52 protein-coding genes and 1 tRNA gene (1 of these 53 running past the window's edge) are annotated in these 57671 nt (G+C 46.3%); 27 read left to right on the top strand and 26 right to left on the bottom strand.

All coding sequences use genetic code 11. From position 1 onward, the window contains the following. Together ACN081_RS07080 and pepN are read right to left on the bottom strand one after the other, a co-directional pair. Positions 1-65, bottom strand: the beginning of a protein-coding gene (locus tag ACN081_RS07080; protein WP_419103457.1) for a hypothetical protein. Its footprint begins 1114 nt before the window's first position; the window shows 65 of its 1179 coding nt (coding positions 1-65); it begins with the start codon at positions 63-65; its stop codon lies beyond the left edge, outside the window. 113 nt (positions 66-178) lie between these two features. Further along, a complete protein-coding gene (pepN, locus tag ACN081_RS07075; RefSeq protein ID WP_419107386.1) occupies positions 179-2830 on the bottom strand; it encodes an aminopeptidase N in 2652 nt (883 codons plus the stop codon). 241 nt (positions 2831-3071) lie between these two features. Between pepN and ACN081_RS07070 the strand changes: the two genes are divergently transcribed. After that, positions 3072-3157: transfer RNA gene (locus ACN081_RS07070), tRNA-Leu, on the top strand. 129 nt (positions 3158-3286) lie between these two features. Here the strand turns inward: ACN081_RS07070 and ACN081_RS07065 are convergent. Beyond that, the gene (locus ACN081_RS07065) at positions 3287-3775 is read right to left on the bottom strand and encodes a hypothetical protein (protein ID WP_419103456.1); all 489 of its coding nucleotides are present in this window, start codon (positions 3773-3775) and stop codon (positions 3287-3289) included. A 151-nt stretch (positions 3776-3926) separates the two neighbouring features. After that, positions 3927-5552 (bottom strand): L-lactate permease, encoded by a 1626-nt coding sequence (locus tag ACN081_RS07060; protein WP_419103455.1) that lies wholly within the window; start codon positions 5550-5552, stop codon positions 3927-3929. A 524-nt stretch (positions 5553-6076) separates the two neighbouring features. Between ACN081_RS07060 and ACN081_RS07055 the strand changes: the two genes are divergently transcribed. The 4 genes from ACN081_RS07055 (at position 6077) to mshC (ending at position 9850) form a co-directional block, all read left to right on the top strand. Beyond that, positions 6077-7039 carry an L-lactate dehydrogenase gene (locus tag ACN081_RS07055; RefSeq protein ID WP_419103454.1) on the top strand — a complete coding sequence of 321 codons (963 nt, stop codon included), beginning with the start codon at positions 6077-6079 and terminating at the stop codon, positions 7037-7039. A 192-nt stretch (positions 7040-7231) separates the two neighbouring features. Beyond that, positions 7232-7495 carry a hypothetical protein gene (locus ACN081_RS07050; RefSeq protein WP_419103453.1) on the top strand — a complete coding sequence of 88 codons (264 nt, stop codon included), beginning with the start codon at positions 7232-7234 and terminating at the stop codon, positions 7493-7495. A 92-nt stretch (positions 7496-7587) separates the two neighbouring features. Further along, the gene (locus tag ACN081_RS07045) at positions 7588-8424 is read left to right on the top strand and encodes an undecaprenyl-diphosphate phosphatase (protein ID WP_419103452.1); all 837 of its coding nucleotides are present in this window, start codon (positions 7588-7590) and stop codon (positions 8422-8424) included. Positions 8425-8551: 127 nt separating this feature from the next. Further along, positions 8552-9850, top strand: a complete 1299-nt coding sequence (gene mshC, locus ACN081_RS07040; RefSeq protein WP_419107367.1) for a cysteine--1-D-myo-inosityl 2-amino-2-deoxy-alpha-D-glucopyranoside ligase — start codon at positions 8552-8554, stop codon at positions 9848-9850. Positions 9851-9854: 4 nt separating this feature from the next. Here mshC and ACN081_RS07035 read toward each other — a convergent pair whose 3' ends face one another. After that, entirely contained in the window at positions 9855-10718 is an 864-nt protein-coding gene (locus tag ACN081_RS07035) for a proteasome assembly chaperone family protein (protein WP_419107366.1), read from the bottom strand. 119 nt (positions 10719-10837) lie between these two features. Here ACN081_RS07035 and ACN081_RS07030 point away from each other — a divergent pair, with 119 nt between their 5' ends. From ACN081_RS07030 to ACN081_RS06965, 14 genes are all read left to right on the top strand, one after another. Continuing rightward, positions 10838-11971 carry a site-2 protease family protein gene (locus ACN081_RS07030; protein WP_419107365.1) on the top strand — a complete coding sequence of 378 codons (1134 nt, stop codon included), beginning with the start codon at positions 10838-10840 and terminating at the stop codon, positions 11969-11971. Positions 11972-12109: 138 nt separating this feature from the next. Next, a complete protein-coding gene (locus tag ACN081_RS07025; RefSeq protein WP_419107364.1) occupies positions 12110-13120 on the top strand; it encodes a tRNA (adenine-N1)-methyltransferase in 1011 nt (336 codons plus the stop codon). Positions 13121-13188: 68 nt separating this feature from the next. Then, positions 13189-14856 carry a proteasome ATPase gene (arc, locus tag ACN081_RS07020; protein WP_419107363.1) on the top strand — a complete coding sequence of 556 codons (1668 nt, stop codon included), beginning with the start codon at positions 13189-13191 and terminating at the stop codon, positions 14854-14856. 66 nt (positions 14857-14922) lie between these two features. After that, complete coding sequence (gene dop, locus ACN081_RS07015) at positions 14923-16518, top strand: depupylase/deamidase Dop (protein ID WP_419107362.1); 1596 nt, start codon at positions 14923-14925, stop codon at positions 16516-16518. 2 nt (positions 16519-16520) lie between these two features. Next, on the top strand, positions 16521-16718 hold the full coding sequence (locus tag ACN081_RS07010) for a ubiquitin-like protein Pup (RefSeq protein ID WP_419103445.1): 198 nt from the start codon (positions 16521-16523) through the stop codon (positions 16716-16718). A gap of 70 nt (positions 16719-16788) precedes the next feature. Then, positions 16789-18222, top strand: a complete 1434-nt coding sequence (gene pafA, locus ACN081_RS07005) for a Pup--protein ligase (RefSeq protein ID WP_419107361.1) — start codon at positions 16789-16791, stop codon at positions 18220-18222. A 77-nt stretch (positions 18223-18299) separates the two neighbouring features. Next, the gene (locus ACN081_RS07000; RefSeq protein ID WP_419107360.1) at positions 18300-19442 is read left to right on the top strand and encodes an FKBP-type peptidyl-prolyl cis-trans isomerase; all 1143 of its coding nucleotides are present in this window, start codon (positions 18300-18302) and stop codon (positions 19440-19442) included. A gap of 34 nt (positions 19443-19476) precedes the next feature. Continuing rightward, on the top strand, positions 19477-19875 hold the full coding sequence (locus tag ACN081_RS06995) for an FKBP-type peptidyl-prolyl cis-trans isomerase (protein ID WP_419107359.1): 399 nt from the start codon (positions 19477-19479) through the stop codon (positions 19873-19875). 129 nt (positions 19876-20004) lie between these two features. Next, a complete protein-coding gene (locus ACN081_RS06990) occupies positions 20005-20376 on the top strand; it encodes a hypothetical protein (RefSeq protein ID WP_419107358.1) in 372 nt (123 codons plus the stop codon). After that, the gene (gene tatA, locus ACN081_RS06985) at positions 20369-20623 is read left to right on the top strand and encodes a Sec-independent protein translocase subunit TatA (RefSeq protein ID WP_419103440.1); all 255 of its coding nucleotides are present in this window, start codon (positions 20369-20371) and stop codon (positions 20621-20623) included. Before ACN081_RS06990 ends, tatA begins: the two co-directional genes overlap by 8 nt. Before the next feature lie 96 nt (positions 20624-20719). Further along, the gene (gene tatC, locus ACN081_RS06980; protein ID WP_419103439.1) at positions 20720-21583 is read left to right on the top strand and encodes a twin-arginine translocase subunit TatC; all 864 of its coding nucleotides are present in this window, start codon (positions 20720-20722) and stop codon (positions 21581-21583) included. Between the two features lie 166 nt (positions 21584-21749). Further along, complete coding sequence (locus tag ACN081_RS06975; RefSeq protein ID WP_419107357.1) at positions 21750-24506, top strand: DEAD/DEAH box helicase; 2757 nt, start codon at positions 21750-21752, stop codon at positions 24504-24506. A 5-nt stretch (positions 24507-24511) separates the two neighbouring features. Beyond that, entirely contained in the window at positions 24512-25609 is a 1098-nt protein-coding gene (locus tag ACN081_RS06970; protein ID WP_419107356.1) for a hypothetical protein, read from the top strand. Between the two features lie 88 nt (positions 25610-25697). Continuing rightward, a complete protein-coding gene (locus ACN081_RS06965) occupies positions 25698-26444 on the top strand; it encodes a polyprenol monophosphomannose synthase (protein ID WP_419107355.1) in 747 nt (248 codons plus the stop codon). A gap of 134 nt (positions 26445-26578) precedes the next feature. Here the strand turns inward: ACN081_RS06965 and ACN081_RS06960 are convergent, their stop codons facing one another. The 3 genes from ACN081_RS06960 to ACN081_RS06950 all read right to left on the bottom strand — a co-directional run bounded on the left by ACN081_RS06960 (position 26579) and on the right by ACN081_RS06950 (position 28532). Further along, the gene (locus ACN081_RS06960) at positions 26579-26920 is read right to left on the bottom strand and encodes an RNA polymerase-binding protein RbpA (protein WP_419101718.1); all 342 of its coding nucleotides are present in this window, start codon (positions 26918-26920) and stop codon (positions 26579-26581) included. 124 nt (positions 26921-27044) lie between these two features. After that, positions 27045-28130, bottom strand: coding sequence for an SPFH domain-containing protein (locus ACN081_RS06955; protein WP_419103435.1), 1086 nt, complete (start codon positions 28128-28130; stop codon positions 27045-27047). 45 nt (positions 28131-28175) lie between these two features. Continuing rightward, positions 28176-28532 carry an NfeD family protein gene (locus ACN081_RS06950; protein ID WP_419107385.1) on the bottom strand — a complete coding sequence of 119 codons (357 nt, stop codon included), beginning with the start codon at positions 28530-28532 and terminating at the stop codon, positions 28176-28178. Between the two features lie 422 nt (positions 28533-28954). Between ACN081_RS06950 and ACN081_RS06945 the strand changes: the two genes are divergently transcribed. After that, a complete protein-coding gene (locus ACN081_RS06945) occupies positions 28955-29356 on the top strand; it encodes a DUF3054 domain-containing protein (protein WP_419103433.1) in 402 nt (133 codons plus the stop codon). A gap of 89 nt (positions 29357-29445) precedes the next feature. Here the strand turns inward: ACN081_RS06945 and trpD are convergent, their stop codons facing one another. Next, positions 29446-30495: an anthranilate phosphoribosyltransferase gene (trpD, locus tag ACN081_RS06940; protein ID WP_419107354.1), complete on the bottom strand. Its 1050-nt coding sequence runs from the start codon at positions 30493-30495 to the stop codon at positions 29446-29448. 219 nt (positions 30496-30714) lie between these two features. On the opposite strand from trpD, the gene ACN081_RS06935 reads away from it, so the two are divergent. From ACN081_RS06935 to ACN081_RS06920, 4 genes are all read left to right on the top strand, one after another. Further along, complete coding sequence (locus ACN081_RS06935) at positions 30715-31353, top strand: cytochrome c oxidase subunit 3 (protein WP_419103431.1); 639 nt, start codon at positions 30715-30717, stop codon at positions 31351-31353. A gap of 71 nt (positions 31354-31424) precedes the next feature. Next, complete coding sequence (locus ACN081_RS06930; RefSeq protein WP_419103430.1) at positions 31425-32219, top strand: c-type cytochrome; 795 nt, start codon at positions 31425-31427, stop codon at positions 32217-32219. A 48-nt stretch (positions 32220-32267) separates the two neighbouring features. After that, positions 32268-33359 carry a Rieske 2Fe-2S domain-containing protein gene (locus tag ACN081_RS06925; RefSeq protein WP_419103429.1) on the top strand — a complete coding sequence of 364 codons (1092 nt, stop codon included), beginning with the start codon at positions 32268-32270 and terminating at the stop codon, positions 33357-33359. Positions 33360-33361: 2 nt separating this feature from the next. Next, positions 33362-35023 carry a cytochrome b gene (locus tag ACN081_RS06920; RefSeq protein ID WP_419103428.1) on the top strand — a complete coding sequence of 554 codons (1662 nt, stop codon included), beginning with the start codon at positions 33362-33364 and terminating at the stop codon, positions 35021-35023. Positions 35024-36636: 1613 nt separating this feature from the next. Here ACN081_RS06920 and ACN081_RS06915 read toward each other — a convergent pair. From ACN081_RS06915 to ACN081_RS06895, 5 genes are all read right to left on the bottom strand, one after another. Continuing rightward, entirely contained in the window at positions 36637-37038 is a 402-nt protein-coding gene (locus ACN081_RS06915) for a cytochrome c oxidase subunit 4 (protein ID WP_419107353.1), read from the bottom strand. Positions 37039-37044: 6 nt separating this feature from the next. Next, positions 37045-38754, bottom strand: a complete 1710-nt coding sequence (gene ctaD / locus ACN081_RS06910) for a cytochrome c oxidase subunit I (protein ID WP_419103426.1) — start codon at positions 38752-38754, stop codon at positions 37045-37047. A gap of 10 nt (positions 38755-38764) precedes the next feature. Next, positions 38765-39637: a cytochrome c oxidase subunit II gene (coxB, locus tag ACN081_RS06905; protein WP_419107352.1), complete on the bottom strand. Its 873-nt coding sequence runs from the start codon at positions 39635-39637 to the stop codon at positions 38765-38767. Between the two features lie 246 nt (positions 39638-39883). Further along, positions 39884-40240, bottom strand: a complete 357-nt coding sequence (locus ACN081_RS06900) for a HesB/IscA family protein (protein ID WP_419101706.1) — start codon at positions 40238-40240, stop codon at positions 39884-39886. 150 nt (positions 40241-40390) lie between these two features. Further along, complete coding sequence (locus ACN081_RS06895; protein WP_419107351.1) at positions 40391-41785, bottom strand: dipeptidase; 1395 nt, start codon at positions 41783-41785, stop codon at positions 40391-40393. A 57-nt stretch (positions 41786-41842) separates the two neighbouring features. Between ACN081_RS06895 and ACN081_RS06890 the strand changes: the two genes are divergently transcribed. Next, on the top strand, positions 41843-42445 hold the full coding sequence (locus ACN081_RS06890) for a DUF3043 domain-containing protein (protein ID WP_419101704.1): 603 nt from the start codon (positions 41843-41845) through the stop codon (positions 42443-42445). A gap of 68 nt (positions 42446-42513) precedes the next feature. Here the strand turns inward: ACN081_RS06890 and ACN081_RS06885 are convergent, their stop codons facing one another. The 12 genes from ACN081_RS06885 to hrcA all read right to left on the bottom strand — a co-directional run bounded on the left by ACN081_RS06885 (position 42514) and on the right by hrcA (position 56128). After that, positions 42514-43596, bottom strand: coding sequence for a quinone-dependent dihydroorotate dehydrogenase (locus ACN081_RS06885; RefSeq protein ID WP_419104010.1), 1083 nt, complete (start codon positions 43594-43596; stop codon positions 42514-42516). Between the two features lie 66 nt (positions 43597-43662). Then, the gene (locus ACN081_RS06880; protein WP_419104011.1) at positions 43663-44439 is read right to left on the bottom strand and encodes an isoprenyl transferase; all 777 of its coding nucleotides are present in this window, start codon (positions 44437-44439) and stop codon (positions 43663-43665) included. Between the two features lie 2 nt (positions 44440-44441). Next, positions 44442-45209, bottom strand: coding sequence for a DNA repair protein RecO (gene recO, locus ACN081_RS06875; protein ID WP_419107350.1), 768 nt, complete (start codon positions 45207-45209; stop codon positions 44442-44444). A gap of 95 nt (positions 45210-45304) precedes the next feature. Beyond that, positions 45305-47044, bottom strand: a complete 1740-nt coding sequence (gene leuA / locus ACN081_RS06870; RefSeq protein WP_419107349.1) for a 2-isopropylmalate synthase — start codon at positions 47042-47044, stop codon at positions 45305-45307. A gap of 257 nt (positions 47045-47301) precedes the next feature. After that, a complete protein-coding gene (locus ACN081_RS06865; RefSeq protein ID WP_419107348.1) occupies positions 47302-48810 on the bottom strand; it encodes an LCP family protein in 1509 nt (502 codons plus the stop codon). Positions 48811-48908: 98 nt separating this feature from the next. Continuing rightward, positions 48909-50021, bottom strand: coding sequence for a GTPase Era (locus ACN081_RS06860; RefSeq protein WP_419107347.1), 1113 nt, complete (start codon positions 50019-50021; stop codon positions 48909-48911). Between the two features lie 67 nt (positions 50022-50088). Then, positions 50089-51405 (bottom strand): hemolysin family protein, encoded by a 1317-nt coding sequence (locus ACN081_RS06855; protein WP_419107346.1) that lies wholly within the window; start codon positions 51403-51405, stop codon positions 50089-50091. Between the two features lie 4 nt (positions 51406-51409). After that, positions 51410-51916, bottom strand: a complete 507-nt coding sequence (gene ybeY / locus ACN081_RS06850; protein ID WP_419107345.1) for an rRNA maturation RNase YbeY — start codon at positions 51914-51916, stop codon at positions 51410-51412. After that, positions 51916-52938, bottom strand: coding sequence for a PhoH family protein (locus tag ACN081_RS06845; protein ID WP_419107384.1), 1023 nt, complete (start codon positions 52936-52938; stop codon positions 51916-51918). The genes ybeY and ACN081_RS06845 overlap by 1 nt, the downstream gene beginning before the upstream one ends. A gap of 207 nt (positions 52939-53145) precedes the next feature. Further along, the gene (locus tag ACN081_RS06840; RefSeq protein WP_419107344.1) at positions 53146-53907 is read right to left on the bottom strand and encodes a 16S rRNA (uracil(1498)-N(3))-methyltransferase; all 762 of its coding nucleotides are present in this window, start codon (positions 53905-53907) and stop codon (positions 53146-53148) included. Between the two features lie 18 nt (positions 53908-53925). Further along, complete coding sequence (dnaJ, locus tag ACN081_RS06835) at positions 53926-55050, bottom strand: molecular chaperone DnaJ (RefSeq protein WP_419107343.1); 1125 nt, start codon at positions 55048-55050, stop codon at positions 53926-53928. Between the two features lie 67 nt (positions 55051-55117). Further along, complete coding sequence (gene hrcA, locus ACN081_RS06830) at positions 55118-56128, bottom strand: heat-inducible transcriptional repressor HrcA (RefSeq protein WP_419107342.1); 1011 nt, start codon at positions 56126-56128, stop codon at positions 55118-55120. Between the two features lie 125 nt (positions 56129-56253). Here hrcA and ACN081_RS06825 point away from each other — a divergent pair, with 125 nt between their 5' ends. After that, positions 56254-57117: a DUF3097 family protein gene (locus ACN081_RS06825; RefSeq protein WP_419107341.1), complete on the top strand. Its 864-nt coding sequence runs from the start codon at positions 56254-56256 to the stop codon at positions 57115-57117. Positions 57118-57319: 202 nt separating this feature from the next. Next, positions 57320-57671: DUF4870 domain-containing protein (locus tag ACN081_RS06820; RefSeq protein WP_419107340.1), on the top strand; the 352-nt coding region annotated here is incomplete at its 3' end.

Genomic DNA, 57671 nt, shown 5'->3' with positions numbered 1-57671 from the left:
GCATCGTAGAAGTCATGAGTAATGACTTCAACTGTTCCACGATCACCCAGTGCATAATCGGTCAAAGTGTTGCTCCTTTATCCTACAGTTTTACTCACCTAATAGCTTCTCATGAATTGCCGGTTTAGCACTAACAATTTAGTGCTAAACCGGCAACAAGTTTTTCAGATGAGAGTATTTACACAGACTCTGCGTTGAATTGCTGTGCTTTGAGTGCACGTTGGCTTTGGTCGAGATGCTCTAGAACCAAACGACGTAACGCACCCGGCGCTTCGTGATTATCATCAAGCCACTGTTGTGCCCCTAAAATAACAGGGTTTTGCTCAATCTTTTGGTCAGTGTGGAAATCGACCTGAGGGAACAACCCCGAGACAACGCGTGTCGCCATGCCAATGGAACGGGTTGTCCATACTTCGTTGAGGGAACTAAAGTACCGCTGAACCAATGACGGACATAAGCGATATCCTCCATGCTGGAATCCACGTGCTGTTGCTGTGAGAATATCGTTCGATACATCTGTTTGGGTCAGAACACGTTCAAAAGCTGCCAATTTAGCATCTTGATCAGGTAAGGAAGCTTGAGCCTGCGCATAGCTACGTTCGGAGATGGAACCGGGCAACTGCTGTTGTTGCTGTTGAAGTTCTTCTACGCTGGTGAGCCCATGAACGCTTAAAGCGATGAGAGCATTCCACCCTAACGTGGAGTTAAGTTTTAGCCCTTGAATCTCGGTGGAGAGGGTGGGTTCTTCAGAGCTAGCATAACGAGCAATATGGCGTACGAGGGATTCTCCGTTGAGACTGTGGGTGCTTGCTTCTAAGAAAGCGCGAGTAATGATTAGCTGCTCATCACTTCCCTCCGGCGCCTGATGCAAGGCTGTTTTAAGAGAATCTGTGAACTGATTCCATAGCTGTTTTCGGAGAGCCGGTTGCGCATAACTTGAAATAGCAAGGTTTGTTTGAGCTAAGAGGTTTGAAAGAATCACTGAAACTGGTTCTGAGCCGAGTGACTTTTCGACTGCTGTTAAAAACTTTTCAACTTCAAGGGATCCGTCTCTGACTTGATTCCACAGGCTGCTCCAGATAATGCCTCGTGTGAGAGGATCTGCAATAGTGTGTACATGTGATAGTGCAAGTTCTCGACCGTTTTCCTCGCTAATGACAGTTTTAGCGTAGGTCAAATCGCCACTATTGAGTACCAAAAGATCTGCTTGCGCGACGTGTGCTCTTTCTTCCTCATTGAGTGGCAATTCCATGTCTTCAACGGGGCCAGCTGGAATAGAACATTCGATAAGGCTCGTTGAGATAAGCTGATTCTCCTGAAGCTGGAATGTTTCTAGGAGCAGGTGGTGGGGCCTGCCGAGCTCTGAAGGGACATCCTCTGGTAGAACCTGCGAGAGCGTGAGTGATTTAAACTCTTGTTGCTGAGTATAGTGACGTTCCACGATGAGGGTGCTTAACCCACTCGTCTGTAACCATGCTTGCGCCCATGTGTAAACGTCTTCGGTAGAGCATTCATCGAGTACTTTAAGAAAATCGTTGAGGGTGGTGTTTGAACCTGCGTGACGTTGGAAATAAAGACGTGATGCGGCGATAAAGGTGTCAAATCCAACGTAGGAAACGAGTTGTTTGAGTGCTGAGGAACCCTTTGCATAGGTAATTCCATCAAAGTTTTGTTTTGCAGCTTCAAGGTTTTGGATATCTGCCACAATGGGGTGGGTCGTTGGAAGCTGGTCTTGAGTATATGCCCATGCTTTACGTTGGTTAGCGAAGGAGACCCAAGCGTTATTAAAGCCTGCCGCCTCATGTGCTCCAAGAGTGCCCATATATTCTGCAAATGATTCTTTGAGCCATAGGTCGTTCCACCATTTCATGGTGACGAGGTCTCCGAACCACATATGAGACATTTCGTGGCAGATAACGTTTGCCCGTGCCTCATATTGGGCTTCTGTCGCTCCAGATTCAAAAATATAGGATTCGGTGAAGGTCACAAGCCCAGGGTTTTCCATGGCACCAAGGTTGTACTCGGGTACGAATGCTTGCTGGTATTGGGGGTAGGGGTATGGGGTGTCAAAGAGCGTCTGGAAGAAATCTAGTCCTGCTTTAGTGATGGTAAAGATATTGTCGTAATCAAAATATTCTTTCAGAGAGTGACGGCAATAAGCCACTAGCTCGAATGATGAATCTGAGGCTTCTGTGTGTGGGGTGTAGTGGTCATATGCGGCAAAATACTCGCCTGCAAGGATTGCCGTAATGTAGGTTGAGATTCTTTCGGTGGGTGCAAAAACTCGTTTGGTGATGTTTTCGTCTGTGGGGTCTGGTATTTCTTCTATGAGTGGGGTGTTCGATGAAACAACCCAATCTTTAGGGGCTGTAATACGGAAGTTGAAGATTGCTTTGAGGTCGGGCTGCTCAAAGTTGGGGAAGACTCTACGGCAATCTGCTGGTTCGTATTGGGTATAGAGGTAGATTTTTCCGTCTTTGGGGTCGAGATAACGATGTAGTCCTTCGCCCGAGCGTGAGAAGAGTGAGCGCCCATGAATGGTGAGGATATTTTCTGCGCGTAATCCGGTGAGTACAATGCGTGAACCTATAACACAGTCATTAATGTTGAGTGTTTTTCCGTTGAGTTTAACGCTTTCAACGCTGTGGTGGATGTAGTCGATAAAGGTTTCGGCATTTTCTGTTGCTGTGAAACGGACTGTTGTTACTACGGGGTAGGAGTCGAATGTTGTGTCTTTGGCGTAGGTAAGGTCGATGAGCACATCGTAGCTGTCGACGGTGAGTAGTTCTGCTCTGGCGCTGGCTTCTTCTTGAGTTAGGTTTTCATTCATCACAGTTTTAATGTATCGGATAGATGGGACTGATGAGGAGTTTTTAGGTGAAGTAAAAAATTTATTCTCTTAAATATGCTCTTGACTAGGTGTTTTTCTGTAAATATGGTTACCGCTAGCATGTATGTGACGAGTATCGCTGTAAAAAATGCTGTTTCGAGTTGCAACCCGGTTTCGGGTCGTGTAGATTATTACCTGTTGTCGAGAGATGTTACGAAAAGTCAACATCACTATGTCACCTGCGCGGGTGGCGGAATAGGCAGACGCGCTAGCTTGAGGTGCTAGTCCTCGTATTAGAGGGTGGGGGTTCAAGTCCCCCTCCGCGCACAACAAATTTGAATCCCCCTACGGTTATCGTAGGGGGATTCAATGCATTTAAAAGCACTATAAACATCAGGGGAGGGGTAACCTATATCTAATAGCTACCCGCTCAAGATATATTCACGTGACTACCGTCTAGGGTTTTTGCATTGTGACCTCTTCTTGGTCACCATCAGGTGTTGTGACAGTGTAATGCAAGGTTCCATCTTGAGAGTATCGGAAAGTTTTTGTCAGTTCACGTGAGGTTTGAGAAGACTCTGTATCTTTCTCTACTGCTGTCTGCGATACCCATGTGTAGTCACCTGCTGTCTGAGGGGCTTCAAAGCTACCTTTCCAATACAAAGTGTGTGCTCCATCTTCTTCATGAACCCAATGGATGCTAATAGTGTTGTCATGAACAAGAGCTTCTAACCATACGCCATCAGTTTTGGGGTTTCTCTGGCTCCACGTGCCCGTCAAATTTGGGGTTTGAGTATTTGTGTTCTGCCTTGTTGGTGCATTAGAGCTGTTCACTGTTGTGTTGGTTGACTGTTTGTGATTCTCTGATTCTTGAGAAGAACTGCTGCATGCGCACACGCTGCAGGTCAGAAGAATTACAGCAAGAGATACTGACAGATGTTTCATATTTCCTCACATATTATTTAGGGGCACCTAAGTTAATAAGGATAATTGCTTAGAAGAAGAAAAACAGTTAATTACTGTAGATTAAAGAAAACCCTGTTGGTGCCTCATCAAGGTGAGATACCAACAGGGTTTTTCTGGATATGAAGGAATTTTAGAGTACCAGCGATAGAGCGAAGACCCAGAGGCACGTCCATGCTAAGAGCACGACACTGTATTTAAATGCTGCAGAAGTAATCTTTGACTCTTCACCAGATAGTCCTACAGAGGCGGCTGCAATAGCAATGGATTGCGGGGAAACAATTTTAGCCATCACGCCACCTGTAGTATTTGACGCAACGAGAAGGGTGGGGCTTGTTCCAATCTGTTGTGCAGTGGTTGCCTGTAATGCGGCAAAGAGGGTGTTGTTATTAACGACAGATCCCGTTACGAATACACCAATCCAGCCAATAATAGGGGAGAGCAACGGGAAGATAGATCCTGCTGCAGCAACTGCTAGAGCGATAGAGGAGCTAAGGCCTCCAAAATTCATGACATTTGCTACCGCCATAACGAGGCAAATCATCACAATAGGCTTCCATAGCTGTTTAACCGTTCCTTGGAGCTCTTGGAGAGCGGCGCCGATGGTGATATTTGAGGTAACAATGGTTAGTAACGCTGCAATAAAAATAGCGGTTCCTGAAGCGGAAAGGATGCCCCAACTAAAGATTGCCGACATCGGTTTGGGTTCTGCAACAATAGGGGCTACTTGGAGAATACCCTGGTGCAGATAGGGCATAGAGAACTTAATGGTTGTGAAGTCTAATGGCCCGCCGACAGCCCAAAGAGCTTTCATAAAAGGTGTAGACCAGAGCAGAATCATTCCAGAGAGAATGCAGAAAGGGCTCCATGCTTTTGCTACTTCTACAGCTGTAAATGTTGGGGCATTTTCTGACGTAATTTCTGGTGCCCCAGATTCTCGGTAGATATGCGCAGGTTGCCAACGGCGCATCACAAGGGCGAGGATTACGAGTCCAATAAGGGGCGGAATGATATCTGCTAGCTCTGGCCCTAGCGTCCAAAGCATAAGTGCCTGTAACCCTGAGACTACAAAACCGATAATGAGTGCAATGAGCCCAGTTTCTTTGACTGCTCGGATTCCGTCTTGAACAAAGACGAGAATGAGCGGAATAAGTGCGGTCGTGAGCTGAATCGTGAGAATCATTTCGATACTTAACGCAGATAGCTCGACGGATCCCTGTTTTGCTCCGACGATAACAGGAATACCGATGGCTCCATATGCTCCGTAAGCAGCATTTGAAATAAGAGCATAGACAGAAGCTTTAATAGCATCGAATCCTAATGTTACGAGAAGTGCAGCGCAGATTGCGATGGGGATGCCAAAGCCTGCGGCACCTTCAAGAAACCCTCCAAAACAGAATGCGATGAGGAGGACTTGGATACGTTGGTCAGCTGATACGGCGGAGATAGAATCTTGAATAATTTTGAAGTTTCCAGCTCTGACTGCAATGCGGTAGAGCCAGACCGCCATGAGAACAATCCATCCAATAGGCCATAGTCCACCGAGTGCACCATATGTTAGTGCAGATAAGGATGCTGTCCACGGCATGTGGAAGACAACGACAGCGATGATTAAGGCGCTGGCGAGAGAAATACTTGCTGCTTTGATACCAGTGAGTTTGAAGACCGTTAGTCCCAGAAGAAAGATGATAATTGGTAGTGCTGCGATAACGGCTGAGAGCGCACTTGAGCTGAGTGGGTCATAAATCTGTTGCCACATGCGGCGTTCCTTTCGGGTGAAGCAAGGGGCATCTTTATGTGTTGTGAAAGGGAATATATGGTGTGTGGTTAGATGCCATATTTGAAGTTATCACTGTTGTTTTATCTTTCACTAGTGAAATGTTTGGATGTTTTCGGCGGTTGAGTCCACCATAAAATTGTTGTTTTGATTGGTTTTAGTTGATTTTCTGCACCAGTTTTGACTATTAGTGTCTTAGACTCTAAGAAGAATATTGTGACGAATGGTACAAATAGTGCCGAGTAATAATCGTTCACAATGCTGGATGTGGCGATTCTGTCATATTTACTAAAGGTTTTGTAATATTTTTTTCATGATAGAAAATGTGACCAATGCCAAAAAGTAACCTTTAAGCGTTGTTTTTTAGCGGGTTTTTGAAGCGATTATCAACCATTTGCCCGCTAATCATCAAACAAAAACCCAAAAATCCAACATAAACCCTCATCTTTTCGTGCCATACTTGTTATGCCATGTCCCAGCTCATCAAAATTGAAAGGAAAGCCATCATGGCTTCACACTCACACAAGAGAACCAAGCTTGGCGTTATTGGTGCAGGCGGAGTAGGCTCCGCCGTCGCTTATGCGGCAACATTACGCGGTACCGCAGACGAAATCGCCATCTACGACATTGCCGGAGAGCGAGCAACCGCCGAAGGGCTCGATATCGCTCACGGAAGCATGTTCGCCTCCGAAGCAATCGTCTATGGCGGTGACGATATTGAAGTGCTACGAGACTGCGACCTCATCATCGTGACAGCTGGAGCGAGACAAAAACCAGGGCAACCACGCCTAGAACTAGCTGAAGCTAACGTAAAAATCTTTGAAGCAATGCTTCCCAAAGTCATGGAAGTAGCACCCGAAACAATGCTCATGATCGTCACCAACCCCTGCGACGTTCTAGCTGTTGTTGCACAAAAAATTACCGGACTACCCACTAGCCGTTGCTTTGCTTCCGGAACTACCCTAGATTCTTCTCGCCTACGTTGGCTCATCGCAAATAAAGCTGGTGTGGCTATCAAATCTGTTCACGTGAACATTATCGGCGAACACGGTGACTCAGAATTTCCAGTATGGTCAAGCGCTAACATCGGATTTGTCCCCCTTGACGAATGGACCACCAACGGCGAGCGCGTCTTCACCGATGAGGTCAAAACTGCTCTTGGTGAGGAAGCGATGAAAGCCGCATACCGTGTTATTGAAGGTAAAGGCTCCACTAACTACGCCATCGGCATTTCTGCCGCTCGTATTGCAGAAGCCATTTTGCAAGGAGAACAAGCTGTCCTGCCTGTAGCTACTCAGCTGAAGGGATACTATGGCATTAATAGTGAAGCCGCTGTCTCCTTACCATCGGTACTTTCCTATAACGGGGTAGAACGAGTGCTTGAAATGCCACTTAACGATGAAGAACTGCAAAAACTTAAGAACTCTGCTGACGCTATTAGCGCTTCTCTCGCTTCTTTGGGGTACTAAGCCTCAGCATTACCAAGTAAACGGTGGTAGAGCAAAAATTGTTCTACCACCGTTTATTTTCTTTAAACAGCGGGTAAATCAGTTTTTAAATGGGAAGGCAAGCTTGTGTATTTGAGTACGTTATCTCACGTTCTTAGAACTTTTCTTCCCAAATAGTACCGTGCAGCTACATTTCACGATAACGTTCTATATATGAGTAACGACCCTCGCGCTGCACTGTCAGTTTTTACCAGTGCTCTTGAAGAGCATCTTACCGCCATCGTTAACCGACGCGGTGAACATGACCCTGCAATCGATAACGCCTATGTGGCTATTGCTAATGCCTTTGAGCGTTATGAAGAAGTCCTCTTTGACACCTACGAGGAAGTAACACCTCTTGAGGTATACATCGAAGATGATGATGACGACTACGAAGACTTTGACGAAGAAGAGATCGATTACGAAGACGAAAGCTAACTATTCTTTCAATCCGTAAAATATTGTTAAACTCGACACAGCGACCCATCATAGGGTCGCTGTGTCGAATTTAAACCGCTAGAGTCTGTTAAGTGGAATGGATTCAAGCAATAATCCTTGGTTTAGTTCAAGGTCTTACAGAGTTTCTACCGGTTTCTTCATCCGGTCATATTAGATTTGTTAGCCAGCTTTTACCAGATACTTCTGACCCTGGTGCAGCATTTACCGCTATCACCCAGTTAGGCACAGAATCTGCGGTACTAGTATTCTTCTGGCGTGACATCGTACGCATTATCAGTAAATGGTTTGGTTCTCTACGAGGAACTGTCGATAAAAAAGATCCAGATGCACGCATGGGCTGGTTTATCATTATCGGTTCACTCCCTATCGGTCTTTTAGGTTTAGGGCTCGAAAAATACATCGACACCACCTTTAGGTCCTTATGGATTACCGCTACCATGCTTATCGTTTTTGGCGTATTCATCGCTATTGCTGACCGTATCGGCAAAGAACAACGAACGCTCGATAAACTTAACGTCAAACACGGTATCATCTATGGTTTCGCTCAAGCGCTCGCGCTGATTCCGGGAGTGTCACGTTCTGGCGGAACCATCACCGCAGGTCTGTTAATGGGATACACTCGTGAAGCAGCTGCTCGATACTCATTCCTTCTTGCTATCCCCGCAGTATTCGCTTCAGGCTTATACAAACTCTATGGCAGTCTCTCTGAAGGATTTAACGGATACTACGGTTTTGGTTCGACGATGGTCGCAACATTGGTTGCATTTGTGGTCGGATACCTCATTATTGGTTGGTTCCTCAAATACGTATCACATAACAGTTACACCATCTTTGTCTGGTACCGTATTGCCATTGGTGTAACACTATATGTCCTTTTAGGCTTCGGCGTACTATCAGCGCATGCCTAAACACTTTGAGAAACTACTTTCCCAACCATAATATTGCGTGAAATATCACGAAAGACTGTACCCGCTTACCTCATCTAGAGGTAAGCGGGTATTCTTTGAACTACAACACACAACGAAAGGACATCTGATGAGAGCGTGGGAATATGCATCGGTTCCGACACTGCCCGGACAAGCTCCACAACCTACTATCTTTGACAGTTCAACAGGTCAAAAAACAGTCACTAAAACTCCTCAGAACTCTGCAAGCTTGTATGTCTGCGGTATTACACCCTACGATGCAACCCATATGGGGCACGCTTCTACCTATGTTGCTTTTGACGTGCTACACCGTGCATGGCTCGATGCAAAAATTCCAGTAACATACGTCCAAAACGTCACCGACGTTGACGACCCGTTACTAGAAAGAGCTGAAGCTACCGGAGTGAACTGGGAAGACCTCGCACAAGAACAAATTGAACTGTTCAGAAGCGATATGCAAGCACTTAACATCATTGCACCTAACCACTATATTGGCGCCGTAGAATCTATTCCTTGGGTCGTTGAAGCTGTTACAGAACTACTCTCAAAAAATATTGCCTATACGGTGCCAGGGTACACCGACGAAAACGGCACAACTCACCCTGACGGTGATATTTACTTCGATATCAAAGCAGCAGAACACTACGCACCAGCAGAGCCCGCACACTGGAAACTCGGAGATATTAGCAGACTCACCAGAGAACAGATGCTCAATATCTTCGGAGAACGCGGGGGAGACCCTCAACGCCCAGGTAAACGAGACGAATTAGATCCTCTACTGTGGCGTGTTCACCGCGAAGGCGAACCTGCTTGGGACGGCGATACCCTAGGGAAAGGGCGCCCCGGATGGCATATTGAATGTACCACCATCGCACAAAAATTCCTTCCCGCGCCCTTTACTGTTCAAGGTGGCGGATCTGACCTCCAATTCCCACACCACGATATGGGAGCAGGGCATGCTTATACCCTCAACAATAAGCCCATGGCTCACCACTATGTGCACACCGGAATGGTCGGACTAGACGGTGAAAAAATGAGTAAATCCCTCGGAAATCTCGTACTCGTCTCTACTCTCAGAAAAGAAGGCACTAACCCTAACGTTATCCGCCTTGCTATCATGAGTAACCATTATCGTAGCGATTGGTTCTGGACTGAAGACCTCCTCGAAAATGCGCAGCAACGCTATGAGCTCTATCAACAAGCTCTCAAATGTGCGCTACCTGAGGAGACTGACGAAGAAGCTCAAAGACTTATACAAGATGTGAGAGAACTCCTTGCCGATGATCTCAACACACCACAGGCCCTTGCCTGCATCGACCAATGGGCACATAACATCTGCCACAACGGTGGAAGCGGAGGAAACCTTGTCCGAGACCTTCTTAACGCACGTTTAGGCATCCGTTACTAAAAACCTACTCTTCACGGCGGCGAAGATATTGCTCTAATTCAGCAGCAATATCTTCGCCACTGAACTGCACAAGATTCTCCGACTGCGACTCTAACTCACGCACATAAGCAGCGAGCTCTGGGTCTTCCTCCAATAACGCCTCTGCACCGTCTTCCCACGCCTGCACCTCCTGAAGAATACGACCGTGCGGAACCTGAATATCCAAAATAGATTCCACCGTCTGTAAAAGCGCAAAAGTCGCCTTAGGATGAGGAGGCAAACCCGCATAATGAGGGATAGACACCCAACAACTCACATCCGTCATAGGATAAGACTCAGCCATCAACGCAAGAACACCAACAATCCCCGTCGGACCAGAATAAGACTGCACCTGCACACCTTCAAAGGCTCGCAACTTAGAAGTATAACTACTCACTGAAACAGGAAAAGGGCGAGTATGGGGAATCTCTTCCAAAAGACTGCCCAAGAACAACAAATGATCAACAGAAAGTTGTTGCGCATACTGCAATAACGCCGTTGCAAAACTACGCCACTGAACATTCGGTTCAGGCCCAGAAACCACTAACAACTGAAGATTTTCACGAACCTGCAACGCCACACAACGAAGCTCTGGCCAAATAATTTTTCCAGTACCATCAGCAGAAGACTCCAAACGAGGACGAGACTCCGTAAAACTATAAAAAGATTCTGTATTAAATCCAGCAATAGGCTCTGCCGGAAAAACTCGCATCAAATAGTCAATAACCTCTGTCGCCGCAGAACCAGCATCGTTCCAGCCCTCAAAAGCACATAACATCACCGTGCATGGTTGCTGATCAGCTTCCGAAAGAGAATAAATATTATGAGGAAAATTTTTGGCAGTAGACACAAACAATATTCTACGCCCATTATCTTCCACGACTCACACCAACGCCACGTGAGATATCACCGCATACACTAGAGTGAGAAAAGGCCTAGCACACCACCATGAGGGCGAGGACAAATACCTTGAGAAGACCTTCAGAACTCAACATCGCAACACTCTTCGGTATCCCCATCTACCTTCGAATATCATGGTTCATCTTCATGGCAATGACCATCTTTGGATACGCCACTTACCTCACCCAAAAAACAACCTACATCACAAACTGGACTGCAGCACTAACCACTTCTACAATACTGGCGTTACTTATCGCCCTCGGGGTGCTTATCCACGAATTAGCACATGCTCTTACTGCGCACCTTTTCAAGCTCAAAGTTCACTACATCTCCATGACCCTATGGGGTGGAATCACAAGAAGCGACCAAGGCCGTCCTCTTAGCTCTATCCTCATATCCCTTGCCGGACCAACTATCAATATCCTGTACGCCCTACTCCTTGGAATACTAGAACCCCTCACAACAGAGCACAACATCAGACTAGGAATACTACTAGCGAGCCATATTAACCTCCTCATCGCTCTTTTCAACCTCATTCCTGTATACCCACTCGACGGAGCACACGCTCTAGAAGCGTTCATCACTCTTACCAGCAAAAAACGATCCACCGGAATTTTTTACACCGCCCTCATCGGATTACTTCTTTTACCGTTAGTCATACTCTTTTGGGTGACCTCAGAAAATATCACCTCACCCATATATCTGCTGGTGACAGCATTCTTAAGTATCACCCTTTGGAAAAATTCATACCCAGCACTACAACGTATCGTGACTCAAAAAAATAGAAACTACCCCATCAGCGCAGCAAAACTGTCACGAAAAACCATCCGCATTTCACCAGAAACACCTATTCAAGAGTTCCTGAGCACCTGGAACCACCATGATGTACCCATCTACCAAGAACACGACACCATCTACTGGGTAGACCCTGCAGTCCTTACCTCCATCGAACACACCGGCCCCAACGACGACCAACTACTTCAAAACCTTCTCAACAAGCCTCTCAAAACTATCTCGCATCCAAGCGCTCCCGAATACATACCCTATACAGCCTTACACCTAGACTTACGCGAACACTTTTACGAATACCATCGAAAACAACAGGTACCAGAATCCATACATGCCAGCGAACAACCTATTGCGTGGATGACAACAACACCACAAAAACAACAAAGAATCTTGTTCTATCAAGACTTCATCTAAAAACACCGCTAAATGTTAGGTCAGCCTCATTGAACAACAACATGCAACACCTCAGCCTAGTATCTGAGAGAATAAATAAAGAACACTAACCTAACAGCAGCTCATGAGCCTTATATACCTCAAGGAGAACAACTCCCTATGACCAATCATGCCCCCACTGGAAGCAACAACCGTCGTGGACCTTTCCGACCCGGAGAACGCGTACAGCTCACTGACGAACGCGGAAAGATTACTACCATCACCCTAGAAACTAACGGGGCATACCACTCTCATCACGGTTTCTTCGCTCACGAAGAACTCATCGGAAAAACCGAAGGAACCGTTATCGAAAACTCCTCGGGGCTAAAAATTCAAGCATTCCGACCACTCTACCGAGATTTTGTCCTCTCCATGCCCCGCGGTGCAGCCGTAGTGTACCCCAAAGATGCTGGACAAATCGTTACTATGGCTGACATCTTCCCCGGCGCTCGCGTTATCGAAGCAGGTGTAGGCTCTGGTGCGCTTTCTATCGCCCTTCTACGAGCTATCGGCGATTACGGACACCTCCGCTCTTTTGAACGTCGAGAAGAATTTGCAGAAATCGCACGAGGAAATGTTGAAACCATGTTTGGTGGACCGCATCCGGCGTGGGACATTACTCTCGGTGACCTTGCTGAAACTCTCGGCGACGTTGAAGAACCTGGAAGCGTAGATCGCGCTGTTCTTGATATGTTAGCTCCTTGGGAATGCCTTGACGCAGTAGCACAAGCACTAACGCCAGGCGGTGTTATCATCTGCTACGTAGCAACCGTAACGCAGCTTTCTCGAGTTGCTGAAGCTCTCCGTGCAGATGGCCGATTTACTGAGCCTGAATCGCATGAGACTATGGTTCGTGGATGGCACGTTGAAGGTCTGGCTGTTCGCCCTAATCACCGTATGGTGGCACATACTGGGTTCCTCATCACTGCTCGTCGCCTTGCTGATGGCGCAGAACGACTTGCTCCGAAACGTCGCGCTTCAAAAACAGATTTCTCAGAAGAAGACCTTAACGCATGGACTCCTGCAGCTCTAGGCGAGCGCAACGTTTCTGACCGAAAATTACGCAGGGCAGCACGAGATGCACAAAATCTTGCTGAAAAATCTGCACAATCAACAACCCATACACCATAAACCTGATTCGATAGGGGGCGCACCCTCATCTATCGTTAGAGACCTATCCGCAGAATCTGGTACGAATCATGACTGACTCAACGAACAAAACTGTTTCATCCCAAGACTACGAGAGAGTGCTACGTCAGCTCAGTGTGTCAACAGACAGCCGGCGTAACCTTGACCGACAGCTTCGAGAAGCCGGAGAACGAAACCAAAAACTTGTTTTCGCGCTTGGTAAAACTAAAGCTGAAATCGAACGGTTACGTTTGAGCCTCTCCCAAGAAGTCTCCCCACCGCTGAACTCTGCTATCGTTTTAGCCGTCAGCTTAGGGCGGATGACCTACGACGACCTTGCACAAGGCGTTACACCGGCAGAAGCAGAAGAATACGTTGATGTTATGCTTTCTGGGCGGCGAGTGCGCATCACCTGCTCACCATTATTAGACATTACAACGCTTGCCCCAGGTATGACAGTCCTGCTCAATGATCAGACTCAAGCAGTCATCAGTCTCGGTTACGAAAACTACGGTGAAGTTGTTACTTTACGTGAGGTTCTTGATAATGAGCGTGTGCTCATTGACCTTGGACAACAAACAAAGACTGTTGCCCGAGTCAGTGGTGCATTAGAAATACAAGAACTTTCAGCGGGGGATAACCTCACCTACGACGCACGTATCGGGATGGTGCTAGGGAAAGTTCCCCGCCTAGAAGCACAACAACTCGTCCTTGAAGAAGTCCCCGACATCACCTATGAGCATATTGGTGGACTCAACACCCAAATCGAACAAATCAAAGATGCTGTTGAGCTTCCCTTCCTGTACCCCGATATTTTCCGCCAATACCAGCTATCACCACCACACGGTATTTTGCTGTATGGTCCTCCCGGTAACGGAAAAACTCTTATCGCTAAAGCCGTTGCAAACTCCCTTGCAAAAAGGGCGGCAACCCTACACCCTCACGAATCAAAGACCGGATACTTCCTTAACATCAAAGGCCCAGAACTTCTCGACAAATACGTTGGAGAAACAGAACGGCAAATCCGTGATATTTTCACCGCTGCCCGTGAAAAAGCAGAAGAAGGAAACCCCGTTGTCGTCTTCTTCGACGAGATGGAATCACTTTTTAGAACACGTGGCACCGGTCGTTCCTCCGACGTTGAGACAACCATCGTTCCTCAGCTACTCACCGAAATTGACGGTGTTGAACGGCTCGATAACGTGATCGTCATCGGAGCAACCAATCGTGAGGACATGATTGACCCAGCAGTGCTACGACCTGGACGCCTTGACATCAAAATAAGAATTGACCGTCCCGACATACACGGAGCACGAGAAATTTTTAGCCTCTATATTACAGAGGACCTTCCTCTTGGAGCAACTGACCAACAAGGCGCACAAAACACTAGCGAAACGGTACAACACCTCATCAACGTTGCACTAGAGCAGCTTTTTGAAGATTCCACACATAACAGATACTTACACATCACCTTAGACAACGGCCATACCCTATGGCTCAAACGAGGAGATTTCCTCTCCGGCGCAGTTATCCGCAATATTGTTGATACCGCAAAAAACTATGCTATTAAAGATGAACTACGAGATGGTACCCGCGGCATCACACAAGAACATATCATCCGAGCTATCACCACAGAATTTGGTGGGCATCGGGAGATGCCCCCGTTGTCAGAGATTGAACAAGTATTAGCTCAACAACATATCCGAGAAAAAATCATCTCTATCGAACCTGCACACTAAACCACCGCAACTCTCCACCGAACATCATGGAGCGTTAGCATCAGCATTGTCTCAAAGGAGCCTATTGTGAGCGTACAACGCATTATCGGAGCAGAAACCGAATACGGGATTATTGCCCCTACACACCCTCACGCCAACCCGACAATGCTTTCTGCCGAAGTGGTTGATACCTATAACAAACTATTCCGCCGAGAACTTTCTGCACAAAATAGCTCAACAATATGGGAATACGACTCTGAAACACCCCTACAAGACGCTTACGGAAACACTCAAGAAGAACAACACGCCCACCCTAGCCAACTCACTCACCAAAGCGCTGTACTCACCAGCGAAGATATCGCTGCAGAAGCACTCTTAGAATCCGGCATATATGCAGAACGACTCGACCCCGACGCAGTCACCATGAACGCTATTTTGCCTAATGGCGCTCGCCTCTATGTCGATCATGCACACCCCGAGTATTCATCACCGGAAACATCATCACCACGAGACGCCGTACTATGGGACGCTGCTGGAGACTACCTCGCTGCACGAACCATTCAAACCCTCGAAGAAACAGCCGAAGAGACAAAACTTCCCAAGCTGCAACTTTACAAAAACAACACTGACTCTAAAGGGCAATCCTACGGTTCGCACGAAAACTATTTGGTTCGACGAGATATAGACTTTGACGAACTATCCGAGGCTCTTCTACCATTCTTTGCAACACGACAGATTATGACTGGTGCTGGGCGTGTTGGCATCGGCACAACTTCTGAAAAACCTGGCTATCAAATCTCCCAGCGAGCTGACTTCTTTGAACGGACTATCGGCTTAGAAACAACGATTCGTCGCCCGATGATTAACACTCGCGACGAACCACACGCAGATTCGGATAAATATCGACGTTTACACGTCATCATCGGAGACGCCAACCTCTCTCATTATTCGAACCTTCTCAAATTTGGTACTACTTCTTTAGTGTTGAACTTGATTGAGAATCATCAAGCCCCTCAAATAGCATTAGCTGACCCCGTCAAAGCCATGCACACCGTCAGCCACGATCTAACCTTGAAACAGCAATTACCGTTAACGAACGGCACATCCCTAACAGCTATAGAGATTCAACGACTGTATCTTGAAGCTGCACAAAAATATGAACAAAACCCAGATTCGCACACACAAGAAATCTTAGAACTGTGGGACAAAACCCTCACTCTCTTAGAAACTGACCTATTCGCTTTAGCTGACACTCTCGATTGGGTCGCAAAATACCAGCTCATACATCAATATGTTCAAAAAGGTGTTAACTGGGATAACCCCAAATTACAAGCTATCGATCTTCAATACGCAGATATCCGCCCGCATAAAGGCCTGTACCATAAGCTTGTTCAGCTAGGCAGAATGAAAACGCTATTTACACAAGAACAGATTGCTTTTGCCAGCCACTACCCACCAGAAGACACCCGCGCCTACCTACGAGGCACGATGATTCGTCGATGGCCAGAAGAAATACTCAGCGCCAACTGGGACACCATAGTAGCAAGAAGCCCCTGGGATACTGTTGTTCACCGGTTGAGATTAGATGAACCTAAGGCATACACTAAAAAGAGTATCGAACATCTACTCAACGTCGATAATGCGAGCACCCTAATTGACCAACTTAACCACGAAGGAGAATAACAATGGAACGCCAACGCATACAAGCGCAGCAACAACAAAACCTTGTAGAAGAAACCCCCATCAACATCGCATCTCAGAGTGCTGCGATTAACCAAGACCTCATTGTAGAAACAGATGACCTCCTAGCAGAAATTGATGGTCTTCTCGAAGAAAACGCTGAAGACTTCGTCAAAGGATTCGTCCAAAAAGGTGGAGAATAAACACCCCACAACCCCTAAAATCTTGGTGATTTCAACGAACTGAGAACACCATCATCGACAGAATAGAACTATGCAAAAACGAATCTTCGGAATAGAAACCGAGTACGGAATCACCTACGTACCTGACTCATTAGGCCCCATCGGCCCAGAAGAAGCCTCAAGAATACTCTTCAAACCTGTTGTAGATACTTGGCGCTCCACTAATGTTTTCCTTCCGAACGGTTCAAGACTCTACCTCGATGTAGGCTCTCACCCAGAATATGCTACTGCCGAATGCGCAACAATCACAGATTTGATTGCCCAAGATAAAGCAGGCGAGGTCCTCTTCGCTGACCTCGTCAATCAAGCACAAGACACCCTAGAAGCAGAAGACCATCACGGCAGAATCTACTTATTCAAAAATAACGTCGATTCTGCCGGAAACTCTTTTGGCTCACACGAGAACTACCTCCTCGAACGAAAAGTAGAGTTCACAAAACTTACAACAAGCCTCATCCCTTTTCTGATTACTCGACAAATCATTGCCGGCGCCGGAAAAGTACACCCGCAAGGAGTACCAGAATGGGACCCATGCTCTCTAGGGAAAGCCGGAGAACCTAGCTATTCTTTCTCACAACGAGCAGACTACATTTGGGAAGGCGCCTCTACTGCAACGACTCGCGCTCGCCCGCTGATTAACACTCGCGATGAGCCGCATGCTGATGCAACGTTGTATCGCCGTATGCACGTGATTAATGGTGACTCAAATATGTCGGAGACAACGTCACTTCTTAAGATTAGCTCTACCGATATTGTTCTTCGCATGTTAGAAGACCATTATCCTCTTCGTGATTTTGAAATTTCTGATACAGCAACTGCTCTACGTGTTGTGTCACATGACTTGACTGGTCGGGCACAATTCCCGTTACGTGATGGTTCTTTCTGCTGTGCGTTAGATATGCAACGTCACTATCTTGATTCTGCACGAAATTATATTGAACACCATGGTGCTCACCACGAGTATGTTCCGTATGTCCTGGACTTATGGGAGCGTACTCTTCAAGCCATTGAAACGGGGGAGTACAGCAGTATTGATACAGAGATTGATTGGGCTATCAAGAAAAAACTTCTTGATTCTTATATCCTTCGAGGTGCTAGCGGGTATAGCGACCCACGTATTGTGCAGCTTGACTTCGCGTACCACGATATTGACCCCGATCGTGGGGTATTCAATGTTTTGACGCGTGCAGGACGAGCGAAACGATTCCTTGATACAGAGAGTATTCAACGGGCTACCATGATTCCTCCAGAAACTCGCGCTAAAATTCGTGGTGAGTTTATTCGTGCTTCTCGTGCAGCAGGGGAGCCGTTTACCGTGGATTGGGTACACTTACGCCTGAATAATAAGCCTCAATTTAATATTGTGTGCCAGGATCCGTTTGAGACCTCTAACCCTGAGGTACAGGCTCTTTTAGAAACTTTGCGTCATAATAGTGCTCAACAATGGACTCCGCCTTTTGTCTAGAGACTGTTACAGTTTTAGTGAAGGTGTCGTTACTTCAACGAGCGATAGATTGTATAACCAACAGAAAGTCATATCTCGTGCCTAAGAAAATTGCATTAACTACCACTGGAATCATCCTATCTTTAGCATTGTCTGCTTGTTCAGGTGGTAGCGCTAACAACCTAGATAAGGTGTCTTACGATCTCAAAGATGCAACAGCCGCTCCGTCAGTTTCTTTTGCGACTCCTTTTAGCGTAGGAAAAACTGAAACTCACCTTATTTCCGAAGGCGATGGAGATTCTGTAAAAGACGGTGACACACTGCTTATACAAGCAACAATTTTTGATGGTAAAGAAGCTAAAGAACTCGGCACAACGTATGAGTCAAAACCATTGATGATTTTGGTAGGCGAGAAACTCAAAGAGAATGCCCCAGAACTATATTCTATGCTGACAGAGCACAAAGTCGGTTCTTCCTTCTCGTACTCAACGAACATGGTGAGTCCTGAAGCAGGAGAGTCCCCCTCAGCTGCTCCGGCTGATTCGCCAACTAATGTCGAAGTTTATACCGTAGTGCAGAAGCTTCTTCCAGAAGCAACTGGAACTGCTCTGGACCACAAAGACTGGAATAAAGCTTTAGAATCCTTTGAGATTGCAGATAGTGGTGCTGGTGTCATCAAACTTAAAGATGATCGTGGAGATGCACCGAAAGAGCTCGTGACTCAGAACCTGATTGAAGGATCAGGACGCACCGTTGAGAGCACCGATCAAGTATACGTAAAGTATGAGGGAGTCCGTTGGGAAGACGGAAAATCTTTTGACGGTAACTATAACGGTGACCCTTTGGACATCTCTTTAGGCGGGGTTATTAAAGGATGGAAAGAAGGACTATCCGGTCATAAAGTTGGTTCTCGCGTACTTTTAGTAATCCCTTCTGATCTGGCCTATGGAGAGAACCCAGCAAATGGTGCTCCTAGCGGTGCCCTTGTTTTTGTGGTTGATATTCTTGGTGCTATGCCCACACCAGAAGCTGTTATTGCTCAGCAGAAGGCCGCTGAAGAAGCTCAGAAAAAGGCTGAAGAGTCAAAGAATAAAGAAGAATCTAAGGGCGACGAAAAACCGGATACTGAGACTCCACGCGAGGAACCGAAACCTGAAGAGCCAAAAGCCGATGAAGGGGCTCCAGCAGAGAATCAACCTGCTCAGGAAGCTCCCGCACCTGAAGAGTCACCGGCTCAATAAAAGTTTTGATTAATACTTAAGGAGAAGAATTATTATGTCTTTCGGCAAACGAGAACTTGACCGCACAAAACCTGAAATCGATTTCCCCACCAACGGTGCACCAGAAGAGCTTGTCATCATCGACCAGATTGTGGGCACAGGGCCAGAAGTTGAAGCAGGAAACGCTATTTCTTGTCACTATGTGGGCGTTGCCTTCTCTACAGGTGAAGAATTTGACGCTTCATGGAACCGTGGTGCTCCACTAGAATTCCGTGTTGGTATCGGACAAGTCATTCAGGGCTGGGATCAAGGGCTGCTTGGCATGCGTGTTGGTGGCCGACGTCGTCTAGAAATTCCTTCTGACCTTGCATATGGTGAACGCGGTGCTGGTGCTGCTATCGCGCCAGGAGAGTCCCTCATCTTTGTTGTAGATCTTTTGGACGTTCGTAAGTAATTTTAAAAGGCTTCATCTGGAGTGACTGCACTCAAGATGAAGCCTTTTAAAAAACCTTGAGGAAACTCCACGGTGTTTTAGGCAGTGTTTTTACACTTTTAGCTGTAAATGGTTTATATACTATGAAATATGCCTTGGTGGTTTTGGATAGTTTTATGGAGTGTCTTAGTTCTGGTATCAGTTCTTTGGCTGGCATTTCACGCCTATCGGATGATTCTCAAAGGAGCCTCGGCTTTTGAAGAGTTCTTACGGTTGAGCGATAACTGCGCTAAAACCTGGGAGGAATCTGCTGCTACTGCTACTCGTTTAGTGAAACGTACATCTCCTCCGGCTATTTTTACGCCGGTATCTGAGAGCTACGCTTCTTATGAACAAGGTAAGAAACAGCGTCAACAAGAACGAATCTCGCGTAGAATACAGAAACGAGATACACTCGGTCAGCCACAACGCGTTGGCGACCTCCGTCGAAACACACGAAAGGGTGCTGATTCCCATGGGTAGACTATTTGACAGCCCTGTACACCTCATTATCTTACTGATTGTTATTCTTTTAGTTTTCGGTGCTCCTAAGCTCCCTGGAATGGCGCGTAGCCTTGGCCAGTCGATGCGCATCTTCAAGTCAGAAGTTGAGAGCATGAAGAAAGACTCTAAGAAGGAGACAACTCCTACTGCTTCTTCTGAAGATGAGGTCGTAAGAGGCGAAGTGATTGATAACAAGCCTTCAAACACCGAATCTGAGACAAAATAAAGAAATCCGTTTTAACTGAGTGGACCCGTACCCCTTTACTCTGTATTGAGGGTACGGGTTTACATGGTTATGATGACATAAGTTTTTAGGGTAAAAATGGCACGGGAACATAGTCGTAAGAATAATCCTCAAGCAAATATGGAATTGAAGGAGCATATCCGCGAATTCAAAAACCGAGTCATCAAATCTGCGGTTGCTACCTTATTGACGACTATCGCTGGATTCTTCCTGTACATGCCCTTTATTGAAGCAATCTCTGTTCCTATACAGGAGCTACAAAAAGAAGGCCGTTTAGCTTCTTTGAACTATGACACCATCCAATCGGGCTTTGGTCTGTTGGTGTCAGTGTCTTTGTACATTGGTATTGCTCTTGCCTCACCTGTGTGGCTGTACCAGCTTTGGGCTTTTATTACCCCAGCTCTTTATAAAAAAGAACGTCGCTATGCTTTAGGTTTTATCTTTACTGCTGTCCCAATGTTTATTTTGGGTCTTATCGTTGCTTGGTACAGTTTCCCTGGTGTGGTCACTGCTTTTACCTCCTTCACTCCAAGTAACGGCACAAACGTCATGACAGCGGAAATATACATATCCTTCCTCGTGAAGTTTATGCTTTCTTTTGCATTAGCTTTTGTGACTCCTGTCATTCTCGTGGGTCTTAACTTCATCGGTCTTCTATCAGGCAAGACCGTCCTCAAATCTTGGCGCTGGGTCGTCATCTTCATCGCAACGATTTCTGCAGCTACAGCACCAGGCAACGACGTTGCTACCATGTTCTACCTTGCTGCTCCCTTGATAGTTTTCTTCTTTATCGCAATTCTTATCTGCCTATGGTCAGATAAACGTCGAGCTAAGAAACAAGCAAAGCTGGCACAAGGGCTCAACGACGAAGAACTCAACAGAGCAACAAGTGCCGAAGAACTTGAACGTTTAGGGCGTGAAGAACCTACCAAACAAGAATAAAAGCATAATCTTTAAATAAAAGAGGGGTGAGCGATAATCGTTCACCCCTCTTTGTTTCAGATGCGATAGTGTATAGAAAATACCACTGATTGCACCCAGACAGGCTGTTACGTTGTAGAAAAATTTTGCGCCATCCTACGACGTCACCAGAAAAATGATGGAGAAGATGATGGATCATCGCAGTTTTGACCTTCTAGAAGACTTTGCACATACCTTAAACTTTCCGCTAGATGGTTTTCAACGTGAAGCATGTATCGCAATTGAGCAGAATAAAAATGTTTTAGTGGCAGCTCCTACTGGTGCCGGTAAAACTCTCGTTGGTGAATTCGCTATACATCGGGCACTGAGCGAGGGGAAAAAAGCTTTTTATACGGCTCCTATTAAAGCCCTCAGCAATCAGAAATATCATGATTTGGTAAAAATCTATGGTGAGGAGGCTATCGGCTTACTTACCGGAGATACCTCTATTAATTCTGAAGCCCAAGTTGTTGTCATGACAACTGAGGTCCTTCGAAATATGTTGTACGACGATTCTTCCACCTTAGAAGAACTTGGCTACGTGGTGATGGACGAAGTGCATTACTTGGCTGACCGTTCTCGTGGTGCTGTATGGGAAGAAGTGATTATTAATCTTCCTGAAGATATTCTTTTGGTGTCTTTATCAGCAACGATTTCAAATGCCGAAGAATTCGGAGACTGGTTAGATACTGTCCGCGGTGAGACACAAATTATTGTCTCTGAACATCGTCCGGTTCCTCTTCTGCAACATATGATGGTCGGCGGAGAACTTTTTGATCTTTTTGCTGACGAGAAAGACCCTCGTCTTGCAAAATATCGTTCTGCACAAGAAATTTCCAAAGGGTACGTTATTAACCCGAGACTGCGCCAACTTAAAACTTCTTCTCGAAATAGTGGTTATGGGCGTGGACGTCACGGCTATAAATCTGGGTATTCTCGCCGTTCTTCACACGTGGCGTTGGGGCGGGTTCCTCGCTATCAAATACTCCAGAACCTAGATAAGAACGCTCTTCTTCCGGCTATTTATTTTATCTTTTCTCGTAATGGTTGTGATGACGCAGTCAAGCACTGTATTGCACGAGATGTACGTCTTACAACAGACCGAGAACAACATAAAATTCTAGAGTACGTGACTGAAGCTACACGTCATCTTGATGTTCTCGATCTTCAAGCTTTAGATTTTTATAGCTGGAAGGATGGTCTTCTGCGAGGAATCGCTGCCCATCATGCCGGACTGTTGCCACTGTATAAAGATGTTGTGGAAAAACTTTTTTCGCAAGGTCTGCTTAAAGTTGTTTTTGCGACAGAGACTCTTGCCCTCGGCATCAATATGCCGGCACGTTCTGTGATTCTCGAAAAGTTAACGAAATTCAATGGGGAAAATCACGTAGATATTACTCCCGGACAATACACACAGCTGACGGGGCGTGCTGGACGTCGAGGAATTGATATTGAAGGGCATGCTGTTGTGGTATGGAAACGTGGTTTAGATCCTGATCACGTTGCATCGCTTGCTTCAAAGAGAACGTATCCTTTAGATTCTTCCTTTAGCCCTACCTACAATATGAGCGCTAATCTAGTAGCACGATTTGGTACATATGAGACAAAGAAGACTCTTGAATCCTCCTTCGCTCAATTTCAGGCCGATAAGTCTGTGGTGGGGGTAGCTCAGCGTGTACGTAAAAATGAGCGTGCTTTAGCGGGCTATCAGAAATCATTATCCTGTGAACGCGGTGATTACTTTGAATATGCACAATTAGTGCGTGCTGTGAGCGCGGAGAAGAAAAATCTTGAGAAGAGACGTCGTAGCTATATAAAATCTGTTGCTCTTGAGTCTTTAAAATCTTTGCGTTCTGGAGATGTTATTGAGTTGCCCGGTGGTCGTTATCGTGGTTATGCAACGGTTCTTCAATGTCAAGATGGCAGAGATGGCGTTCCTGAAATTGACGTTATTAATGAGAAAGCTCAGCATAGAGTTCTACCGGGTTCTAAGATTGAGAGTCCCCTTGAGCCTATTTCTTATGTGAAGATTCCGCGTAAGGTACGGGGTCGAAGTGTCAAAGAACGCCAAGATATTGCATCTCGTATGAGAACTGCTTTGTATGAGGGGCGTCCTCCTCGTCGGGACGTTACTTTGTCAGGAGATGGTTTTCCTTCTTCTGACAAGCTAGAAGAATTACGTCAACAAGTGCGGGAACATCCTTGTCATGAGTGCCCTGAACGGGAAGAGCACACTCGCTGGGAAGAACGTTGGCGTAAACTTGATGCTACGACTCAAACTCTTCGTCACCAGGTTGATACCCGGACTAATACTATTGCTAAGGTTTTTGAACGCATCACGAAACTGCTTGAAGAGTATGGATACATGTATCATGACGGGCATGATTATTATTTGACAGAAGCCGGAGAGAATTTGCGCCGTTTACATGGTGAACGGGAGTTTTTGCTGTCTCTCTGTTTAGAAGATGGTTTCTTGGACGGGTTAGACTCGGCGGCAACTGCTTCTGTCATATCGGCGGTGGTCTATCATTCGAAGAGTGGAGAATACTCGCCGTTAGAGAAATATCCGAGACGCTCTATCGAGTTATCTTTGCAGAAAGTCTATTCTCATTGGGAACGTCTGAGCTCCTCCGAACGCCGTTCTCGGCTGCCGGTAACCTCAGCACCTGATTTTGGATTTGTATGGTCTACTTATCAGTGGGCTAGAGGTAAATCTTTATCTCAAGTTCTTGAGCACGCTGATATGTCGGCAGGAGATTTTGTGCGTTGGATGCGTCAGGTCATTGATGTCCTGAACCAAATTTCTTATGTTAGCGTTTCAGATGCTCAGCTTCGTACTCAGTGTGAGGCTGCTATTCGTTTGATTCGTCGTGGTGTTGTTATGACTGAAGTGGAAGGACTGTAACTAAGGTGTCTTCTTCTCTACTTTTATTTCGTTCTGGTTTAGTTCATACCCCTGTTGATCCTGAAGCAACGGCTGTTCTGATTGATGGTTCGAGTGTCGAATGGTTGGGGTCGGAGGCTGGTGCCTGTTCTCTTTATGATGATCGGATGCAATGCATAGATATGGGCGGACGTCTTCTGTGTGCTGCCTTTAGTTTAGGGATGGTACGAGTTTCGAGTATTGTTGAAGCTCAATTGTTAACGGATTGTTTATTGGAACATGGGTATGGGGGAGTCACCTATGTTGTTCCTGCCGATATTTTTAGTGAAGTGACTTCCCTGTTATCTGGTGTTGGGGTACGTAGCTATCTTTACTGTGAAGTTAATTCTTTAGCTGAGATTGATGCTCTGCCTAGGGGAGTTGACCGCATTTCTCTTTCTGTCACCTGCTCAGAGTTTTGGGAGGTTCTCGAGCGTGCATCTTCGAGAAACTATCACCTTTCAGTACAAGTTGAAGGGGAATATGATTTTCAGCGTTTCTTGAACTATTTAGAAACGCAAGAATATCTAGGTTTTCGTTCAGTGCGCTGTGACGGTGTTAGCTCCCTGAGCCAAGAATCTATGATGCAATGTGTACAACACAAAGTTGCTTTAGGATTTACCAGTGATATTGATAAAGAAGTCCATCAGTCGTTATCTGCGGCAACCTCTTTAGGCGTTGTTACTTTCTGCGGTTCTGATCCACAGTCTTCTACGCCTAAAAACTTGGGGTGGAATCTAATTCATCAAATCATCGAGCGCAACACGCCTGAGACCTCTGTAACATCACGTGGTGCATTTCACGCTCTAACGCGTGCGGTGTACCGTAGCTTGGGGGAGTCCTCAAGCCTTTATGGACAACTTGTGCCTTCATCTCCAGCAGACTGCGCTATGTGGAATATTGCCTCTCTTGAATCAACCCAGACCCAAGGAATAGCGCAAAGCTGGAGTACGGATCCTCGTTCCCGAGTACCTTCTTTGCCTCATCTTGAAGCAGAGGATTTACCGGTTTTGTCGTCACTGTATATTGATGGTCAGCTTATACTAAGTAAATCGTCTGTAAAATCATGGTCTAGGCTCACCTAAAACTACCAGAAGACAGGTAAGAGAACTTATATACTGGTATCTGAATTTTTCAAAGCGCTCTTTCAAAGCGCACAAGGAGTAATGGCTAATGCGTGTATTGACGGTGATTCCTACATACAACGAAAAAGATAACCTTCCTGTTGTTGTGAGGGAACTTCGTGCAGCAGTTCCAACCTGCCATATTTTAGTGGTGGATGATAATAGTCCTGATGGTACTGGTGAACTGGCTGACGAGATTGCTGCCGAGGACTCTCATGTCCATGTACTACACCGCGCCGTTAAAGATGGTTTAGGTGGAGCATATATTGCGGGTTTTAAATGGGGTTTGAATGAAGGATATGACGTCCTCGTTGAAATGGATGCAGATGGTTCCCACCGCCCAGAACAGTTGCCTTTGCTCCTAGAGGCTATTGAAAATGGTGCGGACTTAGCTATTGGATCGCGTTATGTTCCTGGTGGAAAAACAAAAAATTGGCCGATGCATCGTCAGATTTTGTCCCGTGGCGCAAATCTTTATACCAAAATTATTTTAGGTACAAAGATCAACGATATTACTGCTGGTTACCGCGCATTCCGTCGCGATGCGATCGAACATCTGTTGCTTACTGATACGGATTCTAAAGGCTATGTTTTTCAGGTGGATCTTGCGTGGCGGGCAGAAAGCGCCGGACTTAAAATTGTTGAAGTTCCTATCACCTTCGTTGAACGTGCTATTGGCACCTCAAAAATGGACAGTTCCATCATCCTTGACTCAATGACTAAAGTGACAGGCTGGGGACTAACTTCTCGCTACAAGAAAGCTAAAGAGCTAGTTAGCTCTTTGAGAGGTAAATAAGATTTTATTCTAGATACCAATAGGGTGTGGTTGCCATAAATATGGCAACCACACCCTATTGATGTTAAAAATGTTGGGGTGTTTCTTCACAAATCTGTGAAGAAACACCCCAACATTTTGAGTATGTGCGCTTTCTAAGAAAGCGAGTGGCGCTGTCTGTAATAGTCGATACGTTGTTGGAGAGTATCTTCTAGCTCTTCAATGCTGCGACGTTCTAGAAGCATATCCCAGTGTGTACGTACTGGTTTTTCTTGGGATTCTTCTTGGTCGCCTTCGCCGTTGACGAGGTATGCTTCGTCACCAGATTTTGCAGTCCAAGTTTGGGGGATATCGGCTTCTTGGGCAAAGGTCACAAAAACTCGTTCACCTTTTTCTGTTCGATATTCAACTCGCTGTCGAGGAGCTGGCTCAACGCCGGCCTCAGTTTCCATCGACTGCGAACCAAGACGCATACCACGTAGGCTGCGATCGCTCATTTAATATCCTCCAAATGTGTTGGCTAAACCTCTATGAGAAAAACAGATAGGGGCGTAGATAAGGCTGACTCACAATAAGTGGGTCAAAGAAACATTATAGACCTTTTGCCCTTGATGATTCTACCTATGAGGGTGAGCCGGGCTTATTTTCCGTAGGAACTTCAATTCCGGTATTGAGCTTATCTAGATTTGGGTTGAGGTCTTCGGGCGTTACCTTGATAATTCCTGTTTCAACGATAGGGTCCTCCGAGATTTTTGGAGAATTTTCTTCGGATGTTTCTGTTGCATTTTGAGAATTATCTGAGGTGAAACTCTTTGGATCGAAAGCGTTTCCTAATCCACGGAGGGCTTCACCTAATTCAGTAGGGATAAACCAGAGCTTGTTTGCATCGCCTTCAGCAAGTTTTGGAAGTGTCTGTAGGTACTGGTAGGTGAGAAGTTTTTGTGATGGGTTTGCTCGATGGATAGCGTTGAAGACTTTTTGAACAGCTTGAGCTTCGCCATCTGCCCGAAGAATAGCAGCTTTTGCGTCGCCTTCGGCGGTGAGAATCTGAGACTGCTTTTGACCCTCAGCTCGAAGAATAGCAGCACGAGAGTCACCCTCGGCGGTGAGAATCTGAGACTGCTTCTGACCCTCAGCTGTGAGAATCGCAGCTCGACGGTCTCGTTCTGCGCGCATCTGTTTTTCCATGGAGTCTTGAATGGACGCTGGTGGCTGAATTTCTTTGATATCGACACGTGAGACACGGATACCCCAACGCCCTGTCGTGCTGTCGAGTACTCCTCGTAGTTCACTATTGATTTGGTCGCGTGAGGTAAGGGTTTGTTCGAGGTTGAGTCCACCTACGACGTTACGTAGTGTTGCTGAGGTGAGTTCATCTACTGCGTGGATATAGTTGGTAATTTCATACGTGGCAGCTTGCGGGTCTGTGACTTGGAAATATACGACAGTGTCGATTCCTACAACGAGGTTATCTTCGGTGATTACTGATTGTGCTGGAAAGGATACAACCTGTTCGCGTAAATCGATAAGAGGTAAGACTCTGTCGATGAAAGGTACCGTGACATGGAAGCCGGGGTTAAGGGTGGTGTGATATTTGCCGAGGCGTTCGACGATTCCTGCGCGAGCTTGAGGAATGATGCGTACTGCGCGTAAAAGAATTACTGCTACGAGAACAGCTAGGGACGTGAGGACAATTGTAAGCGGCATAATATATGCACGACCTTTCTATGGGTGCGTTTATTGGCTATAGTTTTAGGCTTTGTGGTCGCCGATATACGCGGTTGCTCCTTTAATGTTCAAAACATAAGCATTTTGAGTGGGGGAGAAACTTCTATTTTTGTCTGCTGAGCGTGCTGTCCAAGTGTCTCCAGCTAGCTCGATAAGACCTGAATCTGATGTTACTTTTTCAAGAATTTTAACTTCTTGACCAATAAGTCCTGCGGTATTTGTGGAAATATTTGGGGTGTTCTTATTGAGTCGATGAATAAGTTTTGGGCGGGCAGCAAGTAGAAGCACAATGCTTAGTACAGCAAAGATAAAGACCTGAATGTTGAATGATTCGGTAAAAAGTGTTGAGGCTGATGTTCCTAAAGCTGCTAATGCAAGCATGAGGAAAAAGAAATCGAGGGAAAGAATCTCAATGATAGCCAGAAGGATGGCTGCGAAAATCCAGAAGGCCCAGAGGTGATAAACGAACCAGTCGAACATATAAAGCTCCTTATGTTGTACATATTCATTATATTCTCAGTGATCAAGAAAGACCTAGTGATTTTGAGATATCCACAGCTTTCTGATTCGCCGATAATCTACATTATGTAAAGTAAATATATTTTACACTCCTCTACTAGGGTTTTGAGGCCTTCAGAAATCGAAATCCTAGTGTGACTGTTTTCTGCATGAACTCGTACTGCTATACACACGTTGTCTCAGCCTTTTGTGAAATTTGAGGACACGGCCAAGCAGATGTCTAGAAACGGCGCTGTGTGAGAGAGATAATGCAGGTATATATTTCCCGTGGAAGGATTTTCCCTATGGCTACTCGTTCTCGCTCTCGAGGTTCTTTACCTCTGCACCTTAGCACCGGTATTGATATCTTCCTTATTGTGCTCTTTGCTGGAATCGGCAGATTCAACCATCATGAGCCGCTATCTGGAACTTTTATGACGGCTATTCCCTTTCTTCTGGGGTTCTTAGCTGTTCGATTCGTTCCAGTTGTAAACTCTAGACCTTTTTCTCTGTTTTCCGGTGTTGCTGTGTGGGCTTCCACTGTTGTGATTGGGCATTTATTACGGCTAGTTTTCGGTGGTGGAACAGCTTGGAGCTTCTTCATGGTTAGCGCGATTGTTCTAGCCTTCTTTTTGGTGGGATGGAGAATCTTGCTATTACTACTGTCGAAAACAGTTTTTAAGCACAAACGTTGGAGACTTTCCTAAGAATTGTTCGATCTAGCGTAAGCTTAAGGGTGGGCACACATGTTGTGTGCCCACCCTTAAGCTTTTTTATTTAACCTTTGGTTTAAGGTTTAGCTCTTGAAGTTAATCCAAGATTCAAGTTTAGCCTGAGCCTTACCTGATGAGAGCGTTTCTCTCACAGTGTTTAATGCATTATCGAATCGTTCCTCAAAACTCGTTAATTCTTCGGGTGTTTGATAAGCCATTAATCCAGCTGTTGCGTTAAGAACAACCGCATCATAAATAGCGCCTTCGCAGATTTCTTGAGACATCACATCTGAAAAAATCTGCGCATTGTATGAAGCGTCTGCGCCTCGCAACTCATTTAACGAATGATACACAAAGCCAAATTCACGAGGGTCGAATATCTGGTGTCTTATCTCCCCTTGGTGAATCTCCCAAATATCAGATGGTCCGCTGACCGTTAACTCATCTAAACCATCATGGCCTCTAAAGACTAATGCGTGATGATTTTTACGTTGAGCAAAAACTCCCGCAATTTTTTCTGCAAAATCTTCTCGGGCTACTCCAATTGCTGACGATAGAACCTGAGCAGGATTCGTAAGCGGCCCGAGAAAATTGAAAACAGAAGGTACGCCCATCTGTCGTCGCACCGGAGCTACAAAGCGCATCGAAGGATGAAACACTTGCGCGAAAAGAAAAGCAATACCAATCTCTGCACTGCACTGTTCAACCTCTTCAATACTTAAATCCAACGGAACGCCTAAGGCCTCAAGAACGTCAGCAGATCCACTCGCTGAGGAAGAAGCCCTATTGCCGTGTTTGACAACAGGAACTCCGCTAGCGGCAATGACAACAGCGGCCATGGTTGAAATGTTTACTGTATTTTGTTGGTCTCCCCCAGTTCCAACAATGTCTACTGCTTGTTGTCTAATGCTAGGGCGAACAGCTTTAGCTAACATTCCTTGAGAAAGATACTCAAGCTCTTGGCTACTCTCCCCTTTAGTGTGTAATCCCATGAGAAAAGCACCCAGAATACTATCAGGAGTCTGGCCAGTCATCATCTGATCCATAGCCCATAACGCTTGTTCTTTTTCAAGCTCTTGAGACTTTTGCAAAGAATTGAGAACTAATTTCCATGAGATTGGTGTTTGTTTCATACCCCCGATTCTAGAACAAAGAACGTGCTAAACCTTTTTCTTGGTACAAAATGACTCGTATGGTGAGAGGGTTACGCCAAGTTTACAGACATCGTGTCGCTATCTTCTTAAGAAAGATTTACTGTAAAACCGCGGAAAATAAGGGTTTTTTGCAACACACCTACTACTTTAAGGCCTAGGTTCTTGGTCTGAACGGTGTTTTACAGACATAATGTCTATGTGACAACTGCAACCCAAACCCCAAGTAAGTCGGCTCATCCGACTCTCAACCGTCCAAATAACGTTGCCGTAGGTACCGTTGTGTGGCTCGGTTCTGAGCTGATGTTCTTTGCCGGACTATTCGCAATGTACTTCACGCTACGTGCTTCACGCCCCGATATCTGGGCAGAAAACGTAGTGTTTTTGGAAGTCCCACTAGCTACTTTTAACACCATTGTTTTGGTGCTGAGCTCTGTGACCTGCCAATTTGGTGTCTTCAAAGCTGAGCAGCTTAAGCCTCGTCGTACCGGTTCCCTGATGAATATCAAGGAATGGGGCATGGTCGAGTGGTTCCTTCTAACCTTCATCATGGGCGCATTCTTCGTCTCGATGCAGGTTTATGAATACGCAACTCTCGTATCCGAAGGCGTAACCATCGCTTCTAGCGCATATGGATCAGCGTTCTACATCACCACCGGCTTCCACGCGCTCCACGTGACCGCTGGACTCGTAGCGTTTCTCTTCATCATCGGTCGCGCCTACGTGGCAAAACGTTTCGGTCACTACGAAGCAACGAGTGCCGTTGTTGTTTCCTACTACTGGCACTTTGTTGATGTCGTCTGGCTTGCGCTTTTCGGTGTGGTCTACTTCCTTCGATAAGTAGAAAATACGAACGAAAACCATAGCTCAACAGATTATTCAGCACACACACAACTAAGGAACTATTCGACGTGAAGGCAATTTCTCAGAAGCGGCGTCATCCGCTTGCAGCCCTCGTGTTACTTCTTTTCGCTCTCGTCCTCACCGGTGGCCTCTATGCAGTTGCCACGGCTACAAACGAAGCAAGAGCAGAAACTAAGAACACCTACACTGCAGAACAGGTTGAAGCAGGACAAAAACTCTTTGTTTCTAACTGCGCAACATGCCATGGCGCAAATGCAGAAGGAACTGTAGACGGACCCTCCCTCATTGGCGTAGGTGCCGCTGCTGTTGATTTCCAGGTAGGAACCGGACGTATGCCTCTGCAGATGCAAGGTCCGCAGGCCCAAGCGAAACCAGTACAGTTCAACGAAGAAGAAACTGCTCAGCTAGCCGCTTATGTTGCCTCCCTCGGTGCTGGCCCTGCAATTCCTGAAGATGAATACCTTGATGTATCCAAAGGTGACGCTGCTAACGGCGCTAAAGTCTTCTTAGCAAACTGCGCTATGTGCCACAATGCGGCAGGTGCAGGTGGTGCGCTAACTCGTGGTAAATGGGCTCCTTCGCTCATGGGTGTTAAAGAAAGCCACATCTACGAGGCTATGGCAACTGGACCTCAGAACATGCCAGTGTTTAACGATGCAAACATCACCCCAGAAGAAAAGCGTGACGTTATCACCTACCTAAAGTCTCAGGAATACAACGTATCTCCCGGCGGATTCAAAATTGGTTCTCTTGGCCCGGTGGCTGAAGGCCTGCTCATCTGGACCGTTGGCCTAGGTATCGTTCTCGTATTCACTATCTGGCTAACATCACGTTCTGCTTAAGACAACACACACATAAGATTTCGTACCAAGGAAGATTTGAGGCAACACATGGGTAACCATAGTGACGGTGTACAGGAACATTCCTCAGCCGTAGTTACCTCTCACGAGGAAAGTAAGGAGAAGTTCAGAGATCCTGGACTTCCTCCGCACGCTCCGCGCCTGACCGACGTGGACCCCAAAAAGGCTAAAGCCGCAGAACGCCAAGTAATTGCTCTGTTCATCATCTCGATGCTCGGATCAGTGCTTTTCTGGTTTGCGTACTTTGGTGTTCGCATCGGCGGAGATTACTACGACGTATTGAACCCCGCCGCAACAGATCAGCTACGTCTGCAAAACCTATTGCTTGGCTTGGGTATCGCTTTTGCAATGTTCGGTATCGGTATCGGTATCGTCCACTGGGCACGCACCTTGATGCCTGACCACGAAATGATGGAAGAGCGGCACGCTGTTCGCACCGAAGAAGACCGCGCAAAAGCTCAAGAAATCATCGAAACTGTTATTGAAGAATCTGGTATCAAACGCCGTCCGTTGCTTCGTAACACCCTCATCGGCTCTATGATTCTTGCGCCGCTGACCTTCGTCACCTTCCTCCGCGACCTTGGTCCAGCAGACCCCGCCGTTCTCAAATACACCCTCTGGGATAAAGGTGTTCGCCTCGTGCGTGACCCTTCCGGAACGCCTATCAAAGCAGCTGACGTTACTATCGGTTCCGCATACCACGTACTTCCAGAGACCTTGGTTTCTGTATCTCACGAAAACGGATACCTTGAAGAAAAAGCAAAAGCAGTTGTTCTGCTCATGCGTCTTGACCCAGCTGAACTAAAGGTCTCTAAGGGACGTGAAGACTGGAACGTCGATGGCATTATCGCTTACTCCAAAGTTTGCACTCACGTAGGCTGCCCCATCGCTCTGTACGAGCAACGCACACACCACCTCTTGTGCCCTTGCCACCAGTCGACCTTCGATGCTGCTGATGAATGCAAGGTTGTGTTCGGGCCAGCTGGTCACGCACTACCCCAGCTTCCTATCACCGTAGATGACGAAGGCTACTTGGTAGCTCGTAGCGACTTTAAAGAGCCTGTTGGTCCCGCTTATTGGGAACGTGCACAACACGTCAAAGAGATGGCAGGTGAACAATAAAAATGTCACATACTACTCAGACTGAATACACTCCAAAGACTTCAACCGGACGTATCGCAAACTTTGTGGACTCCCGTGTTGGACTTTCTGGAATCGTTAAAGAGTTTGGTCGCAAAATCTTCCCCGACCACTGGTCCTTCATGTTCGGTGAGGTTGCTCTTTACAGCCTCGTGATTCTCATTATCTCCGGAACATTCCTAACCTTCTGGTTCAACCCTTCAACAGCTTCAGTAGCCTACGACGGCTCCTACCTGCCGATGAAGGGTACCGAAATGTCCGTGGCGTTTGAATCCGCTTTGCATATCTCTTTTGATATTCGTGGCGGTCTTCTGATTCGTCAGATTCACCACTGGGCAGCATTGATGTTCATGCTCGCCATCTGCATTCACATGCTTCGCGTATTCTTTACCGGCGCTTTCCGTCGACCACGCGAGCTGAACTGGGTTGTTGGTTGTGTCCTCTTCATCCTCGGCATTTTTGCTGGCTTTACCGGATACTCCCTACCCGACGACGTGCTTTCCGGTAACGGTCTACGCATTGTCGATGGCATTATGATGGCAATTCCAGTTGTGGGAACTTATCTTTCTCTCTTCTTCTTCGGAGGAGAATTCCCCGGACACTACATCATCGGGCGTTTATACTCCTTGCACATTATGATCATCCCCGCGTTGATTCTTCTCTGTGTAGCCATCCACTTGTTCATGGTTGTTGTTCACAAACATACCCAGTACCCTGGACCTGGACGTCGTGAAGATAACGTTGTGGGCTTCCCTGTTGGCCCGGTATATGCTGCAAAAGCTGGCGGTTTCTTCTTCATCGTCTTCGGAATCATCGCATTTTTGGCGGCAACTTTCACCATTAACGCTATTTGGAACTACGGACCCTACGATCCATCCCCTGTTCAGGCAGGTACTCAGCCTGACTGGTACGTTGGTTTTGGCGATGGTGCTTTGCGTCTTTGGCCTGGCGTATGGCCTTTCCCTTGGGAATTTGAATTCCTCGGTGGTACTTGGGTTCTGAACGTTCTTCTCCCCTTTGCCATGGCTGGCGTCATTATCATGTTCATGTTTGGATGGCCGTGGATTGAACGTTGGGTTACTAAAGACGATAAAGAACATCATATTCTTGACCGTCCACGCAATGCTCCTTTCCGTACTGGAGCTGGTGTTGCTGGCGTTATCGCATATAGTGTTTTGATGATTGCAGCGTCCTCTGACCTCATTGCAACTCACTTCCACGTATCCTTGAACGATGTTGCTTACTGGCTACGAGTTCTATTCTTCATCGGCCCAGTTATTGGCTATATGATTACCTATCGCCTATGCCTATCATTGCAGCGTAAAGACCGCGAACTTGTCTTACACGGTATTGAAACTGGTCGTGTTGTGCAGCTTCCTCACGGCGAATTTATCGAGGTGCATAAGCCACTGGACGAGTTCCGTCGTTACAAACTCGTTGCCTTTGAAAACCATGAAGTTATTCCTGCCCAACCTAACAAAAAGGGTAAGATTTCTTTGATGGAAAAGACTCGTGGCAAACTATCTCAGCTATGGTTTGAAGACCGAGTTGCTCCGGTAACTCCTGCTGAGCTTGAAGCAGCGCATCATGATCACGGTCATGATGAGTTGGATTCTCATTCATCAGGTGAAGCTCTCGAGAAGTAAAATATAGTTCTCCACATAAAAAGGAGTGGTACTGGCTAGTTTTAGCCGGTACCACTCAACTATTTTAAGAACCTTTTCAGCACCTATAGGAGTTGCTACAGACCATTTGGATTCCGCAGTGATGCTACGCACAACGTAATTGTAGAAGAAACAGCACCAAAGCCTCGGGACCGAACCCGCTTCACCGTCGCAACTTGCTCCCACTCAGTAGCCCTGTCTGCTGCCACTTCCCCACCAACGCCTCCAACTCAAGCTACCGGCTCCGGCGAATAACGCCTAGTACAGTCTGCCGTTACCCATTGTCTGAGGTTGCCGGAATTGTCGGGAGTGTTGAGAAAAGTTCATATGTGAGAAGTGCACCCCGAAAACAGGCTCACAGAGCTGGGAGCCTATGATGTCTGAGCAGCTCAGTGAGAGTTCGTGGCTGAGATTGGGCGTAAGGGCGGGAGCCGAAGAATAGAAGCCCAACGCGTGAGCCTTTCGCTAAGGCTCACGCGTTGGGAAGGCTGTGGAAGAATGCTCATTCTATCGGCCGTAGAGCGCAGATTCAGGCTTTGAAAGAGGCCGGGTATAAATAATGCGAAGTTGCCGAAAAATGGGTTTAGGTATTGCCGCAATCAAGCGTGCCTGGAACTGAGCCGAAAGGTATCATTCCTGAAGCTTAATCAGGCTATGACCGCTTCCCCAGCTTGCCCCTCACTCCTTCAACGCTCCTACCGCCTGGGTAATAGAGGTTCCTGGATGCTCCTCACGATACCTCCTAATTTCCTTAGCAGACGGGTATGGTTGATTCTTTTCCTTCCTCGGAGGAATCTTCTCAAAACTGCCGTCTGAGGTAATGACAAAGACAGCTAGAGACACAAGCATGAAAGCTGCTAGATGCTGCTGAAGTACAAGGGTCACTCCTGCTCCAAGAAGTACTATCGAGAGTAGAAGCTTGCTCTTCTTCACTCAAGTGATTGGCGACAGTTAAACCCCATCACGCACACTGTAAGCAAGTCAACTTACTACATCACAAACTAATAAAGGAGACAACAAACTCCCTAGTCAGCAAGCTCTGAAAAAACTTACGTAACGCTCTTGCTGTCGGGGTGCTAAGTGGACAACACCACTGGGCTTTGACGGAGCAGTGCTCAGCCCAACCAGCACCTGTACATCCCTAAAAATGCCGAACCGACACCCAAAACCTCAGCGCCCCACCAAAAAGAAAACCCAATTTACTTACACACGTCTGGCACTGAGGTGCAACTCCGTAAAGAACCTTTACCCCCTGACTTACAGCAGACCTCAAAATCGTCAATATAAGGCATGGGCGAAAACACAAATTGCTGCCCCGTGTGCTCTAAAAACCTCAGCAGAACCCAATACTCTATACCTCTATTGCTCAGGCTTATGCAAAACCAATACCTCGATAAGCGTGATACTCAAGCGATCGCTCTGTAGGCATCAATTTAGGTTCTTAAAACCTCTTAGTGTAAACAATGTGTTTTAGTCGAAGATGTTTTATGCTCAACTCCATGTTCTTTTCATAATGGAGGGCATAAAAAAATGGTGTTCTAGGTTCATTGTGAACCTAGAACACCATTGACACAATGATGTCTGTAGTTAGCTCATTAGTGAGCGTGATCTCCACGGTTATATTCGTAGACCCAGCCGACACAAGCTAGAACCGATAGCGGAAGCGCAATACCTACAATCCACCAGCCCAAAGCTAAGCCAATCACTAATAGTGCGCAGACCGCAGCAATAACGATAGGCCACCAAGACCATGGAGAATAGAAGCCGTAGTCACCTGCAGCCTCAATAATTTCTCCGTCTTCATTATCGCTCGGTTGATCCGGATGCAACTTATCGGTATAGAACAAGAACCCTGATAGGAATAAGCACATGATGGCGGTTACCATAATCGCGGGGAATCCTGCTAAATCACTGAACTTCGACATAAAACCGTAGATGAGTCCTACGGGGATGAGGAAGACTCCAATGAGCCCAAAAAGCCAAGCAATACTTTTCATCGTAGGCTACTTCCTTTCTCCGCTTGCTACAGCCTGACGAGCAGCCATCGCAACATCAACGTTGGTTGAGAGTTCTGGGTGGTGTAAGTCAAGAGCTGGACGTTCAGAACGGATACGTGGCAACGCGGTGAAGTTGTGGCGAGGAGGTGGGCAAGATGTTGCCCATTCCAAGGATGCGCCGAAGCCCCATGGGTCATCAACTTCAACTTTGGTTCCGTAACGTGCTGTGATGTAAACATTCCAGAAGAATGGAATCATCGATACTGCAAGAATCATGGAACCAACGGTGGAGAGCTGGTTCATCCATGTGAATCCATCTTCAGGCATATAATCTGCGTAACGACGAGGCATACCTACAACACCTAGCCAGTGCTGGATGAGGAAGGTCATATGGAATCCTGTGAATAGGAGCCAGAAGTGAATTTTGCCGAGACGTTCGTTAAGCATTTTACCAGTCCACTTTGGCCACCAGAAATAGAAGCCTGCGAACATGGAGAATACCACGGTACCGAAGATAACGTAGTGGAAGTGAGCTACCACGAAGTAGGTATCTGATACGTGGAAGTCCAGTGGAGGTGTTGCCAAGATAATACCGGTGAGACCGCCGAAGAGGAACGTGACCAAGAACCCGAGAACCCAAATAATAGGTGTCTCAAAGGTGATTGATCCTCGCCACATGGTACCAATCCAGTTGAAGAATTTCATACCGGTAGGAACACCAATCATCATGGTCATGAAGGAGAAGAATGGCAACATTACTGCGCCTGTAACGTACATATGGTGTGCCCACACAGTCACGGAAAGAGCAGCAATTGAAATCGTTGCAAAGACTAGACCTTTGTAACCAAAGATAGGCTTGCGAGAGAAAACTGGAATAATCTCGGAGACAATACCAAAGAATGGTAGCGCGAGGACGTATACCTCAGGGTGTCCAAAGAACCAGAAGAGGTGCTGCCATAGAATAGCGCCACCGTTTTCAGGATCAAAGATATGTCCACCAAGACGACGATCCATACCCAACGCAAATAGCGCAGAAGCTAGAGGAGGGAAGATCATGATAATCAAAATCGAGGTAATAAGAGTTGTCCATGTGAAAACAGACATACGCCACATCGTCATACCTGGGGCACGCATGCACAAGATGGTGGTAATAAAGTTAACGCCACCCATAATGGTTCCAAAGCCCTGAAGAGCAAGACCAAAGACCCACAGGTCTCCACCAATGCTTGGTGAGTAGGTGGTGCTGTTCAATGGCGCGTAGGCGAACCATCCGAAGGATGCAGCACCCTGAGGGGTGATAAACCCAGCGATGGCAACTAGAGAGCCAAAGAGGAAGAACCAGAACGCGAGTGAGTTCAGTCGTGGGAACGCAACGTCCGGAGCGCCAATTTGTAAGGGAATAAGGATGTTTGCAAAGCCAGTAAATGCAGGGGTACCAAACATGAGAAGCATGAGGGTTCCGTGCATGGTGAACAGCTGGTTGAACTGTTCTTTGGTTTGCAAGAACTGCATGCCAGGTTCAAAAAGCTCAATACGCATGAGCAGAGCCATGATACCTGCGATGCAGAAAAAGATGAATGATGCTATGAGGTACATGTACCCAATAGTTTTGTGGTCAGTGGAAGTTATCCAATTGACGAAGATTCGCCCTTTAGATTTAGGTACCACGCGGGGGGCAACCTGACCCCCATCCGCTGAGTATTCCAAGCTAGTCACGGGTCACCTCTTAGTTTCGGATGTTTTGGTTAGGATTACGGTTGTATTCATCGCCGAGAATACCCTGAGTTTCAGGGTCTGAAGCTAATTTCTTCATATATGCTTCGTATTCTTCAGGAGAGACAACCTTGACATTGAAGAGCATTTCCGAATGGTATTCGCCGCAAAGCTCTGCACACTTACCAGCGTATGTAGCTTCTTCAGCACCAGTGGTGAAGTACATGTGGTTGGTCATGCCAGGAACGGTGTCTCGCTTTTCCAAGAAAGCAGGAACCCAGAATGAGTGAATAACATCGCGGGTTTTAAGAACGAGATCAACGGTTGAATTCGTTGGTAGGTAGAGAGTGGGAAGAGTCTCTTCAACTCCTTCAGAACCGTCGAGGCTCAAATGTGCTTGAACACCAGAGGTATGCACATTGGAATCTAGGTAGTTGAAGTCCCAAGCCCACTGCTTGCCATACACTTCAATGGTGACGTCAGGGTTATCAGATTTTGGTGCAGTAATTTGACGTTCAGCAGTATCGGAGAACGTAAACAAGCTGACAATCATGATAACCGGAATAATGGTGTAGAAGATCTCCAGAGGAGCATGGTAGCTCAGCTGGCGTGGATAACCTGTTTCATTTTTGCGTCGACGGTAAGCGATAATGCACCAAAGCATTAGTCCCCAAGTAATCAACCCAACAATGATGGCAGCAGCCCAAGACCCAATCCATAGATCCATGATGGTGTCTGCGTTGTCGGTAACTCCACGCTTTGTGGGCAACCAGCCCACCTCTGCCTGATCTGAACAACCTGTCATCAGCAATACAGAAGCTGAGGCAATGGCGTTAGTGGCCAATGCCTTGAGCTTGATACTGCCGGTTCGATGCTGCGAACTCACAGACGGCCCTTCCTTTTAGCGGTGTGCGTGCTATCTAAGACGAAAACTGTGTGTGGACAGAAAACGCCTCTAAAAATTCTTTCAGTATGAGCTTACCTTGATTCTGCTCATTCTGCTGACACTGTGTCACTGAACTTGCCGCTATTTCTTAACTATTTCGGTATTTTTACTCTTTTGAGAGAGATATTAGCTTGTGTCGTATGGGTAACAAGCCAATATCCCTCTCAAAAGTTTTGTCTAGGACTCTTAGTGGAATGAGTCTCCACAAGCGCAAGATCCTTGCGCGTTGGGGTTATCGATAGAGAAGCCTTGTTTTTCGATAGTGTCTTCAAAATCAATAGTTGAGCCATCGAGGTAAGGAACACTCATACGGTCAACGATGACTTCTACCCCGTCAAAAGAACGGATAGCGTCTCCATCGAGAACTCTTTCATCGAAGTACAACTGATAAATTAGCCCTGAACAACCCCCTGGCTGAACGGCAACACGTAGACGCAAGTCAGTTCGGCCCTCTTGTTCTAGTAAGGCACGTACTTTCTGTGCTGCGACGTCAGTCAGATTGACTCCGTGTGTGGGAGTATCAGTGGTTACTGTTTCGGTCATTACCAATTCCTTCTCTTATGGATTTAGCCTGCAAGAGCAAACTAAAGGTATGTGTTACTCAATATCCTAGAACAAAAATACCCTTATCAGTATTTCCTGAAGCTCTAACGTGTTGAGAGACATGCTTTAGTGTAAGAAAGTGCAATAGCTTTATTGGCTAAGGTGGCTAATAATGAGCGCTTCAGCCAAAATGGCGCGCTCAAAATCGGGAAGATATAGAGACTCATTTGCGCTGTGAGCGCGGGTATCTGGGTCTTCAATTCCGGTAATCAGGATATGAGCCTCAGGGAAGGCCTCTTTGAGGTCTGCAATAAACGGGATAGAACCGCCCATACCTGTTTGTGCAGGCTCAACATCCCAAGCGCTGTGCATTGCAGCTAAGGCAAGCTCAACGCTGTCTTCTGTTGGGTCTGCACTGAAAGGCTGACCACTGTCTGATTCCGTATATCGAACTTCTGCACCCCACGGAACATGCTTAAGTAAGTGCTCTTCAAGTTTCTGGTGCGCTTCTTGAGGGTTTTGTCCCGGTGCGAGTCTCATGCTGAGCATTGCTCGGGAGGTCGCCGCAATAGTGTTAGAAGACTCGGCTACTGATGGGATATCCATGCCAATAATGGAGATAGCTGGCTGCGCCCATAGGCGTGAGGTGATGCTTCCTTCTCCTGCAAGAGTTACTGAATCAAGGATTCCTGAGTCTTGACGGAAGTCTGCTTCTGGATATTCAACCTCAGGTTCAGGTGCATAAGTTAAACCTTCAACTGCTACTGAACCTTTACTATCATGTAGTGTGCTCAACAAGCGAACTAAAACAGTATGAGCATCCAACATCGGGCCACCAAACATGCCAGAATGAACAGCATGATCACCCACACGAACTTCCACCGACCCGCTGGCAACACCACGTAAGCCCGTCGTCAAAGCAGGAACACCCGCACGCCAATTCGCCGAGTCAGCAACCACAATCACATCGCTAGCCAACTTCTGTCGATACTTCTGAATAAACGACGTAAAACTCGGCGAACCAGCTTCTTCCTCTCCCTCAATAAAGAGAGTCACTCCAGCTAAAAACTGTTCACCAAGTACCTCGCTCACAGCACGAAACGCAGACAAGTGAGCCATAACGCCAGCTTTATCGTCAGCTGCCCCGCGACCATACAACCGGTCACCTTTGCGAGTAGCCACAAAAGGCTCAGTATCCCAAAGTGCACAATCACCAACCGGCTGAACATCGTGATGGGCATAAAGCAAAATGGTGGGATACCCCTCAGCAGCAGGCTTCGTTGCAACAACAGCAGGCATGCCCTCTTTTTGATCAGGCCCATATGAGGCGCTAAGAATCTCTACCTCTGGAAAACCAGCAGCTAAAGCTAACTCCTTGACCTTCTGAGCGCTACGAGTAACCTCAGAAAGATCAAAACTTTCCCACGCAATAGATGGGATAGCAACAAGATCTGTCAACTCTTGAAGAGTCTGCTCAAAATCCTGACCAATCTTCTCTTGAAGAGCCTGACGATACGGAAAACTAAACTTTGATTCAATACTCATAGATATAACATTACGCGGTTATGAGCGTTCTTGCAGATTCTCCGATATTCTTAGAGAGTGTTTGGACGTAAAAAGAAATCTAGTGAACAAGAGCCCCTGGTAGAAGAAACCACGGTAGCTCCCAATGAAGACCCCCAAAACCCGCATTACACTGCACCCAAAGGGCGACCAACCCCTTCTCGAAAAGAACGAGAAGCAGCACGGAAAAAACCTCTCATACCGGCTGATAGAAAAGCCGCGAAACAAGCAGAGCGAGAAGCTATCCGTGAACAACGCCTACGCGAAAACAGAGCAATGCACACCGGCGAAGAACGGTATCTACCAGCACGAGATAAAGGACCTCAACGTCGCTATATTCGTGACTATGTAGACGCCCGATTCAACATTGGTGACTTCATGATTCTTGCTGTCATCTTTATCTTCGTTCTGGGGCTATTTACCCCTCAACTACGCTTTATCTCCACTGCTCTTATGTGGCTATTCATCCTCATCTGGGCACTCGACAGCTGGATGATGTGGCGTAAATTGAAGAAGAAACTCCTCGAAAAATTTTCAGACATCGAACCAGGAAGTGCATTCTATGCGGTCAATCGTGTCTTGATGATTCGACGCTTCCGCCTACCGAAGCCACAGGTTAAACGCGGAGAATACCCACGATAAAAAACCTATAAAAATATTCCGTGTTCGTTTACTTTTTAGTAAACGAACACGGAATATTTTTATATATATCAAGAGCGTAAAGCCAATAAATCCTTATTAATACGGTGAGCCCACAATGGCCCCTCATACAAGAACGCAGTGTACCCCTGAACTAAATCAGCTCCAGCATCCAAACGTTCCTGAACGTCCTGAGCATCAGTAACTCCACCCACTGCAATAATCGACAAACGCTCACCCACATATTCTTTGAGCAAACGAATAACCTCTAACGACCGAGGCTTAAGAGGCCTGCCCGAAAGACCTCCCTCACCACAAGCTGCAACTTCTTCTGCAGAAGAAACCAAGCCTAGATTCTCTCGAGCGATAGTCGTATTGGTCGCGATAATTCCGTCAAGCCCTAAATCAACAGCTAACTGTGCAATATCTTTAATATCTTCATCCGCAAGATCCGGAGCAATCTTCACCGCCAAGGGAACTCGACGAGAAGAGACAACCTTATCAGCCTCAGCTCGAACAACTTCAAGTAACGGACGTAAAGATTCCACCGACTGCAAAGAACGTAACCCCGGAGTATTCGGAGAGCTAACATTGACAACTAAATAATCAGCCTGTGGCGCCAACGTACGCGTACTAATCTTATAATCTTCTAAAGCGTCCTCTAAAGGTACAACTTTTGTCTTTCCAATATTGACCCCCACAATAGGCCGCACCTGCTGAGAATCATATTCAGCATCAATATCAGCTCTAGCACTAGCAATACGAGGACCTACCGCAGCGGCACCATCATTATTAAATCCCATGCGGTTAACCACCGCATAATCCTTGACTAAACGGAAAAGACGCTGAGGAGGATTTCCCGGTTGAGGCTGAGCTGTAACTGTCCCCACTTCAACGTGGCCAAAACCTAAATCAGCTAAAGCATTAATAGCTCGAGCCTCTTTATCAAAACCAGCAGCTAACCCAAATGGAGAAGGAAAATCTAAACCCATGACGGTGGTCCTCAACCGCGGGTCAGGACGCAAAACTCGACGTCCCAAACGAGTAAGCCCCGAAGCTCTGAGGAACCGAATACCCCAATACCCCACCCTATGGGCTTTCTCTGCGTCCATAGGGACAAAAATAACTTTGAATAAGGCAGGATAAATCCTCATAGCACCCTCTTTATCATCAGCAATACAACGCTACAACAATTCTAACGTTTCAAAAAAATTTAATGACTAACGCCCCGCAACTTGATCTACCGCACCACCATAACGACGATCACGACGAGCATACTGCTCAACAGCATCCCACAGCACCAAACGGTCGACATCTGGCCACAACACATCAAGAAATACCAGTTCAGCGTAAGCACTTTGCCACAACAAGAAATTTGACGTACGCAACTCCCCCGAAGACCGAAGAAACAAATCAACATCAGGTACTTCTGGCTGATACAAATACCGCGATAACATCTTCTCATTCACAGAATGCGGTTTAACCACCCCTGCAGCAACATCTTGAGCAAGAGCTTGAGCAGCGTCTGCAATCTCAGCACGCCCACCATAATTGACACACATAACTAACGTGCATACCGTATTATTTTTTGTCTGCTCCTGACAATATTCCAACTGACGGATAACAGATTTCCAAAGCTTTGGCTTACGTCCAGCCCACAGAACCCGAACACCCCACGACTGCAAAGTATCTAACTGACGAGTCAAAACTTCCGTCACAAAACGCATGATAAAACTGACTTCATCAATACTGCGACGCCAATTCTCTGTAGAAAAAGCATAAGCAGAAACGTACGGAATGCCCATCTCAATAGCACCAGCAACCACATCAACAAGAGAATGCTCCCCTGCCTTGTGCCCCTCATTACGAGGCAAGCCACGCTGATTAGCCCAACGCCCATTACCGTCCATCACCACCGCAACATGACGCGGAATAAACTGACGCGGAATCTTCGGAGGAACAGCCCCAGAAGGATGCGGATCAGGAAAAACAGGCATAACTATATATCCTTTTTCAACAGAGAGAATGATTTAAGAGGTTTCTCTAAATGCCATTGTACGTACCCAGAGACAAAAGAAAAGGCAGCATAAGATAACAACTCAGTATCTAACTGAGCTAACTTATCCCACTGAGAACGACTCACAAACATCAAATACTGACGAACATCCTCTGGCATCACAAAAACTTTAGAATGAACAATAGAACGACTACACACCTTACATACAGCACCATATTCTGGCGAAAACCGCCACGGATCCCCACAACCATCACAAATAGCACAAGAATCTAGCGAAAAACCCCAGCCAGCATACCCTAATGCACGGAGCACATAAGAGTTAAGAACATCATAAGGACGAAGACGCTCTTGAGCTAAAGCAGACAAAGCACCAGCCAAAAGAAGAAAATGAGACTCAACACCCTCACCTTCAAAAGAGGTTAACGCCTCAGCAACCTCGCTCAAAACAGAAGCAACAATATAGGAAGAATAATTCCCCATAATTGCACCTGTATAAGCACGCCGAGTCTGAACCTGCGTCACCGTCGATAAATTTTTACCTGACCGTAAAGACACATCAACGTACATAAAAGGCTCAAGCCGACCGCCAAAAGCAGAACGTCCTTTACGTACTCCACGAGCCACAGCATGAACCACACCATGCGAACGGGTCAAGAGAATAATAATACGGTCGCTCTCCCCCAAAACTTGGGTCCTCAATACTAATGCCTGGTCCGTATACGAACGAGAGGTTGAAGATACCGTACTCACAACGACCATTATCTCACATCCCCAAAAGAACAACAGAAAACCGGTACAAGAACTCCTCAAGTTCTTGTACCGGTTTCCAACAGCGTCAAAAAGACCTAGCTCTCTTCACGCAAAGCACGGTTCACCGCAGAAGTAAGAGCCTTTAACGAAGACCACGTCGTTGACGAGTCAATACCGATACCCCATAACACACGATTGCCAACAGCTGCCTCAATATAGCTAGCAGCCTGAGCCTCTGACGTTGAAGATAACGTATGCTCAGAATAATCAAGCACCCTCAAATCAACACCTTCAGACTGGAAAATAGACTGCATCGCATGAATAGGTCCGTTGCCCGTACCAACTCGTTCAAAACGGCGACCAGCAACATTCAACCCCACACGCAAGGTCGTCACACCACCGGCTTGAGACTCTACAACCATGGAATCCAAATAGAATCTTCCCCAACGTTGAGCAGTATCATGATGAGGTAAATACTCATCATTAAAAATCCTCCAAAGATTCTCAGACGTAACTTCGCCACCCTCAGCATCCGTCTGAGCCTGAACAATCGACGAAAACTCAATCTGCGCACGGCGAGGTAAGTCTAAACCAAAATCTTTCTTCATAAGATAAGCGACCCCACCCTTACCAGACTGAGAATTTACACGAATAACAGCCTCATAACTACGGCCAACATCTCGCGGGTCAATCGGAAGATACGGAACCTCCCACACCAAATCGTCAATGCTCTTTCCTTGCTGCTGAGCAGCCTTCTCCATTGCTTCAAAACCCTTTTTAATAGCGTCCTGATGAGAACCAGAAAAAGCCGTGAAAACGAGGTCGCCACCATATGGAGAACGCTCATGTACCGGAAGCTGATTACAATACTCAACGGTACGACGAACCTCATCAATTTGAGAAAAATCAATCTTAGGGTCAATTCCTTGCGTAAACAGGTTTAACCCTAAAGTAACTAAATCGACGTTACCGGTGCGCTCGCCATTGCCGAACAGGCACCCTTCAATACGGTCTGCCCCAGCAAGATACCCAAGTTCTGCCGCCGCAACTCCTGTTCCTCGATCATTGTGAGGGTGCAAAGACAAAATGACGTGTTCTCGATGTTCAAGATGTCGGCTCATCCACTCAACAGAATCGGCATATACATTCGGAGTTGCCATCTCTACTGTTGCTGGAAGGTTGATAATGACTTCGCGCCCAGGTCCAATACCTAACTCGTTGGTTACGGCATTGCAGACTCGTACCGCATACTCTAATTCAGTGCCAGTAAAAGATTCTGGTGAATACTCATAGGTGATTTCTGTGCAAGAAGCGTATTGTTCCTCATATTTCATACACAAGCGTGCACCGTTAAGGGCAATGTCTAAGATGCCGTCTTGATCTTGATTAAAAACAACCTTACGCTGCAAAACAGACGTAGAATTATAAAAATGAACAATGGCTCGTTGAGCCCCTGCAAGAGCCTCAAAAGTCCGTTCGATAAGATGCTCGCGGCACTGCACTAACACCTGAATCGTGACATCCTCAGGGATATGTCCACCTTCAATCAGGGTACGAACAAAATTAAAATCGGTTTGCGAAGCAGAGGGGAAACCTACCTCAATTTCCTTATAACCCATCCTCACAAGTAGCTTAAACATTGCTAGTTTACGTTCGCTATCCATGGGATCGATAAGTGCCTGATTACCATCTCGTAAATCGACAGCGCACCAACGTGGTGCCTGCGTCGCAACCTTATGTGGCCACGTTCTGTCAGGTAAGTCAACAGCAATCTTTTCAGAAAAAGGGCGGTACTTATGTACCGGCATGGGGGAAGGTTTTTGAAAATTTTTCATGGTGTATGATGCCTTAGCTTGAAGAAAAAAGAAAGACCGGAGACAACGAACTCCGTAACGACTATCCGATCTTGTCAATACTGAATTTTAGGGGTCGTTACGGCAACTAAGGAGAAAATAAAAAATATGTATCACCTCTTGAACGTACCACGAGAGTGAAAATCCTCAAGAAAACAACTCTCCCCCATTCCAATATATGAAAAGGGTGTGTAGCTTTATGACAAAGCTACACACCCTTAACGCCTTACAGCATGCACCTAGTATTCATAGGATTGCTGGCACTTCACCTGATCAGCAGTTTGACCAGAAGCGTCACCTGCAATAGACGTTTCTTTCTGCGAAAGAACATCCCCCGATGTGAAATCCTGACCAATCACTACAGTCACAGCATCATAAGAAGCTGATCCTTCAACCACCGTAATACCGAGTTTTTGAGCAATCTGCTGAGCTTGTCCCGCGTAACCAGCTGGATAATATACCGCTGAAGCCGCGTATTCAGTATCAGAATGTTCTGCCGTAATATGTGAATATCCCAAGGAAGCGACCACTTTTTCAATATCCTGTTCACGATGTTCAGCGCCTGAAGCGTTAAGCACCGTAATCGGAGCAGAATAATCTAAAGAGACCTGCTCCTCAGTTGCCTGCTCAGGTTCTTGAGTCTCTTCTGTTGGTGCTTGTTCCGGAGCAGGAGCAGACTTATCTGTTAGCCCGCGATCCTCGCGAAGACGTTCAAAGAGATCTTCTGCAGAAGGTGCTAATTGCAACTTGTTTGCATCATAAAGATAAGGCTCATTCGGAACGGTAGCGAACACTACCTTGCTCAAATCAATAGACGCAAACATCGCACCAATATTTACAAGAGTTGCCGGGTTTGTTAGCCCCTTATCTACCGTAACGTTTTGTGTAACAGCCTCAGCAATATTAAATAGCTGAGTAGGATTAGTCAGTGTACCTTCTGATTTAACTTTACGGAGAAGGGAAGCAAGGAAACTCTGCTGAGCGGCGATTCGACTCGTATCACTGCCATCACTATAACCATGGCGAGAACGCAAAAATGCTAGAGCCTGTTCTCCCTCTACTGATGAAACACCCGCAGGCAACTTCAACCCACTATAGGAATCATCAATAGCCTGAGTCACACACACCTGAACACCGCCAACAACATGAGAAAGAGCCTTCACCGCATTAAAATCAACAAGCATAAAATGATCAATATTAATACCGGTCAAAGAACTAATGGTCGCTACCGTGCAACCAGGTCCACCATGGTTGAGCGATTCATTAATCTGTAATCCAGAAGCAGCTGGGTAAACCATCCCCGTTATTGGGCTTGTACACTTCGGAATATCAACGATGAGGTCTCGAGGAAAAGAAATAACTGACACGTCCTGACGATTTTGGCTGACCTGAACCAACATCATTACGTCTGAACGAGCCCCTGAATTAGCATCCTCTAAACTGCCGTACGCTGCATTATTACCAGCACGTGTGTCTGAGCCAATCACCAGAATATCCAACGGCCCATCACTGAGACTTCCACTAGCATATTCGCCAATATTTAATGAAGCCGTGTGGACGTTAGTACGCAACCTCAGAAGATTAACTCCTGCTACTGCCACGATGAAGAGAAACGCCCCGACGCAGGACAACGCAATCCACCGGTAACGATGAGAACGTACCGGCTCTTGACGCATATGTCGACCAAACCCTACAAGACGATTCGGATCCGAAGAGTTCTGCTTTGGGTGTGTCACTGATTCTCCCATCAGAAAATGCTAAAAGTAATACTTTGGTTAATATCTATACGATCACTATTTAAGACCTGAGAAGATGTCTAACGGTGACGTACCGAGTATTTAGAATTTTAGAACCCGAGTCTTCCGAGTGCGCGAGGGTCACGTTGCCAATCTTTTGCAACCTTCACATGAATATCTAGATACACCTTAGTGCCCAATAATGCTTCAATATTCTTACGGGACTCTGCACCAATTTCTCTGAGTCGAGAACCACCTTTACCAATAATAATTGCTTTTTGAGAAGGTCGTTCAACGAAAAGATTGACATGAATATCGACTAGCGGATTATTCTCCGGCCGTCCTTCACGCGGCTGCATTTCTTCGACAGTAACTGCTACTGAGTGAGGTAGCTCGTCTCGTACTCCTTCAAGTGCAGCCTCACGAATGAGTTCGGCGACAAGGGTAACTTCTGGCTCATCTGTAAGTTCACCTTCAGGGTATAAAGGTGGCGAATCAGGTAAGAAAGTCGAAAAAAGCTCTGCTAACTGATTAACCTGATAATCTTTTACCGCTGAAACCGGAATAATTGAAGCCCATCCGCCTTTGCCGTCAACAACAGGGGTGTTGAACGGTTCGCCTTCTCCCTGACGACGTGCTTTTTCACGTTGTGCAGCAGGGCCAGTATCCTTACGGAAGGGAAGATTCTTCACAGTATTTTTCTGACGAGAAGCCTTTGCCTGCCGCTGAGCACGCTGTGCACGTTGGGCGCGTTCTGCACTCATCACTTCTTCGCCTAATGCCTGAACAGCAAGAAGGTGTTCTGCAAGTTCTGCTGAAGAAACCTTATCGGCTTTAGTCACAATAGCTACGATTGGCTTATGACCTGCAGCTGCAATTTGAGAAGCAATATAGCGGTCACCTGGGCCAATTTTTTCATCAGCCGGAATGCAAAAGCCAATAACATCAACTTCAGAAAGCGTCTGAGCAACCATATCATTCAAACGCTCACCTAAAAGAGTGCGAGGACGGTGTAATCCGGGTGTATCAACAAGGATTAACTGAAAATTGTCCTGATGAACTATTCCACGAATCGTATGACGAGTCGTCTGCGGACGGTTCGATGTAATAGCAATCTTTTGGCCTACAAGCGCATTCGTCAACGTAGACTTACCAGCGTTTGGGCGCCCAACAAGAACCGCGAAACCTGCAGAAAAATCTTCCGGAAAAGTGGAAAGCTCCACACATACTCCCTTATTCAATAAATATAACTATTCTCTATACTCTACCGCGATAAAAGACAAGCCACAGCTAAATGTTCCTGTGCCCTGCCCCTAAATCTCCTTGAGAACTACTTGATATGTTGTCTGCGGACTTTTCACCATCGGCAGCCCAGACCAATAATGTGCCAATTTGGTTACGGCGACCACGAGCACCAATAGCGCGGATACCGATACCGTTAACTACGACTTGGCTACCGATAATAGGAACTTTGCCAAGGTATTTAGAAAGTAAACCTCCGGCAGTGTCTACCTCTTCATCATCAAGTTCAATATCAAAAAGTTCTCCTAATTCTTCAACACTAAGACGAGAACTAATCTTGAAACTTCCATCTGGTTCAGCTTTAATCTCAGGTGTTTCTTGGTCATATTCATCAGAAATATCACCAACAAGTTCCTCAATGAGATCTTCGAGGGTGACCAGACCAGCAGTACCACCATACTCATCAACAACGATGGCTACATGTGTAGATTCTCGTTGCATCTGACGTAACAAGTCCATGACTCGTTTAGATTCTGGCTCGAACCGAGCAGGACGTAAAAGCGAAGCAACGGTGTGTGTAGATGAGTTATTTTGATTTTCTACCGTTGCCTCAACCACATCTTTGAGATATAGGAAACCTTGGATATCATCAAAATCTTCACCTAAAACGGGCATTCGAGAGTATCCAGAACGCAAGAAAAGATTGATGGCATCTTCTAAGGTCTCATCGATGTCCATAGTGACCATATCTGTACGCGGAACCATCACCGAACGAATACGCGTCTCATCCAACTCAAAAATAGAGTGAACCATCTGTGCTTCTTCATTTTCAATGGTTGATTGAGTACTAGCTCGATCTACGAACTCTTTTAACTCATCTTCGGTGAAGTATCCTGCACGGGTGGGTTCATTCTCAGAATCTTTATGACGTTGAAGCACGGAATTTGGTAAAGGCCCCAATACGAAACGTAAGAAATACACCACTGGATAAAAACGGCGAACATACAACTCAGGGTGTGTACGTCCTGACTTCTGTGGCGCCACGGTAAAGAAGAAATAACTGACCGCAGACATCACAAGCCCTGTAAGCAACGCGCTAATCCAGACGGCATCCCATAATAGTTGTAATACTGTAAACGCTGCCACTACTGCAAATGTTTCAAAAATGCCACGCCAAAGCCGAATAGAGAAAATGTATGGGTCAAGAAAATCAGCAATTGCAGCAAGTTTATTGGTTCCTCGTTCTTTACTGAGGTGCTCCATCTCGGTAGAAGGAAGATATGTAAATGCGGTCTCTACTGCGCGTAGTACGTATGCACAGCCAATAAAACATATCAGTAAGACAGGAAGGAGAAAGAAAGCCATAAGTTTAATACCGTGTTTCTACAGGTGCAGGACGTCCCAAAAATGCTTCGAGAATGGAACGCTGAAGAGCGAACATTTCTGCTTCTTCTTCAGCGTTTGCATGGTCATAACCGAGACAATGCAAGATTCCGTGTACCGTTAGCAGGCACATCTCGTCAATAGTACTGTGTCCAGCTTGCTGACCTTGGCGGGCAGCTACTGGTGGGCACAAAACAATATCTCCTAAAACGCCAACTGTAAGATTTTCTGCCGTTCCAACGCTGAGTTCATCCATTGGAAAAGACATGACATCTGTCGGTCCAGGAAGGTCCATCCACTCAAGATGGATACGCTCCATCTCTGCTTCACCAACCACAGCTATCGAAAGCTCTGTATTTTCTGAGATATGTAGACGTTCAAACGTATGGTGTACTAAATCTGTAATTGTCTGCTGGTCAAAAGACGCAAAAGATTCTCTTGTCCACGTATCAGCAGAATCGTCAAGGAGTTCAATATCAAAATCAATGGGCATTAGCTATTATCCTTTTCTGCCTCAAAACCAGTTTTCTCTAGAAGCTTTTCTGCAGCTGCTTCAATAGTCTGACGTTTAACCTTACGTTGACGTTTGCGTTCCATAGCGGTTTTATCTTCATCCCAACGGTTATACGCAGAAACAATATCTGAAACTAAGGCATGACGTACCACGTCTGTTGCATCAAGAATTGAGAAGCTAATATCATCAATGCCTTCGAGGATTTGACGTATCTGACGTAAACCAGATGCTTGCCCATGAGGTAAATCAATCTGAGTAATATCGCCCGTAACCACAATCTTTGACCCAAACCCTAGACGGGTGAGAAACATTTTCATCTGCTCAACAGTAGTATTTTGGGCTTCGTCTAAGATGATGAAGGCGTCGTTGAGCGTACGTCCACGCATATAGGCTAAGGGCGCAACCTCAATGGTTCCAGCTTCCATGAGCCGAGGAATAGATTCGGGATCTAACATATCGTGTAGCGCATCGTACAGTGGGCGCAGATAGGGGTCAATTTTATCGTTGAGTGAGCCTGGCAAAAAGCCTAATCGCTCCCCTGCCTCAACTGCTGGTCGAGTCAAAATAATGCGATTCACTTCTTTAGCTTGTAAAGCTTGAACAGCTTTAGCCATTGCGAGGTACGTTTTACCAGTACCAGCAGGGCCGATACCAAAAATAACGGTATTGTCGTCGATAGAATCTACATATTTCTTCTGGTTAATGGTTTTCGGGCGAATGCTCTTGCCACGTGAGCTGAGAATATTATGAGACATCGCAATAGCAGGGCTTGCAAGCTCTTGTGAAAGCATTCCTATAATCCGTGAAATAACCTCAGCTGTGATAGGGACAGACTGTTGACTGAGATGACGTAACTCCCCTAAGAGACGAATAACGGTCGTTACAAGTTCAGAATTTCCGGTAATCACCACATCTAAGTTCTTAGGCTGAATTGTGATGCCGGGGAATTTCTCTTCTAATAGTGTCAAAAAACTATCTGAGGGACCTAGCACAGAGACCATCTCATCATCAGAGGTGAAAGAAAATGTGCGTACGACAGATAACGGGCGATCTTGATGGGGGTGTATTGCGCTGATAGGGTTTTCTTGCACGGGTGCTCCTTAAACTCCACTGGTCAATAGTCTATCGGGGTGCTGGTCTTCTGCGGAGTATGAAGCCAACGAAAAATACTTCTTCCTGAGAGGGAAAATATTTTTTTGAGTATGCTTCTACCATGCCTTTGAAAGTGTATTAATCACGCAAAGTGCGGCACTTCCTGCAGTAGAGGACCGTAAGACGTGTTCCCCTAAGAGGCAAACTGTTGCACCAGCGTTTTCAAATGCTTCAAGTTCTTGCGCAGATATGCCGCCTTCTGGCCCCACTACGAGATAGATACGTTGTGGTAGGTTTTCTGAATCGTTGAGATATTGGGTCAGTGAGAGTGTTCCTTGTTCATGCAAAATAATAGCTAATGCCCCCTGCGCAATTTCTTCGGTTAGGTATTTAGCTAGCTCACGTGAGGATACTAAATTCTCAATCTGAGGGACCCAGCTACGTCGTGCTTGCTTTGCTGCAGCGCGGACAGTGTTGCTCCATTTTGCGTGTGCTTTTGCTGCTCGTTCTTTTTTCCATCGGACAATAGAACGGTCAGCACTCCATGGAATGACTCCCCCAATACCTAGTTCTGTGGCTGTTTCTATAGCCAATATATCTCTGTCTTGTTTAGCTAATGCTTGAACCAGAATAATTTCAGTTGATAGCTCTTCGCGCACTATAGTGTCTACGCGAACTTCTAACCCATCATCGAGATAGGACGCGACCTCTGCGTGGGCTCGTATGCCTCTCCCATCCGCGAGGTCTATGGCCTCACCTATTTCTAAACGTTTCACGACTTTAGCATGATGCCCTTCGACCCCCTGCACGGCGATAAGTTGCCCAGGAGTTGCTGATTGAAGTTCATCAGAGGAAACATAGAAAATAGGTGAGGTCACAGAATATCCTTTGTACTTTTAGCGGTCGAAGCGTTCTTTAAAACGTGAGAAGAAACCGTGCTTCTCTCGGACTGTTTCACTAATTTTGAGATCTTCTTGACGACTATGAGCAAATTGCTGAAGCATTTCGCGTTGCTCTTCTGTCAAGTTTGTGGGTGTTTTGACCTGAACATGGACTTTGAGTGAGCCGCGGTCTGCCCGATCAAAGCGAGTGACGCCTAAGCCTTTCAGGGTGACAATATCTCCAGATTGAGTACCCGGTTTAATAGTTACTACTTGTGGACCATCAAAAGTTTCTAAGGTTACTTCAGTGCCGAGAGCAGCTGCCGCCATGCTAATAGCGATGGTGGCATGTAAGTCATCATTTTCGCGGGTAAAAGTGTCGTGTTGATTGACGCGAAGATCCACATAGAGGTCTCCTGCTGGTCCGCCTGCTGTACCAGCCTCACCATAACCGGCTAGACGCATACGCGCGCCTGAAGAAACACCAGCCGGAATTTTAATGGTGATGGGCTTCCGTTCTCGGACTCGTCCTTCACCGTAACATTCTGGGCAGGGGCTTTGAATAACAGTGCCGAAAGTATTACAAGAGGGGCACGCGACAGGCTGTACTACAGTTCCAAGGATAGATTGAACTTGTCGTTGCATATATCCTTGTCCGCGGCAGGTATCACAGGTGATAGGGGCTGTTCCTTCAGCGCAACCGTCACCATCACATTTTTCGCAGGTTACTGCGGTATCAACGGTAATAGGTTTTTCTGCACCAAATACGGCGTCTTCAAGGTTGATACGAACCGTAATGCGAGCGTCTTGACCCTGACGTGTTCGGCTCGTAGGTCCCTGTTGCGGTTGGTTAAAGAAGGTCTCAAAAATATCCGAGAACCCACCGAATCCTCCGAAGTTTGCTCCCCCGAAACCACCTTGTGCCTGTCCGTTTTCGTTTCCGGTTTGGTCATAAATACGTCGTTTATCCGGGTCTGAGAGAACATCGTGGGCATGGGATACGCGCTTGAACTCTTCGGCGGCTTCTGCTGAAGGGTTAATATCAGGGTGAAGCTGGCGGGCTTTTTTACGGTATGCCTTTTTAATTTCTTCGGGGCTTGCATCAGGGGAAACACCTAATGTTTCATAGTGACTGCTCACTCACATCATCCTTATCGTGTGTTGCTATGTGTTGAAAGTATTTTGTAGAAATTCTAGTCGTTGAGAACTAACTACCCAAAATTTTTGAAAGATATTTTGCTACAGCTCGTACCGCTGCGGTACTGCCCGCATAGTCCATTCTGGTTGGTCCAACAACCCCAAGCTTAGCGGTACAACTAGGCGAGCTATATACGGAAGTCACGATAGACGTCTCGGCAAGAGGCGCCGCGCTATTTTCTGTGCCAATACGCACAGCGTATCCTCGTGGGTCTTGAGCCATCTCAGCTAGTAAGTGCAACATTGTTACTTGTTCTTCTAAAGCTTCTAAGATAGGGGCGATACTAGTACTAAAATCTTCTGTCGATTGCGCCAAATATGACGTTCCAGCAATCAGAAGTTTTGAGGTGTCCCGTGGGGATAGCAACTGCCCTAGAGCGTCAAGAACACCATTTTCTAAGCTATGAGGGGCATGATGAGATGAAGAGAACGATGATAAGAGAGCTCGCGCAATATGGTATTTCTGTTGCTGACATTTTTCGATGAGTCGAGTTCGAAGCAACTCAAGCTCTTCTTCCCTATACCGTTCAACCTGCGCTAGTCGTTGGGTGAGCTGCCCAGAGTTGCTAATCAACATTACCGTTACATGATGTTCTCCAACAGGTATCAGCTCAATATGTCGCACAACATTTTCTGGTGCTGAAGGATATTGCAGGATAGCAACTTGCTGAGTGAGCTGTGACAGTATTTTAACTGTCTGTGCAAGTATTTCGTCGATGCTGTCATAAGAATCTAAAAGACGATGAATCGCTCGTTTTTGTGCAGCTGAAAGAGGGCGAGGGTTAGAAAGCTCGTCCACGAAGAAACGATACCCTTTTTCTGTGGGAATACGTCCCGCGCTCGAATGCGGTGCTGAGATAAGACCCTGCTCTTCAAGGATAGACATATCGTTACGAACCGTGGCGCTAGAAACGCCTAAATGATGGCGTTCGATGAGCGCTTTAGACCCCACCGGCTCGCGGAAACTGATATAGTCCTCAACGATTGCTTGGAGGATCTTATGCTGACGAGATTGCGTCACGGAACCTACCTTGAAATAGAGAGAAATTAGCACTACTGCACTTTAAGTGCCAATGTAACTGTAGTACTGAAACCTATCAAAACCCTAGCGCGTACGCTCAGGGCTAATGGAATAAAATACTTACTATGGAAAATTACTATGCGTGGGGTGCTCAAGAACTCAACCAACTACACCAAAGAAGGCAACCAGAGATACAAGAAGTTCATCTGGTTCAAGGAATGCTCCTTGAAGACGTTCATAGTGGTTGGGTTGGGATTGCTAAAACGTATGAGCGTATCGGCGCTGAAGGCATGGTGGGATTAGAAGATCATCGAGGAAAAATTAAAACTTTTCCCTTGGGTTTTGGGTTTCTTCTTGAAGGGACTCCTGTCAAAGTCCTACCACCTCGCGCAAAGAATACTCGTAGTGTCCCAAAAATTAGTCGTTCGGGATCTATTGCTGTAGAGAACGCACCTGCTCAAGTTGCCCGCGCCTCACGTATCTGGGTTGAAGGTATCCACGATGCAGAACTGGTTGAAAAAGTGTGGGGACATGATTTGCGTGTTGAAGGTATTGTGGTAGAACCGTTACACGGTATCGATGACTTGCCTGATGCTGTTCGTGAGTTTTGCCCTGCACCGCACCGACGATTAGGTGTTCTTGTTGACCATCTAGTAGAAGGTTCTAAAGAAAGCCACATTGTGGCTCAGACATTACAGATACCTGGTGCTAGGAATAACGTGCAGATTGTTGGACATCCTTTTGTTGATATTTGGCAGGCTGTACGTCCTCAACGACTAGGAATAAAAAAATGGCCAGTTATTCCTCGTGAAGAAGAATGGAAAAAAGGTGTACTCAAAAGGCTAGGGTTGCCCTGCGCGAGTCAAGAAGATGTTGCTCAGGCATGGAAAAAGATTCTAGGACGAGTGAACTCTTATCAAGATTTAGAACCTACTCTGTTAGCTCCGGTTGAACAATTAATCGATTTTCTGATGGAATCACCTGAGTAAAGGTTCAGCTGTGCTAAAGGTCTCGACTAAAGTGAAGAAAAAGATTACAAAAGTTCTTCTAGATTGAACACATCAGACCTAGAATGGATTGTAATCTTTTATCTCGTAATCATTTAGCCTGTCTCGCAACTTTTAGAAGAGTGAGTGTTTTTTGAAAACTGTTGTATCCCCTGACTCTAAGTTTGAGGGTTCATCCACACCTATGAACAAGTTAACGGTCCAGCAGGATCGCAACATCGCAACCCTCGCCCACTTTGGAGGTGTCATTGGTTGCATCCCCTCGGGTATTATTCTTTACCTCTACCGAGGACGCGGACCTTTCGCCGAACAAGAAGCTCGTGAAGCATTTAATTTCACCCTCTTGCCTTCTATCGTCATCGTGTTTTCGGTACTTTTTGCTGGAACACCTAAAATTGGTTGGCTATTTGGCCTCATCGCAGCATTGACGTGGACGTACCTTGCTGTCATGTCTTTACGTGCTGGAATTAAAGTCAACCGCTCTAACCCTTACCAATATAAATTCAATACTTTTCTCTTTGAACGCATTCTCTCAC

It is taken from the genome of Rothia sp. P13129 (genome assembly GCF_048512865.1).
Taxonomy (GTDB): domain Bacteria; phylum Actinomycetota; class Actinomycetes; order Actinomycetales; family Micrococcaceae; genus Rothia.
This window is presented reverse-complemented; position numbering and strand designations above follow the sequence as displayed.

Bases quoted from the DNA above. Each gene is read 5' to 3' on its own strand.
- pepN (WP_419107386.1), bottom strand. From the start codon at position 2,830: ATGAATGAAAACCTAACTCAAGAAGAAGCCAGCGCCAGAGCAGAACTA.
- ACN081_RS07065 (WP_419103456.1), bottom strand. From the start codon at position 3,775: ATGAAACATCTGTCAGTATCTCTTGCTGTAATTCTTCTGACCTGCAGC.
- ACN081_RS07060 (WP_419103455.1), bottom strand. From the start codon at position 5,552: ATGTGGCAACAGATTTATGACCCACTCAGCTCAAGTGCGCTCTCAGCC.
- ACN081_RS07055 (WP_419103454.1), top strand. From the start codon at position 6,077: ATGGCTTCACACTCACACAAGAGAACCAAGCTTGGCGTTATTGGTGCA.
- ACN081_RS07050 (WP_419103453.1), top strand. From the start codon at position 7,232: ATGAGTAACGACCCTCGCGCTGCACTGTCAGTTTTTACCAGTGCTCTT.
- mshC (WP_419107367.1), top strand. From the start codon at position 8,552: ATGAGAGCGTGGGAATATGCATCGGTTCCGACACTGCCCGGACAAGCT.
- ACN081_RS07025 (WP_419107364.1), top strand. From the start codon at position 12,110: ATGACCAATCATGCCCCCACTGGAAGCAACAACCGTCGTGGACCTTTC.
- arc (WP_419107363.1), top strand. From the start codon at position 13,189: ATGACTGACTCAACGAACAAAACTGTTTCATCCCAAGACTACGAGAGA.
- ACN081_RS07010 (WP_419103445.1), top strand. From the start codon at position 16,521: ATGGAACGCCAACGCATACAAGCGCAGCAACAACAAAACCTTGTAGAA.
- pafA (WP_419107361.1), top strand. From the start codon at position 16,789: ATGCAAAAACGAATCTTCGGAATAGAAACCGAGTACGGAATCACCTAC.
- ACN081_RS06995 (WP_419107359.1), top strand. From the start codon at position 19,477: ATGTCTTTCGGCAAACGAGAACTTGACCGCACAAAACCTGAAATCGAT.
- ACN081_RS06990 (WP_419107358.1), top strand. From the start codon at position 20,005: ATGCCTTGGTGGTTTTGGATAGTTTTATGGAGTGTCTTAGTTCTGGTA.
- tatA (WP_419103440.1), top strand. From the start codon at position 20,369: ATGGGTAGACTATTTGACAGCCCTGTACACCTCATTATCTTACTGATT.
- tatC (WP_419103439.1), top strand. From the start codon at position 20,720: ATGGCACGGGAACATAGTCGTAAGAATAATCCTCAAGCAAATATGGAA.
- ACN081_RS06975 (WP_419107357.1), top strand. From the start codon at position 21,750: ATGATGGATCATCGCAGTTTTGACCTTCTAGAAGACTTTGCACATACC.
- ACN081_RS06965 (WP_419107355.1), top strand. From the start codon at position 25,698: ATGCGTGTATTGACGGTGATTCCTACATACAACGAAAAAGATAACCTT.
- ACN081_RS06960 (WP_419101718.1), bottom strand. From the start codon at position 26,920: ATGAGCGATCGCAGCCTACGTGGTATGCGTCTTGGTTCGCAGTCGATG.
- ACN081_RS06955 (WP_419103435.1), bottom strand. From the start codon at position 28,130: ATGCCGCTTACAATTGTCCTCACGTCCCTAGCTGTTCTCGTAGCAGTA.
- ACN081_RS06950 (WP_419107385.1), bottom strand. From the start codon at position 28,532: ATGCTTGCATTAGCAGCTTTAGGAACATCAGCCTCAACACTTTTTACC.
- ACN081_RS06945 (WP_419103433.1), top strand. From the start codon at position 28,955: ATGGCTACTCGTTCTCGCTCTCGAGGTTCTTTACCTCTGCACCTTAGC.
- trpD (WP_419107354.1), bottom strand. From the start codon at position 30,495: ATGAAACAAACACCAATCTCATGGAAATTAGTTCTCAATTCTTTGCAA.
- ACN081_RS06925 (WP_419103429.1), top strand. From the start codon at position 32,268: ATGGGTAACCATAGTGACGGTGTACAGGAACATTCCTCAGCCGTAGTT.
- ACN081_RS06920 (WP_419103428.1), top strand. From the start codon at position 33,362: ATGTCACATACTACTCAGACTGAATACACTCCAAAGACTTCAACCGGA.
- ACN081_RS06915 (WP_419107353.1), bottom strand. From the start codon at position 37,038: ATGAAAAGTATTGCTTGGCTTTTTGGGCTCATTGGAGTCTTCCTCATC.
- ACN081_RS06900 (WP_419101706.1), bottom strand. From the start codon at position 40,240: ATGACCGAAACAGTAACCACTGATACTCCCACACACGGAGTCAATCTG.
- ACN081_RS06895 (WP_419107351.1), bottom strand. From the start codon at position 41,785: ATGAGTATTGAATCAAAGTTTAGTTTTCCGTATCGTCAGGCTCTTCAA.
- ACN081_RS06885 (WP_419104010.1), bottom strand. From the start codon at position 43,596: ATGAGGATTTATCCTGCCTTATTCAAAGTTATTTTTGTCCCTATGGAC.
- ACN081_RS06880 (WP_419104011.1), bottom strand. From the start codon at position 44,439: ATGCCTGTTTTTCCTGATCCGCATCCTTCTGGGGCTGTTCCTCCGAAG.
- leuA (WP_419107349.1), bottom strand. From the start codon at position 47,044: ATGAAAAATTTTCAAAAACCTTCCCCCATGCCGGTACATAAGTACCGC.
- ACN081_RS06865 (WP_419107348.1), bottom strand. From the start codon at position 48,810: ATGGGAGAATCAGTGACACACCCAAAGCAGAACTCTTCGGATCCGAAT.
- ACN081_RS06855 (WP_419107346.1), bottom strand. From the start codon at position 51,405: ATGGCTTTCTTTCTCCTTCCTGTCTTACTGATATGTTTTATTGGCTGT.
- ybeY (WP_419107345.1), bottom strand. From the start codon at position 51,916: ATGCCCATTGATTTTGATATTGAACTCCTTGACGATTCTGCTGATACG.
- ACN081_RS06845 (WP_419107384.1), bottom strand. From the start codon at position 52,938: ATGGTCTCTGTGCTAGGTCCCTCAGATAGTTTTTTGACACTATTAGAA.
- ACN081_RS06825 (WP_419107341.1), top strand. From the start codon at position 56,254: ATGGAAAATTACTATGCGTGGGGTGCTCAAGAACTCAACCAACTACAC.